This window comes from Saccharopolyspora elongata (assembly GCF_004348985.1).
Lineage (GTDB): Bacteria > Actinomycetota > Actinomycetes > Mycobacteriales > Pseudonocardiaceae > Saccharopolyspora > Saccharopolyspora elongata.
In genome coordinates this window covers 1-47010 of record NZ_SMKW01000073.1, presented here as the reverse complement: position 1 = coordinate 47010, position 47010 = coordinate 1, and the positions used below count along the sequence as shown (strand labels likewise).

Here is a 47010-nt window from a genome sequence, read left to right as displayed (position 1 = left end):
TCGTCGAGCGCACAATCGCCTGGTACCACGGCATGCGACGCCTCCGCATCCGCTGGGAACGCCGCGACGACATCCACGAAGCGTTCCTCGGCCTGGCCACCTGCATCATCTGCTACCGACACATCAAGACCCTTTGTTAGGAACCCTTAGGACGGTCTCAGCGGTGTGCCGGTGGCCGCCCAGCTGGCGAGCAGGAGCGCCTCCGCCGAAGGCGAGCCGGGTTCGGCGGTGTAGGCGCTGAGGTTGAGGCCCGCGTCCTTGAGATTGGCGGTGACGACCACCTGAGCACGGGCTTTGATGGCGGCGGCCAAGACGTGTCGATCATCGGGGTCGGGGAGTTCGACGGCGTCGATCAGCGGCTCGTAACCCATGACCAGGCAGTCCCGGACGGCCTTGATCATCAGCTCACGCGTGCGGTCCAGCTTGACGGGGTCGAGGTCGGGCCGATTGGCTACGGGACGTGCGGCCCGGCGCTCAGCGGGTTTCGGTGACCTTGCGGAGGCCCGCCGGGCTGTCCGGGTCGTAGCCGCGCGCCGTGGCGAGCGCCCAGGCGAGGCGCTGGAGCGGCAGCGCCTCCACGACCGGCGACAGCTCCTCCGGCAGGTCCGGGATCCGCAGCTGGGCGTCGCCGCGCGGGCCGACCCTCAGGACCTCCGCACCCTGCCCGGCGAGGCGGGCCAGCGGCTCCGCCATCGCCGCGCCGCCCGGTCCCGTGCCGGTCACCGCCAGCACCGCCGTCTCCTGGCCCACCGCCGCGATCGGCCCGTGCAGCAGGTCCGCGCCGCTGTAAGCGCGGGTGACCAGGTAGCTGGTCTCCGCGAGCTTCAGCGCCGCTTCGTGCGCGGTGGCCAGCGAGTACCCGCGTGCCGTGGTGACGACCTGGTCGGCGAAGCGCAGCCGCTGCGCCACCGCGCCGATCCGGTCCGCGTTCTCGTCCAGGCAGGACTGCGCGAGCTCGCCGATGCGGTCGACGTCCGGCCCGCCACCTGCCAGCAGCAGGTGCAGCGCGAGGAGCGTCGCGGAATAGGTCTTGGTCGCCGCGACCGCACGCTCCACCCCCGCCCCGATGTCCAGGGTGTGCTGCGCCGCAGCACCGAGGGGCGAGTCCGGCGTGTTGGTCACCGCCACCGTGAACGCCCCGCGCTTTCCCGCCTGCTCGGTCACCTCCACGAGGTCCGGGGAACCGCCGCTCTGGCTCACCGCGACGAGCGCGACGTCCTTCAGGTCCGGCTCGGCCCCGTACAGCGTGGTCGTCGAGGGCGACACCAATCCAGCAGGCAGCCCGAGCAGCACCTCGACCAGGTACTTGCCGTACAGCGCCGCGTTGTCGCTGGACCCGCGCGCGGCGAAGAGCACGAACCGCGGGCGGCTGCGGGCGAGCTGCTCCGCGACCGCCCGGAACTCTCCCGCACGCCCGGCCAGTTCGGCCAGCACCTGCGGTTGTTCGGCGATCTCCGCGGCCATCCAGGTGCCCGCTTCCGTCGTCATTCCGTTCCCTTCCCGAGGCCGGGAAGCCCCAGCAGTCGTGCGGCGTTGCCGCCGAAGATCGCGCGCAGGTCCGGCTCCGGCATGCCCATCTCGTGGCACACCCGCAGCTGGTCGGCCAGGTACCGGTGGCAGTAGCCGCGCGGGAACCAGGAGGAGTCGCTGCCGAAGACGATGCGCTCCGGGCCGATCGTTTCGTAGCAGCGCCGGAACAGGTCCTCCAGCGTCAGCTTGTAGGGCATCCAGCGCACCCACTGGTTCGAGCCCGAGGTGTCCACCAGCACGTTCGGGCAGGCCCAGCACAGGAACAGGACCTGCTGCACGTGCTGCACGCCGAAATGCGGGACCACGAACGGGATTCCCGGGAACCGCTTGGCGACCGGCTCCAGCCACGCGGGTTCGATGTGCGCGTTGTGCGCCACTCCCCCGCTGGAGCCGCAGTGTCCGAAGTGGATCAGCACGGGGATGCCGCGGTCGGCTGCCACCCGCCACACCGGGTCGGCGGCCGGGTCGTCGATGCGGTGCGGCAACAGCGGGGCGAACAGCTTCAGCCCGCGCAGGCCGAACTCGTCGATCGCCCGCGCCAGGCGCTCAGCGGCGTCCGGGGCGGTGAGGTCGCGCAGGTTCGCCATCCCGGAGAACCGCTCCGGTGCGCGGGCGACGAGCTCGGCCACCCGCTCGTCGCCGCAGCCGGTGACGAACGCCGCGTGAGCGATCTCGTAGCGGTCGAGCTCGGCCAGCCACATGTCCGCCTCCGCCTGCCAGGTCCGCTCGGGATCCGGCTGCGGATCGGGGAAGTCCCAGGCCCGCCGCCAGCGCCGGGACTGCTCCGCCACCTGCTCGGCGCGGCGGCGCTGGGCCGCCTCGTCGTGGTCCGCGCAGCTGAACTGGCCACCGGAGAGATCCCTGGTCGCCTCGTCGTGCGCGATCCGGAAGTGCAGGTGGAAGTCGACGATCGGGATCCCGCGCGCCGCTTCGGTCATCGGTCCACGTCCTCCAGTGCGAAGGCCCGGTCGTGCGAGGGCCTGCTGATCACGGTCGCTGCGACCCGGACGGCGTAGTCTGCGGCGTCGCCGGTGGGCGCGCCGTCGGCGAGCCGGTGCAGCAGTCCGGCGTTGAACGCGTCGCCGGCGCCGGTGGAGTCCCGGACCTGCACCTCGGGCGCCGGATGGGTGCTGTGCGGCTGGCCTGGCCTGGCCACGAGGGCGCCGCGTGCGCCGCGCTTGACCACGACGGTCGCCCCGGTCTCGTCGGCGATGCTGCGGGCCGCGACCTCGTCGTCGCACCGATCGCCGTGCAGGGCGTTCAGCTCGTCGTCGTTGGGCAGGAACACGTCGACCTCGCGCAGCAGCCGCAGCACCTCCGCGCGCGTTCCGGCGTCCCAGCCGGCCGGATCCCAACCGGTGTCCAGCGCGGTGCGCGCCCCGGCCTGCCGCGCCTGCGCCAGCAGGTCACGAGCGGCCTCGCCCTGCAGCGCAGGGAGCAGGAAATAGCCGGACAGCAACACGAACCGGGCCGCCAGCGCCGACTCGGGCACGGCGGTCGCGTCCAGGTCGGCCATCGCCCCGAGCGCCGAGAGGAATGCGCGATCCCGGCCCGGCGCCTCGGCGGCGACGGTCACGCCGGTGTGTTCGCCGGGCACCTGGGCCAGCTCCAACCGCAGGCCGGGGATGTCCAGCTGGTCTGCGAGCAGCCGCGCGGTCCCGTCGTCGCCGACCCGCCCGGCCAGCACCGTCGGCCTGCCGAGCCGGGCCAGCACGATCGCGGTGTTCGCGGCCGAACCGCCGGGCCGCAGCACGATCGACGGCACGATCTGCTCGGTGCCCGGCGGCGGGAGCTCCGCCGCCCCGGCCACCAGGACGTCGAGGTTCACGTTGCCAACAACGGTGATTCGGTCGTCGGGAGCTGGATGGCTCACCCGCGGCCTCCGGCCAGCACGGCGTCCACGGCCGCGTCGAGCTTGCTCCCGGCCTCGCCCAGGGCGGCCCTGCGGTCGGCGAACGCGCTGGCCAGCACCCGGGCGCGGGCCAAGGCGAGCTCCGCCGTGCGGCGCACCGCCGCGGCGCCGGGGCCGCCGTCCTGGGGACGGTCGAGCACCTGCTGCGGGCGAAGCCCCGCGGCCAGCGCCGCCTCCACCACCGAATCGTCCACAGTGCCCAGTCCGGCTTCGGCGATCGCGGCGGCGACCACGGCGGCGGTCCACTCCGCCGGCGGCGCCTGCCGGACGAGCGCGCCGACCACGGAATGCGCGCCCCGCCAGGGGATTCCCGCGCCCGCCAGCGCTTCGGCGATCGCCGTGGTGGTCGCGCCGGTGGCCACGACGTCCTCCGGCGAAGGCGGGTTCTGCGGGCTCAGCTCCTCCAGCAGGCCGCGCATCAGCGTCAGGAACCGCACGGCGCGGTCACCGGCCCGCCAGAGGTGCTCCTGGACGTCCGTGGTGGCGTTGTTGGAGTCCTCGTACCAGGCGGCGCCGACGTTGTTCATCGTCGCGGCCAGGTCGGCCGCCGCCGCGCCGGCCATCGAGCACATGTGCTCCAGCACCACCGGGTTCTTCTTCTGCGGCATGATGCTGGAGCCCTGGCAGTACGAATCCGGGGTGACGATCCAGCCGTACGTCATCCAGTCCAGCATCGTGCGGGCCATCCGGGCGCCGGTGGCCAGGATGCGGGCCTGCACCGCCGCGGTGCGCATCAGGTGCTCGGCCCCGGCCACCGCCTCGTAGCTGGAGGTGAAGGTCTCCCGGAAGCCGAGCAGCTCGGCGAGCCGCGGCGGGGCGATGGGCAGGTCGGTGCCGGCGAACGCGCACGAGCCGAGCGGGTTGACGTCGAGCTCGTCGTAGACCGACAGCAGCTCTTCGGCCTGGCTGAGCAGCGCCTCGGCGTAGCCGGCCAGCACGTGCCCGAGCGTGGTCGGCTGGGCGGGCCTGCGGTGGGTGAACCCGGTGATCAGGACGTCGGCGTAGCGGTCCGCCTGGGCCGCGGCGGCCTCGGCGGCGGCGCAGGCCTGGCGGGCCTGGTCCAGCACGTTCTCCCGCAGCACCATGCGGAACACGCCGGCGTCGAGGTCGTTGCGGGAGCGGGCCAGCTGCACGTCCAGCTCGGACGGCCGGATGCCGGCCGCGGCGGCGAGCCGCTGCTCGACGAGGTAGTAGACGTCCTCGACGCTGCCGTCGAAGGCGAACCGGTCGTCGTCGGCCGCGAGCAGATCGCGCAGCCCGCCGAGCAGCTGCCGGGCCCGGCCGGCGGGCAGCAGGCCCTGCTCGGCGAGCATCACCACGTGCGCGAGGCTGGCGTCCAGCATCGGCCGGTACAGCTGCGGCGCGGACTTCTCGAAGGCCACCCGGAGGTGGTTCTGCCAGTAGTTGGACAGTTCCGGAGGCTTGGTCATGTGAACAGCTCTTTCCACTGTGGATTGTCGTGGACGTGGGCGCGCTACGCGGCGGGGATCACCGTCGGCGAGCGCTTCTGGCGCGGGCCCTGGCCGAGGCGGTTCGACACCGCGAGGACGACCAGGATCAGCACGATCTGCAGCGCGCCGTAGGCGGCCGCCGTGCCGAACTCCGAGGAGTAGATGCGGTTGTAGATCTCCACCGACATCGGCGGCAGGCCGGGCGGGTAGATCACCACCGAGGCGACGTACTCGCCGACGCCGTCCACGAAGGCCAGCAGCGCGCCGGCGAGCACGCCGCGCAGCACCAGCGGCAGCGTGACCGTGCGCAGGACCCGCAGCGGACCGGCGCCGAGGTTGCGCGCCGCCTCCTCCAGCGACGGGTCGAGCTGCTCCAGGGAGGCGCTGGTCGAGCGGAACACCAGCGGCACGAACCGGACGAAGTAGGCGACCGGCAGGATCCACAGCGTCCCGACCAGCGTCAGGCCCAGGTTGCCGACGCCGGGTTCGTTGAACGCCGTCACCAGGTTCACGCCGATGACCGTGCCAGGCAGGGCCCACGGCAGCATGATGATCACGTCCAGCGCGCCGCGGCCCGGGCCCTTCCAGCGGGCGACGACCCACGAGGCCGCCGCCCCGATGACGATCGCGGCCAGGGTGGCCAGCAGCGCGGTCTGCACGCTCACCGAGATCGGCAGCAGGCTCTGCGGCTCGGCGAAGATCCGCAGGTAGTTGTCCAATGTGTACTCGGGCGGCAGCACCTGCGTCGTCCAGGCGCCGTCCACCGAGAACGACACGAGCACGATCACCAGCACCGGCGCCAGCAGCACCACCGTGAGCAGCAGGCTGCCCAGCGCGGCGGCGAACTTCGCGGCGGCGGAGCCCGGCGCGCGGCGCGCGCTCGGCGTGCCCTTCGACAGGCTGCGGTGCACGCGGCGGCCCTGGTACCAACGCATGCTCATCAGGAAGGCGATGGACACCACCGAGAGCGCCGTCGACTGGGTGGCCGCGAGCGCGGCGTTGCCCGAGGTGCGCGCAGACACGATCTCCATGGTCAGCGTCTGCACGTTGTAGAGCTGCGGCGCGGTGAACGACGCCATCGACATCATGAACGTCAGCAGCGCGCCGGAAACCAGCGCCGGAGTGAGCATCGGCAGCAGCACCGTCCGCCACACCCGCGCGCGACCGGCGCCGAGGTTGGTGGCGGCCTCCTCCAGCGAGCCGTCCAGCCCCGCCAGCGCGGCCGAAACCGACAGGTAGAAGTACGGGTACATGGTGAACGCGTGGACCAGCACGACGCCCGCCAGCCCGCTCACCGACGTGCTCGCGGGCGAGATGCCGAGCAGTGCGTGCAGCGTCCGGGGCACGATCCCGCTCTCGCTGTAGAGGAGCACGAACGACACGGCGCCGATCAGCGGCGGCAAGGCCATCGGCAGCACGGCGAACACCGAAAGCGCCCGGCGGCCGGGGAAGTCGAAGCGGTGCAGCAGCACGGCCAGCAGCGTGCCGAGCACACCGCAGAAGAACACGGAGACGAGCGAACTCACCAGCGACAGCAGCAGCGCCCGGCCCGAAGACCCGCCGAACAGGCTGCCGTAGTTGTCCGCGAGGCCGTTCCCGCCCGCCGAGGTGAGCGCGGTCGTCGCCATCGGGATGACGACGAGGAACAGCAGGACCAGCACGACCGGGATGGCCAGCACGTAGACGAAGCGATCGCCGTCGGAGGCGGGCAGCCTGCGGCGCCGCGGCGCCGCCGCCGGGGCGCTCATGGCCGCACCAGCCAGGCGTGCTGAGCCTCGGGGCGAAGCCCGACGACGTCGCCGGGCTTCGGCAGGCCTGGCCGGTCCGGCACCGCGACCGACAGCTCCAGCTCGCCCGCGGTGACCTCGTACTCGCAGGTGGCGCCGGTGAACTCCACCGCGCGCACGACGGCGTCGAAGCTGCCCTCGCCGGCCTCGGTGATCGTCAGGTGCTCCGGCCGGACCGACACCGCGACCCTGTCGCCCACGGCGGCCGCGAACTCCGCCGAACGACCGGCGGCGAACTTCGCCCCGGAGCCCGCCAGCTCCACCACGGCCTGCTCGCCGGAGCTCTCGACGACCTCGGCATCGAGGACGTTGCTGCCGCCGATGAACTTGGCCACGAAGGCGGTGGCGGGCTGGTGGTAGACCTCGCGCGGGGTGCCGACCTGGTGCAGCTTGCCGGATTCGAGCACGGCGATCCGGTCGCTCATCGCCATCGCCTCGGCCTGGTCGTGCGTGACGTAGACGCTGGTGATCCCGGCTTCCCGCTGCGCGCGGCGGATCTCGACTCGGGTCTCCTCGCGCAGCTTGGCGTCCAAATTGGACAGCGGCTCGTCGAGGAGCAGCACCGAGGGCGAGATGACCAGCGCCCGGGCCAGCGCGACGCGCTGCTGCTGGCCGCCGGAGAGCTGGTCGATCCGCCGGTCTGCGTAGCCGTCGAGCCCCACCGAGGCGAGCGCGGCGGCGACCCGCTCGTTGCGCTCGGTCTTGGCCACCTTGCGCGTGACCAGCCCGTAGGCGACGTTCTGCGCGACGTCGTAGTGCGGGAACAGGGCGTAGTTCTGGAACACCATGCCGGTGCCCCGCTTGTTCGGCGGCGTGGCGGTGATGTCGCGGTCGCCGAACAGGATTCGGCCGCTGGTGGGCGTGACGAACCCGGCGATCATGCGCAGCGTGGTCGACTTGCCGCACCCGGAGGGGCCGAGGAGCGTGAAGAACTCGCCGGATTCGATCGTCACGTCGATGTCGTGCACGACCGGCGAGGCAGAGCCGTAGCTCTTGCATACGCGGTCGAGGCGAACGGGGATCATGCTGAACTCTCCGTGCTGGGCGAGGAAGGGCTTCTCTGCAAGCGGCGGCCGAGGCGGCCCGTGAGTGATTCGGGGTGCTATAGCGGCTGTTTTGGAAGTAGCACAGCGGGCTTTTTTGAAGCGGCGCAGCCGCTTAGCCCACCCTCGCAGCTGGCACCGCCGCGGGTTCTCAGACGTCGCCTGGCGAAGACAGCCCCGACGCCGCGTATTGGTCATACGTAAGTCGGGGCCCCCACAGTCCAGGCGGCGGCCGTAACTCCCGCAGGGGGCCGCCACCCGCACCGCCACGCAAAACGAGCCTGGAAACAGGTACTTCGCTAGTTCTTGTTCTTGATGTGCTCGCTCCAGTAGGAGATCCACTCGGTCTCCTTCTCGGCGGCCAGGCTCCAGTCGACCGGCATCTCGTGCAGGTTCAGCGGCGCCAGCCAGCTCGGCTGCCCGGCCTGCTCGACGGTCGGGATCTGGAAGTACTCCTCGGCCAGCTGCTTCTGCTTCTCGACGCCGAGCAGGAAGTCGAGGAACTTGTCCGCGGCGGCGCCGTTGGGGCCGCCCTTGACCTTGGCGATGCCGTCGATCAGCTGCGGGACGCCGGAGGTGGTCGCCACCGGCTTGAACGGCGCGCCGGTCTTCTTCTGCTGCAGCATGACGTCCTGCAGGTTCCACACGCTGATCGGCGCTTCCTGCCGCTGGATGCGCAGGTACAGGTCGGTCGGGTTGGCCGCGTAGACCTTCGTGTTGGCGTCGAGCTTGCGCAGCCACTCGTAGCCCGGCTCGGGGTTCGCGCCGCCGTTGCGGGTGATCATCGCCGAGTAGATGCTGCGCATCGTGCCGGACGCGGCCACGTCGCGGACGACGATCTTGTCCCGGTACTCCGGCTTGATCAGGTCGTCCCAGTCCTTCGGGGCCTGCTCGGGGGTGAGCATCTGGTCGTTGTAGAAGACGACCTCGGCGAGCACCATCTCGCCGACCCAGCGGCCCTGCGCGTCGCGGTAGCGCTCCGGAACGCGGTCGCGCACCTGGTCCGGCACGGGGGCGAGCAGGTCGGCGTTCGCGGCCTGGGTGAACTGCTGCTGCGAGCCGCCCCACCAGACGTCTGCCTGCGGGCGGCCCTTCTCGGCGGACACCCGCTCGGAGGCCTCCTGCGCGCCGAGCGTCAGGATCCGGACCTTGCCCTGGTATTCGGGGTAGGCGGCCTCGAAGTCCTTGACCACGCTCTCGGCGAGCGCCTTGTCGCGGGCGGTGTAGATGGTGAGGCCGGAGTCGCCGCCGGCGGGGGTCAGACCGCAGCCGGCGGTCACACCGGCGAGCATCAGCACGCCGGCGACGATGGAGAGGATTCTGCGCATGGCTACCCTTCGCGCGAGGGCTGCGTGGTGTTCGCAGCGGGGGACATCAGGGACGGGGAAACGGCGCCGATGTGCAGCGCCTGCGCGCCCAGTTCGGCGAACACGACCTCGGGTGCGGACGGTGCCGCCGAACCGACCAGCTCGGCGAGTTCGGCGAGCCCGTCCGGACCGAGTTCGGTCGCGGCACCGGCGAAGACCACGCGCGCCGGGTTGACCACGCACGCGCAGACGATGGCGGCGTAGGCCCAGGCCTCGATGACCTGCCTGCGCAGCGCGGCGACGGCGGGCTCACCGGCCCGGGCGGCCAGCTCGGCGACCGGCGCACCGGTCGAGTCACCGTCCATTTCGGACAGCGCCTGCCGGATTCCCGGTACGCTCCAGCGCCGCTCGAACTCGCCGCGCCCGCCGGTGTGCGGCGTGGGCGGCAGCCCGGCGGGCAGGAAGCCGATCTCACCGGCGAACCCGGCGGCGCCCCGGCAGAGCGTGCCGCCGGAGACCACGGCGGCGCCGATGCCGTAACCGACGTAGATCAGCACCAGGTCGTCGACGTCGGCGGCGGCACCCCGCTCGCGCTCCCCCAGCGCGATGAGGTTGACGTCGTTGGAAACCTGCACGGGCAGCCCGACCCGCTCGGTCAGCGCGTCGGTGAGCGACCGCCCGCCGAGCGCCTCCAGCACGGGCGAGAGCGTCACGGCGCCCTCCGCGGTGGCGACGCCGGGGAGCGAGAACACCACGCGCCCGGGCCGAGGCCGCGGATGTTCCTTCAGCGCCTGGTCGATGAGGGCGACCAACCCGTCCAGCGGCTCGTGCGGATCAACGGCGCGGCTGTGCGCGCCGAGCAGCTCACCGGCCAGGTCGACCACGGAAACGCGCGCCTGCTCCCCCTCCAGGGAAACGGCGATCAGCGATTCGGCGGCCGGGTTGAACTCCAGCATCCGCGGCCGACGGCCGCCGGAGGAGTCGCCGGCACCGGCCTCGAGGACGTGCCCGGAGGCGATCAGCTCGCGCACGATCTCGGTCAGCGAAGAAGGCCGGTACCCGGTCAGCCCGGCGAGCTCGGTGCGGGAAACGGGGCCGTGCTCGCGAAGCGCAGCCAGCACCGCATCGGTGCGGATGCGGCGCAGCGCCTCGTTCCCGGTGGGCGCCGAACGCTCGTTGACCTCGGACATGCGTAACTTTATACGGCATCCGAAGTAAGTTTCCAATACGTCGCTCCCCGAAGTTCCAATCAGCACAACAGCTTCCGTAAGAAATCGAATCAACACCCTCAGTGATCACCGCTGGTTTCGCCCAGGATCGCGATCGCTCCCCAACCGCAACAGGGGGTGGCCGGGCTGGCGCTCCGGCCACCCCCTGCTTCATGCCGGGCTCAGTTGTCGGTGAGTCCTCGGTTGGAGATTTCCGGACCCCAGACGTAGCCGGCGAGGGCACCAATCAGCAGGAGCGCCATACACGAACCCGAGGCGTACAGGCCGGTGGCCCGCGCGGGAGGGGAAGCCGCCCGGCCACAGGGGTGGGCCGCTGCAGTGGTCGGGGCGGCAGCTGCACCGGCCCGGCTTTGGGGACTGGCTGGGACTAAGTACGGAAGTGGTGCCGCCCAGTGGGCTGGTCATCAGGGTCGCAGTCGGGGAACTGCGGTCCAGATGGCCAAGAGAGGCCGCACTATTGCGCGGTCCTGCTCGTCGTCTCGTTCGGCTTCCCCTTTCACAGCCACGGCGTGGTCAGCCTTCCTGCGCGACGTGAAGACCGGGAAGCACGACCTGCGCTGACTGAATACGCCAAGAGCTCCGCCTGATCGTGATCGGGCGGAGCTCTTGGCTTGGGTCGAGTTTGACCATCCAGGCCCGCACTTCAACGAAGAAGGCGATGTCGGAGCGCCATTCCTCCAGATCTTGACGCCGGGGAGCAACATCGAGTGCACGATGATTAGTTCCAGCTCGTCGTCGGGGTCCTTGGCACGGGCCTGTACCGTGCGCAGCTCCGATGGCCGAAGTGCGTGCTTGCGCAGGTGTTCCTTGTCCTCCGGACCGGGGCGGAAGACGATCTTTATCGTGCCCTTGTCGACGGCTTTGTCACCCCAGTCAGGGCGCAGCTCGGCCAGAACGTCGAACAGCTGCACGCAGATGTTCACGGGTCGCGCAGACGACCATCGCCTTGCCTGGTCCGCCGATGTGCGGTCGCATCAGCTCGCGGCGCTTCTCCCAGTGCGCCACGAGGTCCTCGGCGAGGGTTTGAACCCGATCTTCCGCGGCGTATACCGCGTTCATGGTCGCGGCCCGGGTCCACGGCTCGGCGAGCGGCCCGTCCGGCCCGGTGAGCTCCAGCGTGACCTCGGCGTGTTCGATCGCGACGTCGCCGGGGTTCTCGACCCGGAGGTGGTGCACCACCGGAACTCTGTTGTGCACCAACGCGTAGTACATCGCGGGTGGATGCAACAGCTCGACCGCCAACCGCTCGTTCTCACCGCTGGACGAGTGGAAGACCGAATGGCTCATTGCGCTCGCAATCGGAATAGGCAACGCACTCCCCCAGATGGCAGCACGTCGACGTCACTGCACGTTAAGTCGGCAAACCGGACATACCCGTTACCAACAGCGACGGAAGCCACGTCTCGGCCGAAGGTGATCGGAAAGCCCCCAGGTGCCGCAAGTCATGAAGCCTGTCCGGCTTCCCCGCCGGCCCCTCCAGCCAGCCGAACCCGCGCGAGGATCTCCCCCACCTCCTGGGTGCTCTCATGGTTCTTGCCCTGCACGAGGCAGAGATCGTCATAGAGCGGCTGAAGGATGTCCAGGGCCTCCCTGACCTTGCCTTCGGATAGGAGCAGCACCCCGATGTGCCGGCGAACCTCAAGCGCAGCCTCGGATGCATCCCCCTTCACCCGCTTAACCCGCCCCAACACGTCCTGGAACTGCCGCAATGCGGCAGTAGCTTGGCCGAGTTCGGCGCGGCAGAAGGCGGCTTGCTGAAGGCATTCGAGGGCGTCCTCCCTGCTCGGCCCCGTTGTGCGGGTGTAGGCGGCTGCCAGGGCGTCGAACTCCGGCAACGCGCGGCGATAGTCCCCACCGATGACCAGGATCGCCGCACGTCGTGCCCGCAGCGACAGCACCTGCGAACTCTCCGCGCCTTGTGCCTCGCCTGCAGGAGCGATGACGATTTCGAGCACCTCGGCCGCCTGCGCGAAGCGATCCTCGTCGAGCAGTTCATCGGACCGGGAAATCGCGGCTTTGATGGAATTCCTCAGCCCGGTATCGGGAGCCAGGGACGGCACGGAAGCATGCAGATCGGGCGTGAAGCGTTCTAGTACGGGTGCCGTGTCCGCACGGCGACGCGGCGCATTTGGCCGTCGGAACATCAGTGTCGGGTCCGGCCCGTCACTTGGCACAGTGCTCGAAGGTTCCGGCGGGGAGCCTGGCGCGGGGAGGAAGGGCACCAACCTCTCGTACACGGCATAAGCGTCGGCAGGCCGTTGCTCGGGGATCTTAGCCAGGAGGTCCAGCACCAGCCGTTCCAGTTCCGCCGGAATGTCCGGGCGGATCTCCCGGAGTGGCTTTGGTGCGTCGTATACCTGCTGGTTCATTCGCGTGAAGTCGGTGTCGCCGTCGAAAACAGGACTGCCGCAGAGAAGCTCGTGCAGCACGCACCCCAGGGCATAGAGATCGCTATGCGGGGTCACCGTGGCGCCCTGGACCTGTTCCGGCGGCATGTACTGGCTCGTGCCGAGCGACGAGCCGGTCGCCGTAATGCGGGTGACGTCTGTACGCAGGATCGCGGCGATCCCGAAGTCCAGGACCTTCACGCCACCCTCGGCCGTGACCAGGACGTTGTCGGGTTTGAGGTCGCGGTGGATCACCGGCACCGCGTGGGCATACGAGAGGACTGTGGAGATCTGCGCGGCAAATGCAGCGGCCCAACTGACCGGCAGCGGCTGTCCCGGGTCGATGAATGCCCGCAGCGAGGTTCCGTGGACCAGCTCCATCACCAGGTAGAGCTGTTCGTACGAGCGATCAAGGACCGCGTCATAGACCTGCGGCACACCGTGGTGCTGGATCCGAGCGGTGACGCGTGCCTCGCGACGGAACCGCAGGGCGAATTCCTCGGCCTGAGCTGCGGAGACGATCGCGTCGGGACGGATCAGCTTGACCGCCACCTCCCGGTCCAGCACCGCATCGAATCCGCGCCAGACCGTCCCCATTCCCCCGGAGCTGATTTCCTCGATCAACTCGTAACGGCCTGCGACCGCGTCAGCCTGCACCTTTCCTCAGCCCCCTAGCCTCGTCACTGTCCGCAACTAATGGTGCCGGTGGGGTGATCTCCTGTCCACTGAAACCGATGAATCCGGCGGGGCGACTGGACACACCCCGCCGGATTCATATCCAGGACCGTTCAGCGTTAGTCCTCGACGATGCCCTCCTGGCGGCGGATCAATCGCCACGCGGCACTGCGGCAGCTTCGGTTCAGCGAGTTCTTGAAGGTCTTCTCCGAACCGAAGTACTGTCGCCCGAGGTCGGCGATGGTGTCGATGTGTTCGGCCATCTTGTCCTCGAAGACGTCGTCGAAGACGACTCCGAAGTTCTCCTCGTCGTTGTTGGCGACCGCGGCCATGCGGACCTTCGGGTGCGCGACGGTCTCCTCGAACGGCTTGATGACGTCTGTTTCGGTGAATTCCGTGCCGTGCTTCTCGTTGAACCGCTCGATGAGTTCCGACAGCAGTGACTTGTCCGGTTCCTTCGCGCCCCCAGATCCGTCCCCGAGGCCCCTGATCATGGCCGGCCCCTCAGGAACCAAGCTGAGGTCGAACTCGCCGGTCTGCTCGACCCGCAGGTGGCTCAGGTCCACTTCCCCGATGTCGACGCCACCGTCGTTGCGCTTGGGCAACTTGTTGAGCAGGTGCCGTCCGAAGAGGTAGAGCTGTTCGAGCTCCGCGTCGCGGTAGGGCACGATCTGCGACAGGAACCCGTACTTGCGGACGTAGTCCTTGAGGTCGGACCGGAAGGTCTCGGCGGTTTCGCGTTCTTCCTCGTCCTCGTGCTCGAAGAGTTCGGTGAACCGCTTGACCGCGGGTTCGAGGTGCCGATACAGCTCGGCGTGCAGCTTCTCCCGCTTCGCCGCGCTACCTCCTGCCATGTCCTCCGCCGTCAGGAAGGCTTCGGCGAATGCCCGCATCTCGTCCTCGACGAGGATCGGCGGGCCCATGACCCTGCTCTGCGCGTTGTAGAGCAAATTGGGGTCGGAAGGCAGTGTCATGGCTTCTTCGAAGAACGGCCGGAAGGACTCCTGGATGTCCTCCGCATCGTTCACAAAGTCGATCACGGCGAGGTCTGCCTGGCTCTTGCGGTCCGCGGTGCGGTTGAGCCGCGACAGCGTCTGCACCGCCGAGATGCCGCGGAGCTTCTTGTTTACGTACATCGTGGTGAGCAGCGGCTGGTCGAAGCCGGTCTGGTACTTCTCCGCCACCACGAGAATCCGGTACTCCGGCTGGCCGGCGCCCACGGTCTTCGTCGTCTTGTCGTCGGCCTTCGTGTAGGCGAACGCCTTCGGCAGCGCGCTTTCCGGCAGCTTATTGTTCTCTTTGGACTCTGTAGTCTCCTTGCCGTCATACGTGAGCTTCCCGGAGAAGGCCACCAGGACCCCGATGTTGCGGTACTCAAGGTCCTTGATGTAACTCTTGATGGCCCGGGCCATCTGCACTGCGCTCATCCTGGAGGCGGTCACGACCATCGCCTTGGCCCGGCCGCCCAGGCGGCCGGCGGTATGCGTGCGGAAGTGCTCGACGATGACCTGCGCGTGCTGGGCCACGGTGGAGTCGTGGGTGATCGCCGCCCGCGCGAGCAGCACGTTGGCCTTGGCCTGGTCGACTTCCCGTTCGTCCGGGTTCTTGTTGACCAGCTTCCAGTACGTGTTGTAGGTGACGTAGTTGCGCAGCGGGTCGAGGATGAAGCCTTCCTCGATGGCCTGGCGCATCGAGTAGGTGTGGAACGGGACGTGGGTGGCCTTGCCTTCGACTTCGGTGAGGATGCCGAAGGTTTCGAGCGTCTTCGACTTCGGCGTGGCGGTGAACGCGAAGTAGGACAGATTGGCGCTCTGGCCCCGGTCGGCGGCGCTCTTCTCAAGCTTGGCGTCGAGGCTCTCGTCGGTCTCGACTTCGACGGCCCCCGGCTCACCGGAGTCGTCGTCAGCGTCAAGCCCCAGGTTGCGCAGTGCCTTGCGGACATCCTTCGCCGCGTCACCGGACTGCGAAGAGTGCGCCTCGTCCACGACGATCGCGAACCGGCTTCCCTTGATCTCCGTGGGGTTGCGCTTCAGGTAGTCGAGCAGGGCGGGGAACGTGTGCAGCGTGACTGTGACGATCTTGCCGGTTTCCTGGGACAGTGCTCTCGCCAGCTGCTCGGACTTCGCTCCGTACTTCTCGTCGATCTTCACGACGAGACCGGCGGTCTGCTCGAAGCTGCCCACGGTTTCGCGGAGCTGCGAATCCAGGTTCCGCCGGTCGGTGATGATGACGACCTTGTCGAACACCGGGGTGCCCGGCTTGAGGCCGTTGGCGGCGGCTTCCGGGTCGAGTTCGCGACGGTCCGTGGGCGTGTGCAGCGACGACAGCCGATGCGCCAGCCAACCGATGGTGTTGGATTTGCCGGAACCGGCGGAGGCCATGACGAGGTAGTTGTGCCCGGCCCCGTGTCGTGCGACGTGCGCGGAGAGCTTCTTGACGACATCCCACTGGTGGTATCGCGGGAAGACTATCGTCTTCTTGGAGCGGCCCTTCGCGCTCTTTTCCTTGTGGACGTGGACGAATCGTTCCAGCAGGTCGAGCCAGTTGTCCTTCTGCCAGACCTGCTCCCACAGGTAAGAAGTGGCGTACTTGCCGTAGGCGTCCGCCGCCGGGTTGCCCGCGCCGCCAGGTTTTCCGGGGCCGTTGGATCCGGTGTTGAACGGCAGGAACCGGGTTTTCGAACCGCGCAGCTGGGTTGCGACGAACACCAGATCTGGATCGACCGCAAAGTTGGCCACCACGCGACGGGAGAAGATCAGCTCGGTGGGGTCGCGTTCGGAGCGGTACTGCTCCTTGGCGTGCTCCGCGCCCTGCCCGGTGAGCGGATTCTTCAGCTCCGCGGTCGCGACCGGAATCCCGTTGAGGAACAAGGTGAGATCGAGCCGGTTACCCCAGTCGGCCTGCTTGGTGGCGTACACGAGCTCCCGGACCACGGTAAGCCGGTTGGCGCGGTAGTTGTCCAGCACGTCGTCGGAGGTGACCAGCGAGGGCTTGAAGTAGGCGAGCCGGATGCGCACGCCCTGGTCCTTCACGCCCTTGCGCAGAACCTCCAGCACCCCGTCGTTGTTGATCGCCTGATCCAACCGCCGCGCAAACCCGCGCTGCGCAGCGTCGGCGTCGTTCCCGTAGCGGCTGAGCAGCTCGTCCCACTCCACGGCCTGCGTCGCCCCGATGAAGGTGAACAACTGCGCGGTGTCCATCCCAATATCGGCGACGTAGTCGCTGGCGGCGCCAAGCTCCCAGCCGTTGGCGCGCATCGATTCGACAATGGCGTCCCCGAAAACGGATTCATGGTGAACAGGACTCATAGCACACTACTCCTCAATCCCACGCCCGCTCGCAGTGGACACATCAATCTGACCAGTAACAGCAGCAGTAATCAACGCCTGATGACGTTCGACGAGCAGCTCGATTTGGCGCGACAGAGAGCCCCGGAGCGCCAAAGAACTGCACATCTCACGATTTAGAGCCCCGACAATTTCTCGCTGCTCCACCTCGGGCGGAATAGGAATTGCAATTGAACCCACGGAATGGGTATTCAAATTGAGCTGAGTTCCCAATTTTCCCAATCCGTCAAAAGCATCCCCCAGGAGTAGGATATAATATAAAAACTCCGTATTCACCTTTGGGTCTCGAATTGCAACAAAACCGTCATGGATGCAGCATCTTATTTTAGTAATGACCGGCTTTCCTACGGATGCAGCGATACTCACAAAAAGTTCTCCCGGTTCAAGCTTGACCGAAAGCGATTCGCCCAGCGAGGATAATTTCTGATCGGTCCGCGTAAGATACTTACCACTAGACGTAACATCAGAAATACGCACCCACGAATACGATCCGTTTTCGTCAAAATAGACAGGATCGTCAATCGGGCGCGGAGAAGCTCCTCGCTGAATTCGGGAAATATAGCGCAACGGCGCTGCCCCCCAGTGCGCAGGAGTACTGCCGAGCCAAGGTATCCTCCCCTTGAATTCACCCCTTATATCTCCTTGATCATGCACCTGCAGAACGTCCCGAATCGTGGCCTTTTCCCGCAAGCCAACAAGACTCAGTAGTTTCCAATGATGGTCCACAAGGAGATCGATTCGGGCGGTTTCGGCATCGAGAAAATCGGCGACGCGGCGCTGCTCCTCGAGCGGAGGCACTGGAATTGGAATTGCTTCGATATCGCTTGAATTGACCGCGGGATAACTCACACCAACCGATCTAGATACAACTTCATCAATAAACCTATGCGACCTGCAGTAGTAAGCAAGGAACCTAGGATCCAGTTCAGGCCCAGCCTCGAGCGCAGCAAATCCCGTTGAAAAGACGAGCGGATCACTGGCCCGCGGCACGGTAGCAATCGCACGAAGGTAGGTGCGGACCGTCGACACAACGACCGCACCAAAGGGCGCGATTCTACGCGCCCTGGATGGAGCGCTTTCAAAGGAAATATCGTCGGCCGGAATATCTATCTGCCCGCGATCATTAACCGACCCAATATCAATGTATCGGAAACGAAAGTTCGGACTCGTATTTTCCGACAAGACAAGCCGATTTACATGAACAACGTCCTTAATCCTGTACGACTTCATTTCGTTACCTCGCCGAGGAGCTTCTGGATCTGAGATTCCAAGTCCTTCAACTCCGCATCAATTTCCGACAACGGCCTTGGCCGCTGGTAGACGTAGAAGTGCCGAGTGAATGGGATCTCGTAACCAACCTTGGTCTTTTCGTGGTCGATCCAGGCGTCGGGGACGTGGGGCAGGACCTCGCGTTCAAGGTAGGCGTCGATGTCCTCGTCGAGCGGGACGTTCTCATAGTCGCGCAGCTCCGCGTCCGGCTCTGGCGCTCCCTTGACCTTCTGCACCTCACCCTCGGGATCACGGACACCCACGGCGTCGCGAAGCGCCTTGTTGAACGGCGCACCTGTTGGCCACAGCAGGCCTGCGGCGATGACGGTGTCGTTCATCTCCAGCCAGGCTTCGGACTTCTTCTTCCACGTCTTGCCGATCAGCGGACGCAGCGCTGCAACGAACTCCTCGGCGTTGTCGAGCTTCTGGATCGGCTTGGCCACGGCCAGGGCAGCGAGGGCTTCCTCGGTCATCTCGAAGCGGAGCTTCAGCGGGCGCTCCACCGTGATCCGGTGATAGCCGAAGTCCTCGTTACGGAAGATCTTGACCTTGCTGTGCAGCTCGTGGTCCTCGTTCTGCGCAACCTCCACCGCGTCCGCATACAACCGCGTGATCTCCGCGATCTGGTCCTCACCGATGCGCTTCCGCTTGTCCCCCAACGACTTGCGCATCTTCTGCCAGTACTCGCGCGCGTCGAGGAGAACCACCTTGCCCCGGTAGTCCTTGCTCTTGCGGTTGGTCAGGACCCAGAAGTACGTGGAGATCCCGGTGTTGTAGAAGAGCTGGTCGGGCAGCGCGATGATGCCTTCCAGCCAGTCGTTCTCCAGGATCCACTGGCGAATCTGCGACTCGCCGGACCCGGCGGCACCGGTGAACAGCGGCGAACCGTTGAAGACGATCGCCACCCGGCTCCCGCCGTCGCCATTCTCGTCGACCGGCTTCATCTTCGACAGCATGTGCTGCAGGAACAGCAGCGAGCCGTCGTTGATCCGCGGCAGGGCCGGCCAGAACCGGCTGTTCTCTGCCAACGTCTTCAGGTCGTTCTCGACCTCGTCCTTGACCTTCTTCCACTCCACGCCGAACGGCGGATTCGCCAGCAGGTAGTCGAAGCGTCCCCGGTAGTGCCCGTCGTCGCTGAAGGAGTTGCCGAACTTGATGTTGTCCGGGTCCTGCCCCTTGATCATCAGGTCAGACCGGCAGATAGCCCACGACTCCGGATTCAGCTCCTGCCCGTACACCTCGACCGTGGCGTCCGGGTTAAGGCCGGTGATGTGCTCGTGTGCGGCGCTGAGCATGCCGCCGGTGCCGCAGGCCGGGTCGAGAACCTTGCGCACGATTCCAGGCACGGTGAGTGCGTCATCGTCCGGGGCGATGAGCAGGTTCACCATCAGTTCGATGACCTCGCGCGGTGTGAAGTGCTCACCGGCGGTCTCGTTCGACTGCTCGGCGAACCGCCGGATCAGCTCCTCGAAGATGTAGCCCATCTGGTGGTTGGAAACGACCTCCGGGCGCACATCCAGATCCGCGAACCGCCCGACAACCTGGTAAAGCAGGTTAGCACCGTCGAGACGCCTGATGTGCTGCCGGAACTCGTACTTCTCCAGGACTTCCTGGGCGTTCTGCGAGAAAGCGCCGATGTAGTGGTTGAGGTAAGTCGCCGCGTGCGTGGGGTCGTTGGCGATGGCCTTCAGGGTGTAGCTGCTCTTGTTGTAGAAGCTGTGGCCGGACGCCTTACGCAGGAACGTATCGGTGTCGATGTCCAGCCCCTTGAGGCGTTCGACCTCCTGCAGGACCTTTTCCCGGGTCGGCTTCAGGACGCATTCGAGCCGGCGCAGCACCGTGAACGGCAGGATCACCTTGCCGTAGTCGGACCGCTTGTAGTCGCCGCGCAGCAGGTCGGCGACTGACCAGGCGTGATTCGCCAGCTCCGTGTGCTTGTTCGTGTTCAACGATTCCCCTTGGCCATCATCTGAACTGAAGAAATAAATTCTGCCTGAACTGTAGAAACGCGCTTTACCGGGCCAGGTTCAGCCTGGTGGCCCGGTGGGCGGCAGCAACGCGCCGCCGGTGAGCCCTACCGCCAACTGCCGAGCCGTCTCGTCCGCAAGTTGTGTCGCCAGTCGAGCCGACTTACGTATCGCGTGCAAGTGCTGGAACGCCCTGCCGTAATCCTGTTGCTGCTCCAGCGGCATAAGCGGAACGCGTAGCCGCTTGACGTCTAGGCGGATGATCGACGCTCCGGTGGTCGCGCTGTGGATGTTGTCCTCCGCGGCCAAAAAGCCCGCGAGGAACCACGAGTCCAGCCGCTCCGGGTCCGGCCGCAGCAGAAGTAGGTGCGGGCCGAGCAGACACCCGGCGTCGTCATGATCCGCCACCCGAGCCGGAACCGCCTTCATGCCGTTCAGTGTCTCCGGCATGATGACGTCCCCGCATTCGATTCGCACATGTTCGGCTAGTGGTTTCTCCCGCAACGAACCCGAAGCGGAAACGTCTCCCCACACGTCGGACAAGGTCAACAGTGGCGCGGCGTTCTGCTCTTGAGCCTCGTCGACACCAGTCACCCGCGACACCGCTGCGCGGTGCAGGACAACCGCGCCGCCGCGCAACAAGTCGGCCACCGTCGCCGTGCGCCAGGTCAACGGTTCAGCTCCGGCCGGCGGCCATTCCTGCCCGCTACTCAAGGAAACCAAGGTGCTACCGGCCTGCTGCAACTGCGCGCGCAGCTCCCTACCCAATGCCTCCTGCTGCGATGGGTCGACAGGCGCCGACGCGGCGCGGACATGACGGGCCGGAGTGATATCGACCGTCTGGTCAAGAAGGTCGACGATGGACTGACTACGAGCAACCCCAGAGACGGACTCGAAACGCTCCGGATCATCATCGAAAGCCCGCCACAGACCAACGATCTGCGCAGACATCGCCGACCAGTCCAGATCACGCGAACTCGCAGCACGTGATCGCCTGGACGAAGTCGCCCCCGAGTCAGAAGCGCCCGCGAATCCTGCCGCATCCAGGAACAGAACCGGCTGAGGTTCGCTCCGCGACCCATCGGGTGCCGCCAGCAGCCAGAGGTGCAAACCGATATGCAATGGTGGCGCAACGCCAGGCGGCAATGCAACGACACCGCGCAGCGCTCCCCTTCGAATCAACTCGCTCCTGATACGACGTCCACCAGCACGTTCGGCGGCTCCTGGCGGCATCAGCACAACGGCCCGCCCATCCGAGGCGAGATGCGCCAGGCAATGCTGCACCCACGCCAGCTCCGACTCAGTCTTGGGCGGCAGGCCGTACTCCCACCGCGGGTCATAGGAAAGATCGTCATGCCCCCAGTCACGCTGGCCATACGGCGGGTTGCACAGGACCGCGTCCGCCTTCGACCCGGGGAACGCGTCACCACGAAGGCTGTCCCCAACCTTGATCGTTGCCTCGACATCGGGCAGCGCGGCCCGGATCGAGGCCAACGCAGCCTGTGTCCCCAGCACATCCTGACCAAACAGTCTTTTTGCACCCCTGCGCGCCGCGGCGGAGAGTAGTCCTCCGGCACCGCAGGCCGGGTCGAGCACCCGCGATGGTGTCCGTAGCAGCAACGCCGCCATCAGATCAGCCAACGGCTGTGGTGTCGAATAGGCTCCGGCGGCCGTGTCGTCGGCTAGTTGCTCAGCCAGAACATCCAGCGTTGCAGCTGCGCCGCCTTCAGCCATGCACCGCAACAGCGCGCGCAACACGACAGGCGGGAAAGACTTCACTGCCTGCTCACCGACGCCCGGCACCCCAGACACCTGCTCTCCGACGGATCCCGCTAGAGCTCCGGGCAGGTCGGCATCCGGCATCTCCGCAAGAGCTTTCACCGCTTGATCGCCAAGCCGCACGATCGGCGGCACAAGAGGCAGCAGACGGAGTGCCAGTGGCTCACCGCCGCCTGCGTCCGCACGAAGAACGATGCGCAGCTCGCCTACCGGCGAAGCCGCCGGGAGCTGGTTTCGCGCCGCCAGCCAAGAACGCACGGCGTCAAGGTCGTAGGCCGGACTGGTCTCGGTCCCGCCGGTTGGCGCCGGGAAATCCGCATGTCGTCGCCGCCAGTTACTCACCGTGGCGCGCGTAACCCCCGCCAAGCGGGAGATCTCCGCGGCAGTCACCTGCGCAGCTGACCTGGGCATCACAGCGTCCTGTCGAGAGAGCGTGTTTGCACGCCTCTGACCATACAGCACTGCCCGAGCTTGTAAACATGTTTGACACTGCTTTCAATTCATGATTCTCTGATTGTGCTTTCAGCGGCTGCAGGCGATCGACTGCCCGATGGTGCGACCACCAAGCACCCAGCCACCCCACCCGATGTTCAGGAGGTTTTGTCGTGTCCTTTCCCATGCCGACTCCCGAGGTTGAAGGCATCCGGCTGACCGTCATGCCGTTCCGGTCCGACGCCGTGATCGGCACCATGGGGCTGCCCACGCTGTTGCAGCTCGTGCCCTCGCCGAAGAACCAGGAGAACAAGCGCGCGCTGCAGTACGCCTCCGGTTTGCAGCGGCGGCACGCCGAAATCCGGGGCCTGGTCCAGCGCATGATCAAGACGACCAGCAAGGGGAAGAACGTCGTCCCGTACGCCGATTACATGGCCGCCGGCTTGAAGGGGATGCACGGCTCGGGGTGGTCGACGCCGCCGGTCACCCTGTGGCTCGCCGACCAGCTCGGATCGATCAGCGACGAGCTGGTGCCCGGCACCTCCATCCGCACGATCTCCGTGACACCCGGTTCCGCCGTAGTGGCCGTCGACGGCGAAACGCAGGTCACGGCCTGGCACGAGCTCTACGACGACCCGGCGCGTTTCGGCCTGACCCACGACGCGCTCGCGGCGATTCGCGTGCCGTTCGAGCTGTACTGGGGCCTGAACGTCGACGACGCGCGGCAGATCTTCTACGACCGCAACGTCGAAGGCGTCTCCGTCGCCAAGAACCTGGCGATGTCGATGGACCAGCGCGACTTCGCCACTCAACTCGCCCGACGCGTCGCCGACTCGGTCAAAGTCGAGCAGCACGGCGAGATCGTCCCGTTCACCAAGCTCGTCGAAACCCGCGGTCGCCAGCTCAAGGCGAGCGGCCCCGAGGTCGTCACGCTCTCCGCGCTGCGAGTCCTGGTGACCACCGCGCTGCACGGTCGGCGTGGGCTGGAACTGACTTCGGCCACCCAGCGGGAAAACGCACTGCCCGACGGAGTTTCGGCAGAGCACGCCACCCGGCGGCTGGTCCCGCTGCTGTCCGGCCTGATCTCCCAGCTCTACCCGCAGTTCGCGGCGCGGTCGGTTGTCTCGGCGCCGGCCGTGCTGGCAGGGATCGGCATCGCAGCCCACGGAGCCACCGGATGGTCCGCCCCGGAACAGGTGCTGAGTGAGGACGAACTGTTCGGGCTGCTGGCTTCGGTGCGCTGGGAACGCAAGGCCCAGTACTGGGACGGCGTCGCGGCCAGCGCGAACGCCAAGGGCGTCCTCAACTTCAGCGGCGGCGCGAAGGACTCCGGCGGGCGGGTCGCCGACGCACTGCTGCGCCCCGACACCGAGTACGGCCGCAAGATCCGCGGCTGGTAGTCGGCAGCAGACTCAGCGTTCATCCACGCCATACCAACCAATTCGACCAGAGGAAGCATCCACAATGTCCGTTCCGCTCTACCCGCCTGCGCCGATGCGGCCTAGCACCAAGTTCGGCGGCCTCGCCTGGGCGGCACTGATTCTCGGCATCGTCGGGATCTGCGGCTCGCCACTGCCGATCCTGAACAACCTCACCGCCCTCGCCGCCTTCGTCGGGCTGATCCTCGGCATCATCGCGCTGTTCGGGACGAAGAAGACCGTGGCCGGCATCGGTAGCGGCCTGTGCGTTGTCGCGATCGTGATCACAGTGGTGCTCCAGGGCATCATGGTGCGGGAACTCGACAAGGCCCTCGACGACGCTGAGATCAGCACTGAGCCGCCCTCGCTTGGGATCGATGCAGACGCGCCCGCGTCGGACCAGGTCGTCCGGCTCAACTTCGGTGACCAGCACACCTGGAACGACGGCCCGACCATTTCCTTGTCGGCCCCAACCGCTTACACCGAATCCAACATGTTCCTGCAGCCGCAGGCCGGGAAGCGCTACATCCAATTCGACGTGACGGTGGGGAACAACGGAATCGCTGACTACAACGTGGGATCCACGACCATCACCGCCCAGCACAACGGGCGTGTGGCCCAGCAGAACTACATGGCGGGCGACGGATTCGCCCACGGCCAGGTCCCCCCGAACGGCAACGTGACCTACACCGTCGTGTTCGAGATCGGCCAGGAACCCGGCGAGCTGCAGGTCAGCGTGCAGCCGACGATGTTCACGTCGGAGACGGCCTACTTCACAGGCCAGATCTGACATCACGATCAGCTGCTTGGAAGGCCCTACGGCAGGCAGTTCGGCGGAGTGCTCGACTGGGAATCCCAGCCGAGCGCTCCGCATACGCGTAGCTCGATCACCAGAGCAGCCGATACCTCAGACGGCTGCACCTGAGTACTGTCGATCAACACTGATCACCGATGAGGAACTGTCGTGGCCGACGTTTTCATGTATGCCGATGAGACCGGCAATCTCGACTACCAGCAGCACGAGGGCGCCTCGCGCTTCTTCGGTATTGCTACTGCGGTCATACGGGATCACGGCCGGGCCCTGAACGAAGCCGTGCTGCTGCGTGCCGAGCTGCACTCGCGCGGGGTTGGTCTGAAGAAGGGCTACTTCCATGCGACCGACGACAGTCACCCGACGCGCAAGGAGGTCTTTGCGCTCATCGCTGGGCAGGGCTGGCGGCTGGACGCCACGATGCTCGACAAGCACAAGGCATACGACCGCGTTCGGGATGCCGGTGAGGTCTACCTCTACAAGATGGCTTGGTACCTGCACTTCAAGTACATCGCCCCGATTGTCGCAGCCCAAGGCGATCGTCTGTTCGTCGTGGCCGCAACTCTCGGCACCAACGCACGCAAGAAGGCCTTCGAGTCAGCGCTTCACGACGTGTGCCAGGTGCAGGGGCCGCATGGCCGAGACGTGCACCTCTGCCACTGGCCCGCGGCGACATCGTGGGGCTTGCAGGTCGCGGACTACGCGGCATGGGCGGTGCAGCGAAAGATGGAGAAGGGCAAGGAGCAGTACTGGGGCATGATCGCGGACTCGCTCGAAACATGCTTCATGCCTTGGGGAAAGTAAAAGGCCGGCTACCCCTGGTAGGGGGAGAGCCCCCCTGGGGCTCTTGTCACCGGCCTCTAGCTCCATTCAACAGTGAAGGTCGCCGCCGGTCAACGACTCGCGGCCAGAGTCACTCTTTTGCTTCCTTAGGCCACGAGCCGGGCTTCTCAGCCGATCAGACCGACTCTACCTGCATGTTTCCCCCGGTTGGGTTCGAACCGACACTTGGACGATTTTGAGTCGTCTGCCTCTGCCAGTTGGGCTACAGGGGGGCGATCGACCTCGCGCTTCACAGCGCCCGCCGCACTGGTTACGCCGAAGTCCGCGCGGACTAATGCCCGTGAGTGCTTTTAGGTGCAATAGCACCCAAAAGTACTCACGAGAACCTGACCAGCGAAAACAGTGGCAGATGATCCTGCCGTCGGCGGCGACCGAGGATGCGGGCCGAGCGCAATCGGCAGGCCCGCCGGCGACTGGAGCTCTGCATCCAGACGCGCGAACAACGGTCGCGCCGACTCCACGCGGTCCAGCTCTTTGGTCTGCCCGAAGCAACTCGTCACCGAAATCTTGAGCGACTGCTCAAACTGCCACTACTGTTTGAGCAGTCGCTCAAACGAGGAGGCAGAAGCCGATGCATCCGAAGCCCCTCTACGTGGAGGCGCTGATCCGCACCGACCTCGACGCGCTCTGGCAGCACACGCAGGACCCGGCCCTGCACCGCCGCTGGGACCTGCGGTTCACCGACATCGCCCCGCTGACCGCGGGCCGGTTCCGCTACGCGACGAAGGTCCTGGGGTTGCGCGTCACCGGTCTCGGCACGCATTCCGGCGAGCGGTTCCGGCCGGACGGCACCCGGACCTCCGTGCTGCGGTTCGCCTCGACCGACCCGCTTTCGCTCATCCGCGCCGGCTCCGGTTTCTGGCGCTACACCCCCACCGACGACGGGATCCGCTTCATCACCGGGTTCGACTACGACACGCGTTGGGGCCGCTTCGGGACGCTGGCCGACGTCGCGTTCCGGCCGATCTTCGGCTGGATGACGGCGTGGTCGTTCGACCGGCTCCGGATCTGGCTGGAGACCGGGACGCCGCCCGAGCGGCAATCGCCGCTGGCGCCGTCCGCCGCGCGGTGCCGCCGATCCCGCCCGACCGGCCGCCACGGTGCGGCGCCCCGGGCGCTCGCCGCGCTGGAGCGACCGTGACCGGCATCTTCGCCCGCGCGCTCGGCGCGGAGTTCGCGAACCTGCACCCGCGGATGCGGGAACGCCTCGACCTGTCGGTGGCGGACGGCGTCGGGATGATCGGGCACGGCGTGATGGACCGCGTGTGGCGCGGACCCGTGTTCACCCTCCCGTTCCTGTGGCTCGGGTCGACGCGGCACATCTTGTTCCCCGAGCGCGGCCGGAACATCCCGTTCGTCATCGAGAACTACCCGTACGTCGACTCCTACGGCCGCGAGACGGTTTCGTTCGTCCGCACCTTCGAATTCCCGCGGCGGCGAAGGAGATTCGACGCGCAGATGCTCTACACCGGCGACCGGATCGTCGACTACCTCGGCACGCACCAGCACCTCGCGGTGGACCTCGACATTTCGGTGCGCCCCGACGGCGGATTCCGGATCCGCTCCGGCGGGTTCCGCGTCGGAGCGCGCACGCCCGTCCCGCAGGCATTCGCGGGCACCGCGCACGTCGACGAGTGGTTCGACGAGGAGAGCGGGCGGTTCCGGATCCAGGTCGCCGTCGTGAACCGGCGGTTCGGGCCGCTGTTCGGCTACCGCGGCGGCTTCGCCGCGCGGTACGTCCGGCTCGACAGCGGGGTGAGCGGGGCGGTCAAGCCGCTCCGTGAGAAGGTCCTGGACCGATGAGCACCGGCCGGCGAACCAGCAGCGTGGCCACCAAGCAGCGCTTGGTGGACGCGACCGTGGAAGTCATCCGGCTGCAGGGCATCACCGCGGTTTCCGCGCGGACCGTCGCCGCCGCCGCCGACGTCAACCAGGCGCTGATCTTCTACCACTTCGGCAGCGTCGACGAGCTGGTCGCTCAGGCCTGCATCGCGGCGACCGAAGACCGGGTCGCCCGCTACCGGGCGCGGTTCGCCGAGGTGTCCACGCTGGGCGAACTGCTCGCGCTGGGCCGGGAGATCCACGTCGGGGAACGCGCCGACGGCAACATGGTCGTGCTGGCCCAGACCCTCGCCGGGGCGCAGGCCGGTGGCCGGCTCGCGGAGGCCACCCGCGCGGCGCTGGAGAAGTGGATCGTCGAGGTGCGCGCGGCGCTGGAGCGGGTGCTGACCGGGTCGCCGCTGGCCGAGGTGGCCGACCCGGGCGCGCTGGCGCACGCGGTGTCGGCGAGCTTCCTCGGCCTCACGATGTTCGAGTCGGTCGACCCCGAAGGCGGCGAACAGGCGCTCGAAGCCCTCGGCCGGCTCGCCGAGCTGGTGGACGTCCTGGAAGGGCTCGGCCCGATCGCCACCCGAGCGGTCCGCGCAAAGCTCCGCAAGAACGCCAAGGCGTAGCGCACGAGCTCCGGCAGCTATCTGTCCGAAGTGGACTAACCTTGGGCGTCGATCAGCCGGCCGCTTCGACTGCCGGGCCGGGTTCGCCCGGCGGGTTGTTCGGTACGACGACGAGGCTGATCACGTGGCGGGAGCGGTCGCCGCTCGGTTCGTTGCCCGTTCGCGCAATGATCGCCGCCTGGATTTCGTCGATCAGCGCGGCGAATTCTTCCTCCGTCAGCCACATCGCGGCCTGCCGGTAGACCACTCCGTCGGTAGCGGGAGCGGCACCTTCCTGCGCCAGGTAGCGCTCGAAGTCCGCCATCAACGACGCCGAGAACGCGGTGAAGGCCCGCCGGTGGTCCTCCAGCGTCATCGTCGCCCGCGCCGCGGAATCGACCACCGCGCGCTCCTGTCGTACCTGGTAGCTGCGCTCCACCGTGCCGCGCACCCGCTTCTCCTCCACCACTTCCAGCACGCCCGCCTCGGCGAGCACCGCGACGTGGCGGTACATCGTCGCCGCCGCGATGTCCGGCAGGCGGTCGCGCAACTGCGCGGTCGTCAGCGGATCGGAACCGAGCAGCGTCTGCAGGATCCGCGCCCGGACTGGGTGCAGGAGGAGGTCCGCGGTTGCCATGGACCAATGTTCTCACGGCTGATAACCTTCTCAAAATCGATAACAATGAGAGGGGCTGGATCTTGCGCGATACCGACATGACGGCGACCGCGGACGACGGGCTGCCCCTGATGGGCGCGCTGAGCCTGCCCGCGGGCCCCGGCCCGCACCCGGCGGTCCTGCTGCTGCACGGCTCCGGGCGGCTGGACCGCGACGCCAACTCCCGCGGCCTCCGCATGGAACTCGGGCCGCCGCTGGCCACCGCGCTCGCGTCGCGGGGCATCGCCGCCTTGCGCTACGACCGGCGCGGTGTCGGCGCCACGTCCGGCGACTGGCGGGCGACCGGATTCACCGACAACACCCGCGACGCCGACGCAGCGCTTCGCGCCCTGGCCGCACGGCCCGACATCCGGGCCGACGCCATCGGCGTGATCGGCCACAGCGAGGGCGCCGTCCACGCCATGTCCCTCGGCTCGAATCCGCTGGTCCGGGCGGTGGTGCTGCTGGCCGGGTACGCCCGCCGCGGCGAGGACGCGCTGCGCTGGCAGGCCGGGATGATCGCCCGTGACCTGCCCGCGCCCGTTCGGCCGCTGCTGCGCGCCCTCGGTTCCCGGCACCTCGCCCGGATCAAGGCGACCAGCACGGACGTGGCGCGCGTCCACGGACTACCGGTGAACGCCCGGTGGTTCCGGGAAATGCTCGGCCACGACCCGCGCGCGGACCTGGCGAACATCCAAGCACCCGTGCTGGCGATCACCGGCGACAAGGACGTCCAGGTCGACCCCGCCGACCTGGACGAGATCCGTCGGCTGGTCCCCGGCGAGGCCGAGGTCCACCGGATCCCCGACCTCACCCACCTGCTGCGCCGCGACCCCGGTCGGCCGTCGGTGCGCGCCTACCGCCGCCTGCTGCGCAGGCCCGTCGACCCCGACCTGCTGGCGCAGGTGACCGGCTGGCTCGAAGCACGAATCGCGGATTCCCGCTGACAGCGAGGAAAACCCGCACCGGACGGAATCGCTTCGACCGCAAGCACTTCTCGCCTACCGAACCGACCTTTGGAAGGAATTCGACATGACAACGGCAACCCCAGCTCGCCGGAAGAGCGGCCTCGTCCTGTTCCTGGCCGTCACATTCGTGGCGAGCTGGCTGTCGTGGCTGATAGCGATAGCCGTCGGTGGGCCGGCGATGAGCTTCCCCACCGTCATCCCCTACCTGCTCGGCGCGTTCGGCCCGATGATCGGCGCGATCGTTATCCGGCTGCGCCGCGCCTCCCGGCGTCAGCCCACTCCAGCGCACGCGGTGCGATTGCCGTTGATAGGCCTGCTCTGGACGCCCGTCCTGCTGGCAGTGGCCGCCGGGACCGTCGTGGGCGCCGCGCTGCTCGCGCAGCAGCTGGGCGGTCCGCCGGTGAGCTTGACCGCGGCGCAGACCCTGATCGAGGTGTCCGGCGGCCCGCTGGCGTTCGCGGGCGTCATGCTCGTCGTCGGCCCGCTGAGCGAGGAGTTCGGCTGGCGCGGCACCATGCACCCGCGCCTGCGCGCGAAGATGGGCCGTCTCCTCGCCGGACTGCTGCTGGGCGTCATCTGGTCGGTGTGGCACCTGCCGCTGTTCTTCGTCGCCGGAACCGTCCAGAACGCCTTCGGCCTGCTCACCTTCAGCGGCCTGACCTACATGCTCAGCGTGATCCCGATGGCGCTGCTGGCCGCGTACGGCTACGAGCGCGCCGGTGTCCTCGGCGCGATCGCGATCCACTTCGGCGCCAACGCGACGATGTCCCTGGTGGGAGTCAGCGGGCTGCTGCCGCAAGCGCTCATCGTCGGTGTGCAGACCGTCGTCGCCCTGTTCCTGCTGGCCGTGCACCGCGACCGGAAGAAGGTCAGCGCGACGCCCGAACCGGCACAGCAGGAACTCGTCCCGGCCCACCGCTGAGCGTCCAGGGCGGAACCGTGCCGCCGGGCCGGGGTCCGGCGGCACGGAGGCCGGGAAGGAACGTCCGTCCAACGCGGACTTCAGCGTGTTTGGGCCGGTGACCGGGCGCGGGGCGGGGAAGACGCCCGGCCACCGGGTGGGCCGGTGCAGTGGTCGGGGAGGCAGCTGCACCGGCCCGATTCAGGGGGCCTGGCTCAAGTGCGCAAATAGTGCCGACCAGTGGGCTGGTCATCCGGCTCTTGGCCGGGAAGATGCGATCGAGGCGGCCACGCTATGGCGCGGTCCTGCCCCTCGTCTCGTTCGGCTTCGACCTGTGCGATGAGATCCCAGACGTTGTAGGCACCCTCCCCTGCCCCCACGTGCTGCGCGCGAGCGAGCAGTGGCAACCGCATCGCGGTGGAGCTGACGAGCAGAGCGGCGATCAGCACGTTGATCAGCACGAGAACGCTCAGGTGCAGCCAGAACATGGTCGTCTCCTTCTTAGTGGGGTTGGCGATGTCAGGACCGTTGGGCGAGGATGCGCCAGCAGTCCGCGCAGGAGTGCTCGCGGATCCAGTCCACCTCGGTGCGGTCGTGCAGCTCAGCCGCATCGGCTTCCGCGCCGCAGTAGGCAGAAACCCGTTCCCCAGCCGGGGTTTTCCGTGCCGCGATCGGGAACGCGTGACGCCCACCAGTGACCGGACGCCAGATGTAGGTCAGGTACTCCATGAGGCTTCCTTCCGAACCGAACACGGGAACTTGAAACCAAGGTTTCGTGGAATTTCCACACTCGCAATGTCCGGCACCTGAAAGGTCCAGGACTGCACACGAATGAGCGACTGCGTGGAAGGTTCCGGGCCTGCGAAGATCCAGGTGGCGAGCTGAGCGAAGGAGGACACCGTGGAAGAGCGGATCAGCCCGACGGTGCGGCTGCGGAGGCTCACCCGAGGAATTCGGCGTTGGCGCGCGGAAGCCGGACTTCGCCAAGAGGACGTCGCGGCTGTGCTGGACTGGTCGAAGCCGAAGCTGAGCAGGTTCGAGAACGCCGAGAAATCCGCCGGGCCTGCCGAAGTTCTCGCGCTCGCAGCGGTCTACGGCGTCCCCGACGCGGAACGGGACCAGTACGTCGCGCTTGCCTTGCAAGCCAGGCAGAAGGGCTGGTGGCAGCGGTACGGCCAGGACGCGCTGGCGTCGAACTTCGAGGAGTACGTCGGACTGGAGTCCGAAGCCGCCGAGGTGCACGAGTTCTCCGGCGAGCTGATTCCCGGGTTGTTGCAGACCGAGCGCTATGCCACCGAACTCATGCAGGCATGGATACCGCAGGCCGACGAGGTCGTCATGAAGGAGCGCACCGACCTTCGCTCACAGCGACAGGCACGCCTGCACGAGACGAACCCGCTCACCTTGGGAACCGTCATCCACGAGTCAGCGCTGCGACAACTCGTCGGTGGCCCCGAGGTGATGCGCGAACAGCTCAAGCACCTCGCAGCCGGCGCCAAACTGCCAAATGTGACGGTTCAGGTTCTGCCGTTCAGCGCCGGCGCAATCCCCGCGCTCGGCGCACCCTTCATCGTGCTGTCCTTCCCCGACCAGGAAGATCCCGACGTGGCCTTCGCGGAACACCTCACTGGCAGCGTCTACATGGAGGATCCAGCCGAAGTTGAGGCATATACCCTGAACTACAGCGCCTTGCGGTCCAAGGCGCTGAGCCAGAAGGAATCGATCACTTTCCTGAACCGGCTCGCTCGGGACTTGTAAGCACGGCAAGGGAGCGCGTCATGTTAACCCCGGACTTCACCCAGGCGCATTGGCGTAAAAGCAGCCGAAGCAACGGGGGTGGGGGCGCATGCGTCATGGTGGCGCGCATCCCGGGGGCTGCTGGCGTGAAGGACAGCAAGCTCGGCTCCGCCAGCCCTGTTCTTCCGTTCACGACCTCGGCGTGGTCGGCCTTCCTGCGCGACGTGAAGACCGGGAAGCACGACCTGCGCTGACTAGACGCGCCGAGAGCTCCGCCCGAGGGTGTCCGGGCGGAGCTCCTCCTTTGGTGCCTCACCTGTCGGCGAGTTCTCGGTCTGAGGTTGCACAGCTTCGACAAGGGGTACGCCGTCATGCTCGTGGAGGACTCACCCCCGCCGGCGCGGCGCTGCTCCCCGAAGCGCGCCGGATCCTCGAGCACTACCGCCGGCTGCCCGCGCTGGTGCACGAAGCGGCGCGGAACAGGGTGGACGCCTTCGACCTCGGTTCCGTCCCGTCGGCCGTGATCGGCCTGGTCCCGAGCCTGCTGTCGCTGTTCGCCGAAGCGGAGCCGGCGGTCTCGATCCGGGTGCACGAGCTGAGCGTCGAAGAGCAGCTGGAACTGCTCCGCACCGCCGACCTCGACATCGGGATCTTCCGGAGCCGCGAACCGCTCGACGGCTGGGCGACGTTCGACCTGCCGCCCGACCGGTTCGCCGTGGCGCTGCCGGAAGGTCATCCGCTCGCGCGGACCCCGACGGTTCGCTGGCAGGACCTGGCGGACGAGCGGTTCGTCATGGCCGGGCGGGCGAAGGCGCCGCTGGAGTTCGACTCGGTCGTCGGCGCGTGCGTCGCCAACGGCTTCACGCCGAAGGTCCTCGGGGAAGCGGTGTCCGGGTACAACCTCGTGGCGCTCGTCGCGTCCGGCCTCGGTGTCGCCATCCTGCCGGAGCGCGCCACGGCGCTGAAGCTGGAAGGCGCCCCCTACCGCCGGCTCGAACCGGCGGTCGAGGCAGCCCCGCTGCGGATCGTGGTCCGCCCGGAGTGCTTGCGCGAGAGCATCTACCGCCTGGTGGAGATCGCCCAGGAGACCCCGGTCCCGTCCGACCCGGCCTCGGTGGACCGAACCGAGATCTGACCAATGTGGACGGTGACGGACCGCGGTTCGCCGTCCGGTCATGCACTGGCGGAACGATCACGGTCAATGACACGTCGGAGGGGACGACATGTCATTCGTCCGAAGGGAATTCCGCAGTGAACGACGATTGGCCCCAGAAGGTGGGCGGCTGGGAACTCGCCCGGCACGGCCACATCGAGAACTACCGGAAGCGACTGGCCAACAACGTCACGGTCACCGCGATCTGGGAGAACGAGACCGGCACCGGCACGGTGGATGCGCGCGTCGAGACGTTGGGATTCGGCCGGACGCTGACCAGCAGCCGCAAGGAATTCCGGGACAAGGAGGCGTTCTGGACCGCCGCGCGCTGCGTGGTGGAGATGGCCGCGAACCTCCCCTCGCTGGGCGCGGGCAACGAAAGCCCCGCCGATTCCGAGCTCTTCGAGGAAGTCGCCGGGAACGTCGAGGCCGAACCCGGCACCAACGGAACCCCGGAAGCGGAGCTGACGTTCACCCTGGTCAACGGCCGCACGGTGACGCTGATCCTCTCCGATGACCAGGCGTTCGACCTGTGCTCGCGCATCTACAAGCTCGACAAGTACGTGTGGGACGAGCAGCGCGACGAAGACGAAGAAGACGAGTTCGATGAGGACGACGAGGACGAGGACGACGAGGACACCGCCGACGAATCCGTCGAGGTGCCCGACATCAGCGACGTCCGGTCGGGCCCGGACACCGGCCACGACGTGGTCACACTCCTGGAAGCCCAGTTCGGCGTCACCGAGGACCACCTCATGGCACACGTCGACTGGTCGGCCCTGATCGTCGTGGGCGAACCCGCGGTGAGCTCGCTGATCAGCAGGGGCGAGGAGTTGCACGCGGCGCTGCAGCCGCGCTGGTACCCGGTCGTCGTGGACCGGCCCGGCGAGCAGTGGGTCGTGCTGCGCCGGACCGGCCTCCGCTACGTGGGCGAGTGAACTTCACAAGGCGGCCTCAATTCCGGGCGTAGGTGTGGATCGCCGCGCCGCTGTCGAGGACGTGCGTGCCGGCGAGGGCGAGGCGCGTGGGCGCGATGTCGCCGTCGAACACGCCGATGCCCTTGCCGAGGACGAACGGGTAGATCTTCAGGACCAGTTCGTCGATCTCCGGCAGCAGCGAGGCGGCGAGGCTACCGCCGCCGGCCAGCCAGATCCCGCCGCCCGGCTCGCGCTTGAGCGCCCGCACGGCCTCGACGGGGTCGCCGGAGAGGACGGTGACCGCGGGGTCCGGGCTGGTGAGGCTGCCCGACACCACGTACTGGTCCAGGTGGGAGTACGGGCTGGTGATGCCGTCCCGCACGCCCGGCTCGTACGTGCCGCGCCCCATCACCACCGCGTCGAAGCGGTTGCCCAGGTCGGTGACCCCCAGCGTGCCGTGCAGGTGCGTCGGCAGCGTCTGCGGGTACTCCGCGACGAGGTGCTCGACGAGCCCGTCGGGCAGCGGGAAGAACGCGTCGAGCGAGCCATCGGCGCCGGCGATGTAGCCGTCGACGCTGCAGCCGACGAAGTAGGTGAGCTTTCGCATGGGGGGTTTCTCCTCTTCGAAGTGGTCGATCAGCGACGGGTGCCGGGCTTGGGCAGCGGACGCCGAGCCGGAACCGACCGGGGCATGCGCGTGTGCGGCTGAACCCGCTTGCCGCCCTTGGCCGACGGGAACGAGAACTGAGCACTGACGGGCTTGCGCATCGGTTGACCACCTCGTTATTAGTACTTCGCATGCCGTACTCAAACCGTAGTACTGCATCTGAAGTGGTGTCAAGCGCAAACTTCGAAGAGGCGCGAGATCGGCGGCCGTGATCGACCCCAGCTTCAGCGTCGACCTCCTGCTGACGACGGCGTTCTGAGCGGTCGGTAGCCCGAGGGGCGGGCTACCGACCGCGATGCCGGATCGATCAGTCGTTGCGGGGCCTGGCGAACTCTTCGATCAGCACGGGGTACTGCTCGCCACCGTGCCCGGCGGCGATCGAGCGGTCGGCCATCGCCTTGATCAGCCTCGGCAGTTCGGCGTTGACGCCCACCGCCTCGCTCTCCTCGATCAGATGCGCCATCGCCCGCGCGTCGGTCTCCAGGGCCGACACCTCCGCCGGGTAGGAGCCGCTGTCGATCTGCTCTGCGTACCCGGGAAGCCATCCGGCCACACCGGCCGCGATCTGCTGCGCGAACGGCGCGTACGTCGCGGCGTCGACACCGGCCGTCCGGAGCAGGGCGGTGCCCTGGAGCCAGGCGTTCAGGACGCTCCACATCATCGCCAGCCCGGCCACGTCGTACAGGGACGCCAGCCCGTGGTCGGCGCCGAGGTAGGTGACGGTGCCGAGCGCGGCGAGCGTCGACTCGTGCGCCTCGAAGTCCGGCTGCGGCCCGCTGTGCAGGATCACCGCCTCGGCGGTTCCGATCACCGACGGGATGGCCATGATGGCGCCGTCCAGGTAGCGGGCGCCGCGCTGCTCGGCCCACCTGGCGGCTTCCCTGGCCTGGGTCGAGTCGCCCGAGGTCAGGTTGATCAACGTCGTGCCGTCCAGCTCGGCATCGGTGGCGCCGAGCAGTTCGTGCACGGCCTGGTAGTCGGTGAGGCAGATGATCGTCACGGAGCCCGCCCTGAGCGCGTCGCCGACCGTCGGCGCCAGCCGTGCGCCTGCTGCCACCAGCCGGCCGGCCTTGGAAGTCGTGCGGTTCCACACGGTCGTGGGGTGCCCGGCCTTCAGGAATGTGCCGGCGAGGGCCTGGCCCATGAGTCCGAGTCCGATGACTGCGACCGGTGCATCGTTTTCGTCGTTCATGGCAGCATCGTCAACGTTGATACCGGTGTGAATGTCAAGCGAGGTTGTCGATGCGGATCGGGGAACTGAGTCGCCGGACGGGCGTCAACACCCACCAGCTGCGCTACTACGAGACCCAGGGCCTGCTGGAGGCGGACCGCAGCGCGAACGGGTACCGCGAGTACGACGAGAACGCCGTGCTGCGGGTGAAGCAGATCCGGCACCTGCTCGGCGCCGGTCTGTCCTCAGAGGACATCGCATACCTGCTGCCCTGCGCGGTCGGCGAGACCCCGGAACTGCTCGGGTGCCCCGAGCTGCTGGCCGCGATGCGAACGCGGCTGCAACGGCTGAACGACCAGATGGAAAAGCTCGCCCGATCCCGGGACGCACTCGTCGACTACATCGACGCGGCCGAAAGAGTGGCCGGCGAGAACTACCCGCCCTTCGACGGCTCGGACCGGCAACCCGTCCCCGCCTGAACTCCCGGCCGGGAGGAACCGGGCGCCCTGTTGGAGAAAGGCCGTACCTGAACCGTGCCGGTGCCACGGTCGCACTGGCGCAGGCCGACTGACGAACATAGGGCCGGGCATTGCCGCACCACATCGGCGTTGTGCCGCACAATGCGTTCGGTCGAACGCTTCCAGGATTTCCCTTGCCGCGGACGTACGCTCTCAGCGAACCTCTCGTGCCGAAAGCACGTGGTCCGGCGATCACGACTACAGTGATCTTCGCACGCGAGACCGCGACGAGGGAAGCGAGCAGCGCGAGATGCCCATACACAGTTGGGCGATGAACAAGTTGATGAGCGATATGTTCGATGATCGGACGGTCGTCATCAGCGGCGAGCTGAGCAGAAATACCTCGACCGCCGCGATATCGCAATTGCTGCTGCTGAACGCCACAGATCCGGATGCGGAAATCAAGCTTTACATCGACAGTGCCACCGGATCTTTACCGGCCGGATTCGCGATTTGCGATGCGATCAACTGCATCAAGCCGGAGGTTTCGACCTGGGCGATCGGCACGGTGGGATCGGCGGCGACTCTTGTGCTGTGCTCCGGAGCGATCGGCAAGAGGTACATGCTTCCGGGATCGCATGTGGTCCTACGGCAACCCGACCACGACGAAGGTCTCGACGGGGAGCCCGTGACGCCGACGACGGCGGACCATCAGAAATGGTCCGATGAAATGGTGCAACTCCTCGTCGCGAAGACCGGGCAAGATCCGGACATCATCGCTCGCGATCTTCGCAACCACCTTCGCCTCTCGACCACCGATGCGGCCCCCTACGGCATCGCCGATCAGGTCATGGCCGACGGCAAGTACGCCCCGCAGGGAAACTGACGCACCAGGCGCCGCAATCCTGTCCCCGGTCGAGGGCGGCCGGCGTGACCGCCACCACGATCGGCGAACGCACTGGGGACCCCGTCGCCAAGATCAGCCCCAGGCTGCGCGGGGGCGCGCACCCAAGGCGCTGACCAGCGCGTTGTCCTGCACGTCACCTACTTCCGAATCCCGGGCACACCGGTCCGGCGTGCGGTCGGCATGCGGGACCGACCACTTGGCGGGTGGGGTTACGACCGATATCGGACACCGCCCCAAGCCGCTGCGTCTTCCGGCGGCCCCGACTGCACCATTTGACGATTTTCGCCTAGTGCTCTGCTACTGCATTGAGCGTATCTTCCGGGATCACAGTGACATACTCGTGATGCACTCGATATTTTCGACTTGTCACCTGACGCCGGCGGCACCGGCGTCCGGTTTCCCAGCGGGAGCAGACGGAGGGGCAGGGCACGGTGCGATGAGTAACGAACGGCGGCGCCCGCCCCGATAAGGCCGCTGGGACCGGCGGAGCCGGTACGGCGCGGTTGGGACGTACGAACCGGGAAATCTGGGGATGCAGCACGACCACGGCCAGCGATAGCACGACGCCAAGCCGACAAAGATGTCCGCATCGAAGAAGTACGGAGCAATCCCAACGACAAGAGCAGTCCGCCCCGCACGAAAGGAAGTTGCGTCATCAACGGGGATATAATTCCATTAGGAAGCAAATGGGAAATCGGCACAGGTCGACATGATGCGGATGGCACCGCCCGATTCCGCAACGCGGAACTGGCCGTCCTGGTGTCCCTTCCCAACGAGGTCTCGAGATGGGGCCTCACGTACATGCTGCGCAGTCTTTCCCTGGTGAACTTCGTGCACGGCTGTGCCGATTTCCGCGAGGCCGTGACCCTCCTGGAAAACCGTCCTTTCGACGTTGCCCTCATTTCCGCCGACGAATTGGCGGAGTTCGAGCAGATCTCCTCGGTCGCGGCGAAGCGCGGCGTGAAGACGGTGGCGCTGCTGCGCGACGCCAGCGATGACGTGGTCGCCCAGGCCGCGACGCTGTCGGCGGATGGATTCCTCCTGGAGTCCGCGGTCGATCCGCAGAACCTCGAGGATGCCCTGCTACGACTGCAGCGTGGTGATATGGCGCTGCCGTCCTCGCTCGCCAGGAAGCTGATCACGGAGCTTCGCCGTCGAGGCCAACCGCGAACGAGCACCGTCCGCCTCACGCCGCGCGAACGGCAGGTCCTCGGCTTGCTCGCCGAGGGGATGAGCAACAAGCAGGTCGGCCGACGGCTCGGCATCTCCGCGCACGGAGCCAAGCGGCATGTCGCCAACCTGCTGGCCAAGCTGAACTGTCCCAATCGGACTCTCGCGGTCGCCTACGCCATCCGCGATGGCTTGTTGACCAGTTGACCTGAAGGGGTCTGGGTGGGCGCTGCAACGGAGCACACGCCCACCCGGCAAGCCCCGGCCGCGACGAGCGAGCCGTGCAAGCACCACCGGCGTCACAGCTGGGACCGGACCTCCCAGAGTTCCGGGAAGAGGCGGGAAGTTATGCGAGAGCGCAGGTAGTCCACTCCGGATGATCCACCGGTGCCCGGCTTGTACCCGATCTGGCGCTCGACGCTCAGCGCGTGGTGCGTTCGCCACCGGCCGTACGCCTGATCGACGTCGAGCAGGGCCTCGGCCACGCGCAGCAGTTCCCAGTGCGCTGCGGGCAGGTCTTGATAGCCGTGCTGCCAGACCTTGGCGAGCGAATCGACCCCCCGCTTCTCGACCAGGGCGATGAACGCCTCCCGCAAGCTGGGTTCTTCCAGCCTGCGGACCAGGCGTTCGCGCTCGGCGTCGGTGAGCTGCACCTGGTCCAGGTAGCCGGCGTCCTTCCGCCCGGCCAGGAACTCGATCTCGCGGTGCTGCACGGACTCGAAGCCGCTGCCGCCCCGGAGGGTGTCCCGGAAGGCGAGGAAGTCCATCGGCAGCATGGTGTCGAGCACGGCCCACTGCGAGATCAGCACGTTCTGGATCGCGACGAGCCGGCGCAGCAGGTGTTCGGCCGCGTCGAGCCGGTCGGCCAGCAGCAGGTCGCGCGCCTCCTCCAGTTCGAACAGCATCAGCTTGAACCACAGCTCGTGCACCTGGTGGACGATGACGAACATCAATTCGTCGTGCGTGCCCTTTTCCGGTTGGCAGCTCAGGAGTTGATCGAGCCGCAGTACTTCGCGGTAGCGGGACCCCGCAGCGTGCTCAGCGCAGTTTCGCCGGTCCGGCTGGACCACGGAAACCTCCTCGGTCGACAACATCTCGGAAACCGTTCGGCTCGGCACTGCCGGCGGGGGCGCGGTCGTGAACCGTGCCTGCCGCACCGCAGTGGAGTGTCGCCGGACACCGACTCGGCCACGACGAAGTGCGGGGCAGTCCCCGCGGTACGGCGTCGCGTCCGATGGACTTCACCACGGCGACTCCACCGGGAAACCGCTCATCGGCTCCTCGAACGCGGCCGCGCCCGTCGTTCGCGCGCCGGTTCGGCGGAGGGACTGCTCTGGGCGGTCACGAAGTCAAGGTTAGGAACGGGGCCGATCGGTGGCCAGTGCCCAATCGGACGCCCCAACGAGCCCCACCAATGGTCCACGACCAGTGCCCGAACGAGCAGTCGCGCACGGACGGCCGGCCGTGCTGCACTGCGGCTGGAAAACCGGTGAAGATCCGCGAAGAGGTGGGACATGCTCCGCAACGTCGTCATAGTCGGTGGAGGTACTGCCGGTTGGATGACCGCGACTTATCTGAAGGAAGCACTGGGCGACCAGATTTCGGTGACCCTGGTCGAGTCCGCCCGCGTGCCCACCATCGGTGTGGGAGAGGCGACTTTCAGCACCGTTCGGCACTTCTTCGACTACCTGGGGTTGGCCGAACGGGACTGGATGCCGGCCTGCCACGCGTCCTACAAGCTGGCCATCAGGTTCGAGAACTGGCGCGAACCTGGCCACGTCTTCTACCACCCGTTCGAACGGATGGCCAAGGTGCAGGGGTTCACCATGGCCGACTGGTGGCTCAAGCTCGGCGGCGAGCGGTTCGACAAGGACTGCATGGTGATTCCCGAGCTGGTCGACGCCAAGCGGGCGCCCAAGTACTCGGACGGTGAACTGTTCGAGCGGTCCCTGCACGACGGCGGTGACCGGAAGCGCCAGAGCACGATGTCCGATCAGGACACCCAGTTCCCGTACGCCTACCACTTCGACGCATCCCTGCTGGCCGAGTTCCTCGCCGACTTCGGGACCCGCCGGGGAATCCGCCGGGTGCGCGACGACGTGCTGGAGGTGCGCCAGGACGAGCGGGGCTGGATCAGCCACCTGGTCACCCGCGAACACGGCGAGATCACCGGTGACCTGTTCATCGACTGCACCGGATTCCGCGGCCTGCTGATCAACCAGGTGCTGGAGGAGCCGTTCGAGTCGTACCAGGAGTACCTGCCGAACAACCGCGCCGTGGCGCTGCGCGTCCCGGCCGACGTGGAGCAGACCGGAATGCGCCCGTGCACGACGGCCACCGCGCAGGATTCCGGCTGGATCTGGACGATTCCGCTGTCCAACCGCATCGGCACGGGTTACGTCTACGCCGACGAGTTCTGCTCGCCGGAGGAGGCCGAGAAGACCCTGCGCGAGTTCGTCGGCCCGGAGGCCGCCGACGCCGAAGCCAACCACATCCGGATGCGCATCGGCCGCAACCGGAACTCCTGGGTGCGCAACTGCGTGGCGATCGGGCTTTCCAGCGGGTTCGTCGAGCCGCTGGAGTCCACCGGGATCTTCTTCATCCAGCACGGCGTCGAGCAGCTGGTGAAGCACTTCCCGGACGCCAACTGGGAACCGGAGCTGATCGCCAGCTACAACCGGGCGGTCGCGCGCTGCCTGGACGGCGTCCGCGACTTCCTGGTGGTGCACTACCGGTGCGCCGCACGGGCCGACACGCCGTACTGGAAGGCCACCAAGGAGCGGCCGTTGCCGCCCGGGCTGGACGAGCGGCTGGAGGCGTGGTCCGTCCGGCTACCCGACCACACGTCGGTTTACCCCTACTACCACGGTTTCGAGCCGTACTCCTACAACGTCATGCTGCTCGGCCTCGGCGGTCATCTGCCCAAGCGGTCGCTGCCCGCGCTCGACTTCCTCGACGACACCGCGGCGCGTGCGGAAATGGCCCGGGTCCGGGAGGAGAGCGCTCGCCTCGTCAGTTCCCTGCCGAGCCAGTACGAATACCTGACGTCTTGAACGCCGGGTTCCCGTCCTGATCCCGGTGACGGATAGCAGGAGGGCCTCTGCGGGTCGCGATCACGCCGTGATCGCGACCGGCAGAGGCCCGATTGCTTTGCGCGGGATCATCGATCGTCCATGTCGCCCGCTGGACGCACGACTCGGGTTCAGCGGCAGGAACCAAAATTGCGGATCGCAAATCCATCCTTTCCATCCCGACTACGTCCGGGAGGTCCTGGTCAAGAAAGCGGACACGAACGGCATGTCGTCGTAGAGCATGTGGACCAGCTGCCCGCTCTCGTCGACCAGCTTGCCGCAGAGGACACCGGGTCCGCGATCATCACGCACCAGGACCGCCCCAGCTGGAACGAGCAGGGCCCCGACCACGAGCTTGTGGTGGCGTTCGGTACGGACGGCAGGGCTGCGTTGTCGTACTACAGCCGACAAGACTCAGTGATCGCCGTGTGGTGGCGGAACCGGTTGGTCATCCAGGTCACGAATTTTCACTGTAGGCCCAGTGCTGAACGAACTTCGGGGCGAGTTGGCCGTAGGGCATAGCCAGCTCGCCCCGTCCATCATCGTTCATGCCACGGCGCGGGCACTCGGTTTGATGCCGAGCGCTTCTTGCCGGGAGCGAGGCAGGAAGTCCAGCGCGATGCGGCGGGCGAGGTAGTCGACCACGCTGGCGGCTCGCGGGATGTCGGGGTCGTCGGTGTAGCCGCTGGGTTCGAAGCGGGTGTGCACGAAGCGCGCGACGATCTCCTCCGGCGGGGCGCCGTAGCGCAGGGCGAGCGACATCATCGAGACATAGGCGCTGAGCATGCCGTGCTGGAACGAGCCGTGCGGGCCGGATTCGGGCAGGTGGATGTCGCACAGCTGCCGGTCGTCGTCGAGGTCCATGATGACCTCCAGGTCCACGCCGCCCACGGAGGCCGAAATCCGCTGCCCGGACCGCACCCGGGGCAATCGGCGGCGCGTGATGGTCGGGGTGACCTCGGCGATGCCGACACTTCCAGACATGTCACTCCTTTTCCTCATCACCCCTACAACTAGGGTGAGCGTAAACATTGATCTACAAGATATGGGGCGTGATCGTAGCGTGGTGACCTGACAGCGGGGGCGTGATCGCGCCACCTGATCAGGCGTTGTCAGCGATGGTGTCGAGGTCGTGCACGACAGAGCGGGCGCTGTCGAGTGCGTGAGTGATGACGGCCGGCCTGGCGGGGCTGCACAGCAGCGCGCCGAGCTCGGCCAATCGGCGAGCGAACTCGTCGAGTTCGTCGTCACCGACGGCGACACTGGCTCGCAGGATGAACTCCGGCGAGCCTGTCGTGACCCGGTAGCCGGAGAGTTCACCCGGGAGTAGGCCGAGCCCGGTGTCGCAGCGCTCACGCCCGTAGTACAGGCAGACCGCCAAGGCATGAACGCTGGACCGCACCCGAGGGTCGGCGAACAGCCCGGGATGAATCCGCAGCGCCGCGTACCAGCCGCCGTCCGGGCTGGTGAGCCGGAAGGCATCCATACCGAGGGCTTGGTTGATGACCTGCAAGCGCGTGCGCAGCCGATCGACCCGCTGCGCGTAGGTGCGGTTCCACTGGTCGATCCAGTGCTGCGGGGTCAGGCAGATCGCGGCGGCGGCGGTCAGCTCGTCGCCCTGCGGCACGCGCCCGTAGGACAACATCGTCCGGTAGTGCGCCACGGCCGACCGCAGCGTCGCATTGCCGGTGTGCGCGAAGGCAATACGGCTCGTCGGCAGTGCGTAGGTCTTGCTTGGTGTCACCACCGACAAGACCCAATCCGACATGTTCCCCAGATCCGAGCCGCCCACCTCGTCACCTCGGACGGATCCGATCGGCCGCGCCGATAGTCCGGGCGCCAGGTAGCTGCCGGCGTACACGTCGTCGCCCAGCACATAAACCGGGTTGCCGTGGTTGCGCCGGTTGTGTTCCAACACCGCCCCAGCAATATCGCGAGCACGGGACTCGGTCAGTGCTTTCCCGTCGACGTTGTTCACCAGCGGTGCATAGATCACACGTCCGTTCTCGCGAGCGGTGTCGGCAAGCCACGCCTCCACGTCGTGGCCGTCAAGGTTCACCGCGACGTCGATGGCGCCGCCGACGATGGGCGGGAGTATCCGCAAGCTCTGGTAGTAGCCGACCGGAGCGAGCACCCGCCCGGACATCCGGTGCACCTTCTCGCCCTCGTGGCGGCACATCACCGCCGCGAGCATCGCCATCATGCCGCCCTTGGCGCCACCGCAACACACCAAAACCTCCTGCGGCGAAGCGGGAATACCGGTACTGCGGAAATGCGCGGCGGCGAACGACCGGGCCTCGTCATCGAACCCGGACGACCCACCCCGGTACCGGCCGAGATCATGCTGCCGCGACACGACCCACCTGGAAAAGTCCTCGACCCTCTCACCGTCGCGACGCGAGCACTCGGCCAACAGGCCGAACACCTTCCGAGTAGCGACGCGAGGACGACACGCCGAGTCGTAGACCGCGAGAGCATCCAGGCCTGCATCCGTGGCGCCCACAGCATGGTGCACGAACGAGAAAATCCCTTTCCGCTCGCGGAAAAAGTACGCTCCCACGTCCTGCACCACGGGATGCGGATTAGCGGCTCCATGACTTCCCTTGTGCAGCTTGACCAGTTCATGACCCCGTTTGGCATCGTCGATCAGGTCATAGACGGCCGTGTAAAGATCGGAGAACTTGCTTTGCACGACCTCGTCGTCGGCAACCATGCTGCTCCCTCAATCCCGGAAGTCGAGTGCGTCAACGACATGGATCACGGACGGTCCAGTTGCCAGTCGAATCGGGCCGAAACCACCACAGGGCACATTGACCGATCGCTGCCCCAAGCCCTACACCCGCAAGAACCTTGACAGAGGTCGGGGACAAGTCCGCGTAACAGAACAACACCGCTACCGCACCGATCTCGGCGGCCTGCAACCCGATGCTGCATCGGCTGCTTGTTATCAATTTCCTCAATTTTCCTTCCCTTGTGTTGTTGGTCGCCCTGGCCACCGCCACGCCGTTGTGGCAGTGGCCAGGGCGGAAACGGGCCGAGTCCCAGTGCTGACGACACGTCCCGGCCCGAGCTCTGCGGCCTTACTTCTTGGAGGCGAGCTCCGCCTCGTGGCTCGCTTTCGCGTCCTCCGCCCAGGCAAGGCAGTAGCCCACATGCCGCAGCAGCGCGTCATGCAGCCGACCGGGATCCTTGATCTTGAGAGCCTGGTAGAAGTTTTTCCGAACCAGAACCGCCCACGAGAGCGTGTTGCCCTCTTCATCTCGCTCGGCTTGCTCGAACGTCTCGGTAGCCAACTGGTCGAATTCTGGGCCGGTGCCGTACTCGGAGATGAATCCGACCGTGTGCCCACACGCCTGTCCATAAGAAAGCGAGACCACTCTGAGAAGGCCTATCAATTCGGTTTCCCGTCTCCATTCACGAGTTTCGTGCCGTTCACTTCGTTCTCGCGACCGACCTGCGGACCGGGTTCGCGAGCGTGCGCGCGTTGTACGCGCCGATGCCCGCACCGGCGTGCCGCCCCGGAGTCCGGGCGTAGTAGGCGGTGACCAGGCAGACCAGAAGGACGAACAGCGACACCAGCACCACGAGGGCGGCCAAATCTGCGCCCCGGGGCCATCAGGCGAACGGCGGCACCCACAAGTCGCCGGGAAGCGGAAGCGCGAGACTGGGTGCCCCCTTGGACCCGTGCGGCGGCAGTTGCATCAGCTCGCGCACCACATCGGTGACCGACCCGTGCGCGTGCCACAACGGCCGAGGCCGGTCGGTCTCCAGATCCTCCAGGCGGAACCGGGCCGCGACGGCGTCCGACGTCGAGGTCGCGCTGTAGATGTCCATCGCACCATGCGCCTTGAAGATCCCCTGCAACGTCGACAGGTTCGCCAGACTCGGCAAGTAGAGGAACATGAAGCCAGCACGCTTGCTGTCCTCGATCGCCCGGATGTGCAGGTGGAGCCACGCAGGCAGCGCTCCGAGCTCCGGGGGTGTGTGTGCCGGAATGGTCATCACGCCGATGCCTCCCCCTCTGCAACCGCGTTCGTGGACCAACTGCCCGCCCAGCGCATCGGCATGTTCCCCGTCCCCGCTCTACGAATTACCGACATATTGCCGACTCTGCTGGTGATGCGGCAGCAGCGGAATGGCGCACAACCGGGTTGTCAAGGGGAGGATTGCGGGAGGATAGCCAGGATCCTCATGCGTGACGGCGATTACTCATTGTGCAAATATGGACACGCTTCGCCCCGTCAAGGAGATCAACCGTGTCTGATCCCAACGATCAACTTCGCCGCGCTCGTGAGCGTGTCGAGTCACCGAACGCAACGGGCGAGCCGCTGTCGCATCAGGAACTTGCCGACCTGGTCAACACTTGGGTCTACGAGCACACGAAGCCGCCTCGCGTGATCGCGCTTGACGCGAACTACATTGGGAAACTGGAGCAGGGAAAGATCCGGTGGCTGCAGGACGACGACCGGCGCGCAGGACTACGCGCAGTACTCAATGCCCGTACCGATCAGGAGTTGGGGTTTCGACGTCCCCGCCGAAGCCGTTCTACGGTGGAAGACGTGGACCGTCAGCAGTTTTTGCGTGCAGCCGTCGGCGTTGGCGCTGGAGCCGTAGTTGGCCAGTCGGCCATTGACATGCTGGCCCCTACCGAGCCAACTCCAGTCCCATCCGTCGTTGGCACGTCAGAGGTGGCCGAGGTCCGTGCCGCCGCTCAAGCCTTCAGCGGTTGGGATGCGCGATACGGGGGTGGGCTCGTCCGGGCAGCCGTAGCCGCGCAACTGCGCTATTCCGCGGAGCTTCTCAATGGGCGATGCGCTCCAGCGATCCGGAACGACTTGTTCTCGGCCGTTGGCTATCTAGCTCACGTCACGGGTTTCATGGCGTTCGATGCGTATGCCCACGAAGACGCTCGCCGTATGTTCCGCTTCGCGCTGGCGTGCGCCGAGGAGGCCGGGGACTGGCACTTGCGCGCCAAAATCCTGTCCTCGATGGCACGGCAGGCGATTTGGTGTGGTGACCCGGACACGGGATTGACCTACACCGAACTAGCGCTCGTTCGAGCCGACCGACTTGTAGCGACCGAACGCGCCATGCTGCACACCGCACGGGCTCGTGCCCTCGGCAAGCTCGGTCGGATACAGGACACCCTGACTGCGGTCGGTCTCGCCGATGAGTCATTCGATCACGCGAATCCAGCCGAAAATCCGCCCTGGATGGACTACTACGACGCAGCACAGCACGCCGGAGACACAGGGCATGCGTTGTGGGAGCTCGGCGTACGCGGACAATTCATCACTGAGGCTCGAACCCGGCTCGCGGCGTCCGTCGCTGGACACGCCGAAGCCCACGCACGATCACGTGCGATCAGTCAGACCAAGCTCGCGTCTCTGACGATGGTCGCCGGCGATCCGACCGAGGCCGCGCATTTCGGCACCCAAGCACTCCAGGAGGCGGGGCCGATCAAATCACGGCGAGCTGCTGACGACCTTAGAGTTCCTAACAGAATGATCACTTGTAGTGACTGGCATTCCCTGATGGTTGATCATGATCGTGTGAAGAAGGGTGAGCAGCCGCCATGGATCGTGTCCGACGAGCTGTGGGAGCGAATCGAGCCGT

The 47010-nt window shown here is 67.0% G+C and carries 44 protein-coding genes, 1 tRNA gene and 1 pseudogene; 18 read left to right on the top strand and 28 right to left on the bottom strand.

What is annotated here, in order from left to right; genetic code table 11:
- Positions 1-140, top strand: a pseudogene (locus E1288_RS49295) (IS5/IS1182 family transposase); the annotation flags it as partial.
- Positions 141-146: 6 nt separating this feature from the next.
- Here the strand turns inward: E1288_RS49295 and E1288_RS50190 are convergent.
- The 15 genes from E1288_RS50190 to E1288_RS36315 all read right to left on the bottom strand — a co-directional run bounded on the left by E1288_RS50190 (position 147) and on the right by E1288_RS36315 (position 22073).
- On the bottom strand, positions 147-401 hold the full coding sequence (locus E1288_RS50190) for a PIN domain-containing protein (protein WP_328592528.1): 255 nt from the start codon (positions 399-401) through the stop codon (positions 147-149).
- A 73-nt stretch (positions 402-474) separates the two neighbouring features.
- Positions 475-1488, bottom strand: coding sequence for an SIS domain-containing protein (locus E1288_RS36380; protein WP_132493227.1), 1014 nt, complete (start codon positions 1486-1488; stop codon positions 475-477).
- A complete protein-coding gene (locus E1288_RS36375; RefSeq protein ID WP_132493226.1) occupies positions 1485-2468 on the bottom strand; it encodes an amidohydrolase family protein in 984 nt (327 codons plus the stop codon). Before E1288_RS36375 ends, E1288_RS36380 begins: the two co-directional genes overlap by 4 nt.
- The gene (locus E1288_RS36370; protein ID WP_132493225.1) at positions 2465-3403 is read right to left on the bottom strand and encodes a carbohydrate kinase family protein; all 939 of its coding nucleotides are present in this window, start codon (positions 3401-3403) and stop codon (positions 2465-2467) included. Before E1288_RS36370 ends, E1288_RS36375 begins: the two co-directional genes overlap by 4 nt.
- On the bottom strand, positions 3400-4872 hold the full coding sequence (locus tag E1288_RS36365; protein WP_132493224.1) for a lyase family protein: 1473 nt from the start codon (positions 4870-4872) through the stop codon (positions 3400-3402). Before E1288_RS36365 ends, E1288_RS36370 begins: the two co-directional genes overlap by 4 nt.
- Positions 4873-4916: 44 nt before the next feature.
- Complete coding sequence (locus tag E1288_RS36360) at positions 4917-6641, bottom strand: ABC transporter permease (RefSeq protein ID WP_132493223.1); 1725 nt, start codon at positions 6639-6641, stop codon at positions 4917-4919.
- Complete coding sequence (locus E1288_RS36355; RefSeq protein ID WP_132493222.1) at positions 6638-7705, bottom strand: ABC transporter ATP-binding protein; 1068 nt, start codon at positions 7703-7705, stop codon at positions 6638-6640. The genes E1288_RS36360 and E1288_RS36355 overlap by 4 nt, the downstream gene beginning before the upstream one ends.
- A 317-nt stretch (positions 7706-8022) precedes the next feature.
- Positions 8023-9051 carry an extracellular solute-binding protein gene (locus E1288_RS36350; RefSeq protein ID WP_132493221.1) on the bottom strand — a complete coding sequence of 343 codons (1029 nt, stop codon included), beginning with the start codon at positions 9049-9051 and terminating at the stop codon, positions 8023-8025.
- Between the two features lie 2 nt (positions 9052-9053).
- Positions 9054-10220, bottom strand: a complete 1167-nt coding sequence (locus E1288_RS36345) for an ROK family transcriptional regulator (RefSeq protein ID WP_132493220.1) — start codon at positions 10218-10220, stop codon at positions 9054-9056.
- Between the two features lie 912 nt (positions 10221-11132).
- Positions 11133-11546 carry a hypothetical protein gene (locus tag E1288_RS48315; protein ID WP_207954750.1) on the bottom strand — a complete coding sequence of 138 codons (414 nt, stop codon included), beginning with the start codon at positions 11544-11546 and terminating at the stop codon, positions 11133-11135.
- Between the two features lie 155 nt (positions 11547-11701).
- The gene (locus E1288_RS36335) at positions 11702-13303 is read right to left on the bottom strand and encodes a serine/threonine-protein kinase (RefSeq protein ID WP_132493219.1); all 1602 of its coding nucleotides are present in this window, start codon (positions 13301-13303) and stop codon (positions 11702-11704) included.
- A 137-nt stretch (positions 13304-13440) separates the two neighbouring features.
- Positions 13441-16629, bottom strand: a complete 3189-nt coding sequence (locus tag E1288_RS36330; RefSeq protein WP_132493218.1) for a type I restriction endonuclease subunit R — start codon at positions 16627-16629, stop codon at positions 13441-13443.
- Between the two features lie 6 nt (positions 16630-16635).
- A complete protein-coding gene (locus tag E1288_RS36325) occupies positions 16636-17898 on the bottom strand; it encodes a restriction endonuclease subunit S (RefSeq protein ID WP_132493217.1) in 1263 nt (420 codons plus the stop codon).
- Positions 17895-19886, bottom strand: a complete 1992-nt coding sequence (locus tag E1288_RS36320) for a type I restriction-modification system subunit M (protein WP_132493216.1) — start codon at positions 19884-19886, stop codon at positions 17895-17897. The genes E1288_RS36325 and E1288_RS36320 overlap by 4 nt, the downstream gene beginning before the upstream one ends.
- Before the next feature lie 78 nt (positions 19887-19964).
- Positions 19965-22073, bottom strand: coding sequence for an N-6 DNA methylase (locus E1288_RS36315; protein WP_235884061.1), 2109 nt, complete (start codon positions 22071-22073; stop codon positions 19965-19967).
- A 215-nt stretch (positions 22074-22288) separates the two neighbouring features.
- Between E1288_RS36315 and E1288_RS36310 the strand changes: the two genes are divergently transcribed.
- From E1288_RS36310 to E1288_RS36300, 3 genes are all read left to right on the top strand, one after another.
- Positions 22289-23515, top strand: a complete 1227-nt coding sequence (locus tag E1288_RS36310; protein ID WP_207954749.1) for a DNA sulfur modification protein DndB — start codon at positions 22289-22291, stop codon at positions 23513-23515.
- Positions 23516-23579: 64 nt separating this feature from the next.
- Positions 23580-24323, top strand: coding sequence for a DUF4190 domain-containing protein (locus E1288_RS36305; RefSeq protein WP_132493214.1), 744 nt, complete (start codon positions 23580-23582; stop codon positions 24321-24323).
- Between the two features lie 174 nt (positions 24324-24497).
- Positions 24498-25148, top strand: a complete 651-nt coding sequence (locus tag E1288_RS36300; RefSeq protein ID WP_132493213.1) for a DUF3800 domain-containing protein — start codon at positions 24498-24500, stop codon at positions 25146-25148.
- 177 nt (positions 25149-25325) lie between these two features.
- Here E1288_RS36300 and E1288_RS36295 read toward each other — a convergent pair.
- A tRNA-Leu gene (locus E1288_RS36295) sits at positions 25326-25399 on the bottom strand.
- A gap of 359 nt (positions 25400-25758) precedes the next feature.
- Between E1288_RS36295 and E1288_RS36290 the strand changes: the two genes are divergently transcribed.
- The 3 genes from E1288_RS36290 to E1288_RS36280 are packed head-to-tail and all read left to right on the top strand — an operon-like array spanning position 25759 to position 27640.
- On the top strand, positions 25759-26328 hold the full coding sequence (locus tag E1288_RS36290) for a hypothetical protein (protein WP_132493212.1): 570 nt from the start codon (positions 25759-25761) through the stop codon (positions 26326-26328).
- Positions 26325-26990 carry a DUF4166 domain-containing protein gene (locus E1288_RS36285; RefSeq protein WP_132493211.1) on the top strand — a complete coding sequence of 222 codons (666 nt, stop codon included), beginning with the start codon at positions 26325-26327 and terminating at the stop codon, positions 26988-26990. Before E1288_RS36290 ends, E1288_RS36285 begins: the two co-directional genes overlap by 4 nt.
- Positions 26987-27640 carry a TetR/AcrR family transcriptional regulator gene (locus E1288_RS36280; protein WP_132493210.1) on the top strand — a complete coding sequence of 218 codons (654 nt, stop codon included), beginning with the start codon at positions 26987-26989 and terminating at the stop codon, positions 27638-27640. The genes E1288_RS36285 and E1288_RS36280 overlap by 4 nt, the downstream gene beginning before the upstream one ends.
- 52 nt (positions 27641-27692) lie before the next feature.
- Here E1288_RS36280 and E1288_RS36275 read toward each other — a convergent pair whose 3' ends face one another.
- Positions 27693-28256: a helix-turn-helix domain-containing protein gene (locus E1288_RS36275; RefSeq protein WP_132493209.1), complete on the bottom strand. Its 564-nt coding sequence runs from the start codon at positions 28254-28256 to the stop codon at positions 27693-27695.
- Positions 28257-28333: 77 nt separating this feature from the next.
- On the opposite strand from E1288_RS36275, the gene E1288_RS36270 reads away from it, so the two are divergent.
- Positions 28334-29221 (top strand): alpha/beta hydrolase family protein, encoded by an 888-nt coding sequence (locus E1288_RS36270; RefSeq protein ID WP_235884060.1) that lies wholly within the window; start codon positions 28334-28336, stop codon positions 29219-29221.
- A gap of 85 nt (positions 29222-29306) precedes the next feature.
- Positions 29307-30164, top strand: a complete 858-nt coding sequence (locus E1288_RS36265) for a CPBP family intramembrane glutamic endopeptidase (protein WP_132493207.1) — start codon at positions 29307-29309, stop codon at positions 30162-30164.
- Between the two features lie 194 nt (positions 30165-30358).
- On the opposite strand, the gene E1288_RS36260 is transcribed toward E1288_RS36265, so the two are convergent.
- Together E1288_RS36260 and E1288_RS36255 are read right to left on the bottom strand one after the other, a co-directional pair.
- Positions 30359-30631, bottom strand: a complete 273-nt coding sequence (locus E1288_RS36260) for a hypothetical protein (protein WP_132493206.1) — start codon at positions 30629-30631, stop codon at positions 30359-30361.
- 31 nt (positions 30632-30662) lie between these two features.
- Complete coding sequence (locus E1288_RS36255; RefSeq protein ID WP_132493205.1) at positions 30663-30872, bottom strand: zinc finger protein; 210 nt, start codon at positions 30870-30872, stop codon at positions 30663-30665.
- Between the two features lie 171 nt (positions 30873-31043).
- Between E1288_RS36255 and E1288_RS36250 the strand changes: the two genes are divergently transcribed.
- The 4 genes from E1288_RS36250 (at position 31044) to E1288_RS36235 (ending at position 33971) form a co-directional block, all read left to right on the top strand.
- Positions 31044-31901 (top strand): helix-turn-helix domain-containing protein, encoded by an 858-nt coding sequence (locus E1288_RS36250; protein WP_207954748.1) that lies wholly within the window; start codon positions 31044-31046, stop codon positions 31899-31901.
- 20 nt (positions 31902-31921) lie between these two features.
- On the top strand, positions 31922-32134 hold the full coding sequence (locus E1288_RS36245) for a DUF397 domain-containing protein (RefSeq protein WP_132493204.1): 213 nt from the start codon (positions 31922-31924) through the stop codon (positions 32132-32134).
- Between the two features lie 230 nt (positions 32135-32364).
- Positions 32365-33015, top strand: coding sequence for a LysR family substrate-binding domain-containing protein (locus tag E1288_RS36240; protein WP_165968444.1), 651 nt, complete (start codon positions 32365-32367; stop codon positions 33013-33015).
- Positions 33016-33131: 116 nt separating this feature from the next.
- A complete protein-coding gene (locus E1288_RS36235) occupies positions 33132-33971 on the top strand; it encodes a hypothetical protein (protein WP_132493202.1) in 840 nt (279 codons plus the stop codon).
- A gap of 16 nt (positions 33972-33987) precedes the next feature.
- Here E1288_RS36235 and E1288_RS36230 read toward each other — a convergent pair whose 3' ends face one another.
- A complete protein-coding gene (locus E1288_RS36230) occupies positions 33988-34557 on the bottom strand; it encodes a dihydrofolate reductase family protein (protein WP_132493201.1) in 570 nt (189 codons plus the stop codon).
- A 367-nt stretch (positions 34558-34924) separates the two neighbouring features.
- The gene (locus tag E1288_RS36225; protein WP_132493200.1) at positions 34925-35809 is read right to left on the bottom strand and encodes an NAD(P)-dependent oxidoreductase; all 885 of its coding nucleotides are present in this window, start codon (positions 35807-35809) and stop codon (positions 34925-34927) included.
- Positions 35810-35859: 50 nt separating this feature from the next.
- Here E1288_RS36225 and E1288_RS36220 point away from each other — a divergent pair, with 50 nt between their 5' ends.
- The 3 genes from E1288_RS36220 (at position 35860) to E1288_RS36210 (ending at position 38530) form a co-directional block, all read left to right on the top strand.
- Positions 35860-36267 (top strand): MerR family transcriptional regulator, encoded by a 408-nt coding sequence (locus E1288_RS36220; RefSeq protein WP_132493199.1) that lies wholly within the window; start codon positions 35860-35862, stop codon positions 36265-36267.
- 310 nt (positions 36268-36577) lie between these two features.
- Positions 36578-37132: an ATP-dependent Clp protease proteolytic subunit gene (locus E1288_RS36215; RefSeq protein WP_165968443.1), complete on the top strand. Its 555-nt coding sequence runs from the start codon at positions 36578-36580 to the stop codon at positions 37130-37132.
- Positions 37133-37975: 843 nt separating this feature from the next.
- A complete protein-coding gene (locus E1288_RS36210) occupies positions 37976-38530 on the top strand; it encodes a response regulator transcription factor (RefSeq protein WP_132493197.1) in 555 nt (184 codons plus the stop codon).
- Between the two features lie 92 nt (positions 38531-38622).
- Here E1288_RS36210 and E1288_RS36205 read toward each other — a convergent pair whose 3' ends face one another.
- On the bottom strand, positions 38623-39417 hold the full coding sequence (locus E1288_RS36205; RefSeq protein WP_132493196.1) for a tryptophan 2,3-dioxygenase: 795 nt from the start codon (positions 39415-39417) through the stop codon (positions 38623-38625).
- A 420-nt stretch (positions 39418-39837) separates the two neighbouring features.
- Here E1288_RS36205 and E1288_RS36200 point away from each other — a divergent pair, with 420 nt between their 5' ends.
- A complete protein-coding gene (locus tag E1288_RS36200; protein ID WP_132493195.1) occupies positions 39838-41376 on the top strand; it encodes a tryptophan halogenase family protein in 1539 nt (512 codons plus the stop codon).
- A 201-nt stretch (positions 41377-41577) separates the two neighbouring features.
- Here the strand turns inward: E1288_RS36200 and E1288_RS49965 are convergent, their stop codons facing one another.
- The 6 genes from E1288_RS49965 to E1288_RS36180 all read right to left on the bottom strand — a co-directional run bounded on the left by E1288_RS49965 (position 41578) and on the right by E1288_RS36180 (position 45396).
- Positions 41578-41706 carry a hypothetical protein gene (locus E1288_RS49965; protein WP_268951998.1) on the bottom strand — a complete coding sequence of 43 codons (129 nt, stop codon included), beginning with the start codon at positions 41704-41706 and terminating at the stop codon, positions 41578-41580.
- Positions 41707-41940: 234 nt separating this feature from the next.
- Positions 41941-42378: a TSCPD domain-containing protein gene (locus E1288_RS36195; RefSeq protein ID WP_132493194.1), complete on the bottom strand. Its 438-nt coding sequence runs from the start codon at positions 42376-42378 to the stop codon at positions 41941-41943.
- A gap of 118 nt (positions 42379-42496) precedes the next feature.
- Entirely contained in the window at positions 42497-44107 is a 1611-nt protein-coding gene (locus E1288_RS36190) for an aminotransferase class I/II-fold pyridoxal phosphate-dependent enzyme (RefSeq protein WP_132493193.1), read from the bottom strand.
- 367 nt (positions 44108-44474) lie between these two features.
- On the bottom strand, positions 44475-44771 hold the full coding sequence (locus E1288_RS36185; RefSeq protein WP_132493192.1) for a hypothetical protein: 297 nt from the start codon (positions 44769-44771) through the stop codon (positions 44475-44477).
- Between the two features lie 55 nt (positions 44772-44826).
- Positions 44827-44991: a hypothetical protein gene (locus tag E1288_RS47445; RefSeq protein WP_165968442.1), complete on the bottom strand. Its 165-nt coding sequence runs from the start codon at positions 44989-44991 to the stop codon at positions 44827-44829.
- Between the two features lie 18 nt (positions 44992-45009).
- Positions 45010-45396 carry a hypothetical protein gene (locus tag E1288_RS36180; RefSeq protein WP_132493191.1) on the bottom strand — a complete coding sequence of 129 codons (387 nt, stop codon included), beginning with the start codon at positions 45394-45396 and terminating at the stop codon, positions 45010-45012.
- Between the two features lie 254 nt (positions 45397-45650).
- On the opposite strand from E1288_RS36180, the gene E1288_RS36175 reads away from it, so the two are divergent.
- On the top strand, positions 45651-47010 hold a 1360-nt coding region (locus E1288_RS36175; RefSeq protein ID WP_132493190.1), incomplete at its 3' end, for an XRE family transcriptional regulator.

Bases quoted from the DNA above. Each gene is read 5' to 3' on its own strand.
- E1288_RS36225 (WP_132493200.1), bottom strand. From the start codon at position 35,809: ATGAACGACGAAAACGATGCACCGGTCGCAGTCATCGGACTCGGACTC.
- E1288_RS36255 (WP_132493205.1), bottom strand. From the start codon at position 30,872: ATGGAGTACCTGACCTACATCTGGCGTCCGGTCACTGGTGGGCGTCAC.
- E1288_RS36205 (WP_132493196.1), bottom strand. From the start codon at position 39,417: ATGTTGTCGACCGAGGAGGTTTCCGTGGTCCAGCCGGACCGGCGAAAC.
- E1288_RS36180 (WP_132493191.1), bottom strand. From the start codon at position 45,396: ATGACCATTCCGGCACACACACCCCCGGAGCTCGGAGCGCTGCCTGCG.
- E1288_RS36190 (WP_132493193.1), bottom strand. From the start codon at position 44,107: ATGGTTGCCGACGACGAGGTCGTGCAAAGCAAGTTCTCCGATCTTTAC.
- E1288_RS36365 (WP_132493224.1), bottom strand. From the start codon at position 4,872: ATGACCAAGCCTCCGGAACTGTCCAACTACTGGCAGAACCACCTCCGG.
- E1288_RS36245 (WP_132493204.1), top strand. From the start codon at position 31,922: ATGTTAACCCCGGACTTCACCCAGGCGCATTGGCGTAAAAGCAGCCGA.
- E1288_RS36230 (WP_132493201.1), bottom strand. From the start codon at position 34,557: ATGCGAAAGCTCACCTACTTCGTCGGCTGCAGCGTCGACGGCTACATC.
- E1288_RS36305 (WP_132493214.1), top strand. From the start codon at position 23,580: ATGTCCGTTCCGCTCTACCCGCCTGCGCCGATGCGGCCTAGCACCAAG.
- E1288_RS36215 (WP_165968443.1), top strand. From the start codon at position 36,578: ATGAACAAGTTGATGAGCGATATGTTCGATGATCGGACGGTCGTCATC.
- E1288_RS36330 (WP_132493218.1), bottom strand. From the start codon at position 16,629: ATGAGTCCTGTTCACCATGAATCCGTTTTCGGGGACGCCATTGTCGAA.
- E1288_RS36260 (WP_132493206.1), bottom strand. From the start codon at position 30,631: ATGTTCTGGCTGCACCTGAGCGTTCTCGTGCTGATCAACGTGCTGATC.
- E1288_RS36375 (WP_132493226.1), bottom strand. From the start codon at position 2,468: ATGACCGAAGCGGCGCGCGGGATCCCGATCGTCGACTTCCACCTGCAC.
- E1288_RS36265 (WP_132493207.1), top strand. From the start codon at position 29,307: ATGACAACGGCAACCCCAGCTCGCCGGAAGAGCGGCCTCGTCCTGTTC.
- E1288_RS48315 (WP_207954750.1), bottom strand. From the start codon at position 11,546: ATGAGCCATTCGGTCTTCCACTCGTCCAGCGGTGAGAACGAGCGGTTG.
- E1288_RS36380 (WP_132493227.1), bottom strand. From the start codon at position 1,488: ATGACGACGGAAGCGGGCACCTGGATGGCCGCGGAGATCGCCGAACAA.
- E1288_RS36290 (WP_132493212.1), top strand. From the start codon at position 25,759: ATGCATCCGAAGCCCCTCTACGTGGAGGCGCTGATCCGCACCGACCTC.
- E1288_RS36360 (WP_132493223.1), bottom strand. From the start codon at position 6,641: ATGAGCGCCCCGGCGGCGGCGCCGCGGCGCCGCAGGCTGCCCGCCTCC.
- E1288_RS36220 (WP_132493199.1), top strand. From the start codon at position 35,860: ATGCGGATCGGGGAACTGAGTCGCCGGACGGGCGTCAACACCCACCAG.
- E1288_RS36280 (WP_132493210.1), top strand. From the start codon at position 26,987: ATGAGCACCGGCCGGCGAACCAGCAGCGTGGCCACCAAGCAGCGCTTG.
- E1288_RS36275 (WP_132493209.1), bottom strand. From the start codon at position 28,256: ATGGCAACCGCGGACCTCCTCCTGCACCCAGTCCGGGCGCGGATCCTG.
- E1288_RS36195 (WP_132493194.1), bottom strand. From the start codon at position 42,378: ATGTCTGGAAGTGTCGGCATCGCCGAGGTCACCCCGACCATCACGCGC.
- E1288_RS36325 (WP_132493217.1), bottom strand. From the start codon at position 17,898: ATGAAGTCGTACAGGATTAAGGACGTTGTTCATGTAAATCGGCTTGTC.
- E1288_RS36355 (WP_132493222.1), bottom strand. From the start codon at position 7,705: ATGATCCCCGTTCGCCTCGACCGCGTATGCAAGAGCTACGGCTCTGCC.
- E1288_RS36270 (WP_235884060.1), top strand. From the start codon at position 28,334: ATGACGGCGACCGCGGACGACGGGCTGCCCCTGATGGGCGCGCTGAGC.
- E1288_RS36350 (WP_132493221.1), bottom strand. From the start codon at position 9,051: ATGCGCAGAATCCTCTCCATCGTCGCCGGCGTGCTGATGCTCGCCGGT.
- E1288_RS36200 (WP_132493195.1), top strand. From the start codon at position 39,838: ATGCTCCGCAACGTCGTCATAGTCGGTGGAGGTACTGCCGGTTGGATG.
- E1288_RS50190 (WP_328592528.1), bottom strand. From the start codon at position 401: ATGATCAAGGCCGTCCGGGACTGCCTGGTCATGGGTTACGAGCCGCTG.
- E1288_RS36345 (WP_132493220.1), bottom strand. From the start codon at position 10,220: ATGTCCGAGGTCAACGAGCGTTCGGCGCCCACCGGGAACGAGGCGCTG.